Consider the following 57,671-nt stretch of genomic DNA (forward strand, 5'->3'; position numbering starts at 1 on the left):
GGCGATCGTCTGCGCGTCGAGCGGCACGCCGGTCACCTCATGCAGCGCCTCGGCCACCTTGTCGCGGTTCTGGTCGGCCCATTTGGCCGCGTCGCCGAGCGCGCCGATCGTCGTCGAGACGAAATCCGGATGCGCCTTGGCGAAATCCTTGTTGGCGAGGAAATAGGTGTTGACCTTGAGCACGTCGCTTGAGCGGGCAAGCACGCGCGGCTGGTAGCGGGTCTCGGCGATGGCGAAGAACGGATCCCATACCGCCCAGGCGTCGATCTGGTCGCTGGCGAAGGCGGCGGCCGCGTCGGCCGGGCTGAGATAGACCGGCGTGACCTGGTCGAACGCGATGCCGGTTTTTTCCAGCGCCGCGACCAGCAGGTTATGCGCGCTGGTGCCCTTGCCGACGCCGATGCGCTTGCCCTTGAGATCGGCCAGCGACTGGATCGGCGAGGCCGGCTTGACGAAGATCGCCTCGCCGTCGCCATTCGAAGGCAGCGCCGCCGCATAGACGATGTTGGCGCCGGCCGACTGGCCGAAGATCGGCGGCGCGTCGCCGGTCCAGCCGACATCGATGGCGCCGACATTCAAGGCTTCCACCAGCGGCGGGCCGGCGGTGAACTCGACCCATTTCACCGTGACGCCCTTGTCGGCCAGCGCCTTTTCGATGATCTGCTGCTGCCTGGCGATCACCGGCAGGCCGGTCTTCTGGTAGCCGATGTTGAAGGACTTGAGCTCTTGCGCCGCGGCGCCCAAGGACGTCGTCCCAAAGGATGCGGCAAAGGCCGCCACTGCCAGCAGGCCGCCGCCAAAAGCGCGTCTCGTCAGATTGAACATGACCCTCTCCTTCGATGGCCGGGGCTGCCGGGCCGTTGGAATGAGATCAGGCTAGGTAAATCTATAAAGTTAGTAGAGGAACGATCTTGCGAGTTCGGCGGGTTTGATGGAATATTTTCTGCGCGCAGCCTCCTTTCGTCATCCACGGTCGGAGCAAGGAGCGAAGCGACGCGCGTAGACCCGAGGATCCATGCCGTGACTTCGAGGCGCCGTGGCGGTGCAGGCATTTGCACTGCTGCGCCAGCGGTTGCATCTCTTTTCTGGACCGCAGCAATCTTCGGCGGGTGTAACGGAATGGATTCTAGGGTCTGCGCGCGTCGCTTCGCTCCTTGCTCCGCCCTAGAATGACGAGGTTCGGGCGGCTGCAACCAATCGGCGCGGTTCCGCCCTAGAATGACGAAGTCRCAGGGCTAGCGCGCGATGACGACCCGCTCACTGCGACCAGTATTGCCAGGCCCAGTAGAAACTCTCGTCGCGCGGCGGCAGGCGATCGCGTTCGCCGGCAAACGACACCGGGGTCGGCGATTTCGCTTCGTCCTGCGGCGGCCGGTCGTCTCCCCGTTGCTTGTCGCTCGGCGGCAGACGCAACAGCCAAGCGCCGACATGCGCAAACAGCACTGCGGTGGAATGGGTCACAAGTCCTACTCCTTCGCTTTCGTTCACTCCCGCCCCGCCCAGGGAACCAGCACGCGCTCGATCCGGCGGATGATGAATTCGAGGGCAAAGGCGATGATCGCGATCACCAGGATGCCCATCACCACTACGTCGGTGACCAGGAACTGCGCCGCCGACTGGATCATGAATCCGAGCCCCCGCGTCGCCGCCACCAGCTCGGCGGCCACCAGCGTCGACCAGCCGGCGCCGAGCGCGATGCGCAGGCCGGTGAGGATCGACGGCAGCGCGCTGGGCAGGACCACATGACGGATGACTTGCGCGCGCGTTGCGCCGAGCGAGCGCGCCGCGTCGACGCGCTCGCGTGACACGCCGCGCACCCCGGCGGCCGTCGACAGCGCCACCGGCGCCAGCATGGCGATGGCGATCACCAGGATCTTCGACGGCTCGCCTATGCCGAACCAGATGATGATCAGCGGCAGATAGGCGAGCGGCGGGATCGRCCGCAGGAACTCGAGCAGCGGATCGAACACGCCGCGCCCGATCCGGCTGATGCCGATGGCGAGGCCGACCGGGACGCCGACGACGATCGCGGCGATCAGCGCCGCGAACACGCGCCACAGCGAGGCGAAGAGGTGCTGGAGCAGCGTCGCGTCGACGAACCCATCGCGGGCGACGACGACGAACTTGGCCCAGACCGCGGCGGGCGAGGGCAGGAAGACCGGCGATACCAGCTGCAGCGAAGCCRCCACCGTCCAGGCGGCCAGCAGCACGAGGATGGTGATCGCGCTGACCAGCCGGGCTGAAACCGCCCGTCTCGGCTTTGGCCGGGGCCGCGACCATGGCACGGAGAAACCGTCTTTCTCGCCAGATTTCGCAGCCGGACGTTCGCTATAGGCGCCGACGCTCATGCTGCCTCTCCCTCGAAGATCGCGTCGGTCAGCTCCGCGCGGGCCGCGGCGAAGGCGGGATCCGCCTTGATCGCGCGGATCGGCTCGCCGGCCGCGTAACGGCGGCCGAAATGCGTTTCGAATGTCCGCACCACATGGCCGGGCCCCGGCGCCAGCACGACGATGCGGGTGGCGAGCACCAGCGCTTCCTCGATGCCGTGCGTCACCATCAGCACGCCGACATGGGCGGCGGCCCACAGATCGAGCAGCGTCGTCTGCATGCGCTCGCGCGTCAGCGCGTCGAGGGCGCCGAGCGGCTCGTCGAGCAGAAGGAATTCGGGTTCGGCGGCGAGCGCCCGGGCAAGGCCGACGCGCTGGCGCATGCCGCCGGAAAGCTCCCAGATGCGCTTGTCGCCGGCGTCTCCGAGCTTGACCAGCGACAGCAATTCGTCGGCGCGGCGCGCCCTTTTGTCGGCCGGCACGCCGCGCAGCCTGAGCGCGAAGGCGACGTTTTCCCGCGCCGTCAGCCAGGGGAACAAAGCATCGTTCTGGAACACCACGGCGCGGTCGGATCCGGGTCCGGTGATCGGCCGGCCACCCACCGTGGCCAAGCCGCCTGCGGGCTCGACCAGGCCGGCGGCGACGTTGAGCAGCGAGGTCTTGCCRCAGCCGGACCGGCCGACCAGCACGACGAAATCGCCTTTCGCAATGTCGAGCGAGACACGCTCGACCGCCGGTGCCGGCTGGCCRTCATAATGGACACTGACCTTGTCGAGGGTGAGATGCGTCATTCGGGCCTCTACTGGATCAGGGCGTTGTATCCTGGGCCTGCCCCGAAGCCGCGCCTCGTAAGCGGCTTCGGGACAGGCAAGCGCAAGGCCAAGGGAAGAAGGCGCCGCGCTTCCGAACAATCCCCGGAAAGGCGGTCATCCTTCCGGGAATTGCATGGAGAAAGCTCAGTTCGAGGCGAGCGCCTCGCTGGCGTATTTGGCCGTCACATATTTCGAATAGTCGGGCAGCACCGCGTCGACCTTGCCCTGCTCCTTGAGGAAGGCGGATGTCGCCGCGACGGCCTTGACGGTGGCGCCGCCGAGGAACTTGTCCGAGGCCTGCTCCTCGAGCGACGGGAAGACATAGCCCTTGAGCAGCTCCGGCACCTCTTCCAGCTTGGCGCCGGTGAGCTTGGCGATCTTGCCCGCTTCCGGCGAGGACACCGACCAGGCCTCCGGCTTGGCGAGGAACTGGGCATAGGCCTCGCCGGTCACCTTGACGAAGTCGCGGACGGCCTCGGGATGCTTTTCGGCAAAATCGGTGCGCACGATCCAGGCGTCGAAGGTCGGCGCGCCCCAGGCGGCCACCTGCGCGGAGTCCAGCACCACCTTGCCGGTGGTCTTGACTTGGCCGAGCGCCGGATCCCAGACATAGGCCGCGTCGATGTCGCCGCGCGCGAAGGCGGCGGCGATCTCCGGCGGCCTCAGATTAAGAATCTGCACCGACTTCGGGTCGACGCCTTCATGCTTCAGCGCCGCGAGCAGGCTGTAATGCGTGGTCGAGACGAACGGCACGGCGACCTTCTTGCCGGCGAGGTCGGCGACCTTCTCGATGCCGGCGCCGTTGCGGGCGACCAGCGCTTCCGACGGACCGATCAGGCCGACGACGAAGATGGTCTCAACCGRCAATTCGCGGCTGGCGGCCGCGGCCAGCGGGCTCGAGCCGACATAGCCGATATCGACCGAGCCGGAGGCGATCGCGGCGATGACGTCGGCGCCCGAATCGAACTTGCGCCAGTCGATCGCCGCCTTGGTCGCCTTCTCATAGGCGCCGTCGGCCTGCGGCACTTTCGAGGGCTCGACCACCGTCTGGTAGCCGATGGTGATCTTGAGGTCCTCGGCGCTGGCCGGGCCGAGCAGGGCGGCGGCCGTAAGCGCCGCCGACGAGAAAAGCAGAACGCGTCGTGAAAGGRTTGACATTGAAAGGCTCCAWAAACCCCGAAAAACTGGATTGCCTTTCTATCGTCCGTTAATTCTATCGGGTTTGTAGAGTTAAATCCTTCCAACGAAGCGCGCTTTGTTGGAAAAGTGTCGCCGGGTACCGACGGCGGAGGCGCAAAAGGACGGTCGCGGCGTGCTGTAACGGACGGCAACCTGCGTTCTTCGTCATTCCAGGGCGGAGCAAGGAGCAAAGCGACGCGCGCAGACCCTGGAATGCGACCGAAAGGGATGGCGTAGCCAATCGCCAAGGGTGATCGGTCCAGCGAACGAAAATTCTCCTGTCACCCCGTCTCGGCAAATCCATGCTTCAAAGGGCAGGTGAATTGAAAAGCCGGTTTCGTGCCTGGCTCGGTTAGTATAGTAATCTTATCAACATTGGGAGTGAGAGAACGATGCGCGACCTTCTGAAAACCGTTCCGGCGATCGTTCGTGGCTTGCGGCCGGGGCCGCCCGCGGCGCTGGCCGCGCGCTGACCGCTCCGTTACGTTTCGGCTCGCAATCATGGTTGGACGCGCCAATTCCATCATCATTGTCGGCGGCGGCGCCAGYGGCGTCGTGCTGGCCGCGCATCTGCTCAAATCACCCAATCCGGATCTGCGCGTCACGCTGATCGAGAAGCGGCCGCATTTCGGCCAGGGCATGGCCTATTCCACTTTGCTGTCGGCGCATGTGCTCAACGTCAAAGCCTCCGGCATGAGCGCCTATGCCGACGACCCCGCCCATTTCGCACGCTGGGTGCTGGAGCGCGGCTTCGCCAAGCCGGACCAGGGACCGTTCTACGCGCCGCGCAGCCTCTATGCGCGCTACCTGAAGGAGCTGCTCGACGATCTGGTGGAACGTGAGCGCGAGACCGGCCGGTTGCGGCTGATTGCCGAGGAGAGCCTGTCGATCTCGCCGACGCCGGCTGGTGTCGAGGTGGTGCTTGCCAACGGCACCAGCGTCGTTGGCCATCTGGCCGTGCTTGCCACCGGCCATGACGAGCAGCCTGGCGCCTTCCAGGGCCATGCGATCCGCATGGGAACGGAGGCCGACACCGCGCTCGATCCCGAGGCCGCCGTCCTGCTGCTCGGCACGGGCCTGAGCATGGTCGACGCCTTCCTGTCGCTGGAACAGCGCGGCCATCGCGGCGCCATCGTCGCGGTCTCGCGGCGCGGCCTGCTGCCGTCGCCGCACCGCAAGGGCAATCCGATCAAGCTCGATATCGCCGATATTCCGCTCGGCACCCAGCTTTCCTATTTCGTCGGCTGGTTCCGCAATCTGATCCGCGAGACCCAGAAGGYCGGCGGCGACTGGCGCGACGTCGTCGACGGCTTAAGACCCTTCAACCAGACGATCTGGCAGAACTGGCCTTCCTCGGCCAAGCGCCGCTTCGTCGAGCATACCAAGGCCTGGTGGGACATCCACCGCCACCGCATGGCGCCGGAAGTCTACGCGCGCGTCACCGAAGCGGTCGGGTCGGGCCGCATCCGCCTCGTCGCCGGCAGGGTGGTGAATATCGCGGCGAACGGCAGCTTCGTCGTAAAAGTCCAGCCGCGCGGCACGCAGGATATCGAGACCCTGGAGGTCGCCCGCCTCTATGACTGCATGGGCATTGCCCGCGACATTTCGAGGACGTCGAACGGCGTCGTGCGTTCGCTGATCGAGCGCGGCCTGGCGCGGCCCGATCCGCTGCGTCTCGGCCTCGACGTCACGGCGAAATGCGAGCTGATCGCCRCCGACGGCACGGTGTCGTCGAAGCTGCTCGCCGTCGGGCCGCTGACGCGCGGCACCTTCTTCGAGATCGACGCCATCCCCGATATACGCGTGCAAAGCGCGAAGCTGAGCAGGCAGCTGTTGGGGTGAAATTTCTGCCGAGGTAGGCGCTCTACGGCGCCCCCCTCTGGCCTGCCGGCCATCTCCCCCACAAGTGGGGAGATTGGCTGTCGCCGCGGCTTTCGCCAATCGCCAATATTGCAGAAAAGGCGCTACGGGCGGAGCTGCTGATCTCCCCCCAAGTGGGGGAGATGTCCGGCAGGACAGAGGGGGGCGCTGTCCCGCCGGCCTTCAAACGGGAGAGGCGATAGAGCCCTCTCCGCGAAATTCCATTCCTCCACTCGCCGCTGGATTGGCACGATCTATCTTCTTTCCGAAGGCAAAGGGCTGGAAAAGACACCTCGCGCGATCCGCGAAGCCGGAATGGATTCCGGCGGCTCGATGCGCAAGATTGCCAACACCCGCCTCGAACTGCTTCGATGGAGCACTCAAGATGAGCGAGCAGACAAAAGCAGCGCCCGGCGGCGCGGACACCAATCTGTCGAGACTTCGCCCGCCTTACGCCTCGGTGCTCGACCTGATCGGCCAGACGCCGGTCGTCGAGCTGACCAGGTTCGACACCGGCAAATGCCGCCTGTTCATCAAGCTCGAAAGCCAGAATCCCGGCGGCTCGATCAAGGACCRCATCGCGCTGTCGATGATCGCGGCGGCGGAAAAGGCGGGCAAGTTGAAGCGCGGCGGCACGATCGTCGAGGCCACCGCCGGCAACACCGGTCTCGGCCTTGCCCAGGTCGGCATCCCGAAAGGCTACCGCATCATCCTGGTCGTGCCCGACAAGATGTCGCGCGAAAAAATCCAGCACCTGCGGGCCTTGGGCGCCGAAGTGCGCATGACCCGCTCCGATGTCGGCAAGGGCCATCCCGAATATTACCAGGACATGGCRCAGAAGATCGCCGCCGAATTGCCCGGCGCCTTCTATGCCAACCAGTTCGCCAACCCTGCCAATCCGCTGGCGCATGAGACGACCACCGGGCCGGAAATTTTCTCGCAGCTTGGCGGCGATGTCGACGCGGTGGTGGTCGGCGTCGGCTCCGGCGGCACGCTCACCGGCCTCGGCCGCTTTTTCGCAAAGCATTCGCCCAAGACCGAGATGGTGCTGGCCGATCCGGTCGGCTCGGTGCTGGCGCCGCTGATCAAGACCGGCAAGATGGAGGAGGCGGGCAGYTGGACGGTGGAGGGAATCGGCGAGGATTTCGTGCCGCCTAATGCCGATCTTTCGCTGGTGAAGAAGGCCTATTCCATCCCCGACAAGCAGAGCATGCTGGCGGTGCGCGATCTCTTGTCCAAGGAAGGCATCCTGGCCGGCTCGTCCTCCGGAACGCTGTTGTCGGCGGCGCTGCGCTATTGCCGCGAGCAGACGGCGCCCAAGCGCGTCGTGACCTTCGTTTGCGACAGCGGCAACAAATACCTGTCGAAAGTCTTCGACGATTTCTGGCTGGCCGAGCAGGGGCTTGCCGAGCAGGAGCAGCATGGCGATTTGCGCGACCTCGTCATGCGCTCGCACCGCACCGGCGACACCGTCTGGGTCGGACCGGAGGAAAGCCTGCTCAACGCCTATGGCCGCATGCGCCGTTCCGATGTCTCGCAATTGCCGGTGCTGGATGAAGGCAGGCTGGTCGGCATCGTCGACGAAAGCGACATCCTGGCCAAGGTCGACGGCCCCTATGACGGCCGCTGGGACCGCTTCAACGCGCCGGTGCGCACGGCCATGACGTCCAACCTGCATACGCTGCAGGCCAATCAGACGCTCGATGCGCTGCTGCCTGTCTTCGACCGCAACGAGGTCGCCATCGTCTTCGATGGCGATGAGTTCATCGGCCTGATAACCCGTATCGACCTGATCAACCATCTGAGGCGCCGCGCAAAATGACTTCGAACGGCAAGAACCGCCTGGCCTTTTCCACCCGCACCATCCATGGCGGCCAGAGCCACGACCCGCTGACCGGCGCGGTGATGGTGCCGATCTACGCCACCTCCACCTACGGCCAGCAGTCGCCCGGCGTGCACAAGGGCTTTGAATATGCCCGCAGCCACAACCCGACGCGCTTTGCCTTCGAGCGCGCGGTCGCCGACCTTGAAAGCGGCTCGGCCGCCTTCGCCTTCGCCTCCGGCCTGGCGGCGATCGGCACGGTGCTGGAACTGCTCGACGCCGGCGCCCATATCGTCGCCACCGACGACATCTATGGCGGCTCGTTCCGCTTGATGGAGCGGGTGCGCAAGCGTTCGGCGGGCTTGCAGGTCAGCTTCGCCGACTTCACCGATCTGGCCGCCGTCGAAGCCGCGATCCGCCCGGAGACGAAACTGCTTTGGGTCGAGACGCCGACCAATCCGCTGCTGCGCATCGTCGATCTCGAAGCGGTCGCCGCGCTCGCTAAACGCAAGGGCCTGCTCACCGTCGCCGACAACACTTTTTGCAGCCCCTATATCCAGCGCCCGCTCGAGCTCGGCATCGACATCGTCGTCCATTCGGTGACGAAATATCTGAACGGCCATTCCGACATGGTCGGCGGCGTCGCGGTCGTCGGCGACAACAAGGATCTCGCGGCGCAACTGAAATTCCTGCAGAACGCCATCGGCGGCATCTCCGGCCCGTTCGACAGTTTTCTGGCGCTACGCGGCATCAAGACCTTGGCGCTGAGGATGGAGCGCCACTCGGCCAACGGCCTGAAAATTGCGCAATGGCTGGAGACGCGGAAAGACGTCCGCCGCGTCATCTATCCCGGCCTCGCCAGCCATCCACAGCACTCCATCGCCGTCCAGCAGATGCACGCCTTCGGCGGCATGATCTCGGTCGACCTCGACCGCGACCTTGCCGGCACGAAGCGCTTCCTCGAACGCACCCAGCTCTTCACTTTGGCCGAAAGCCTGGGCGGCGTCGAAAGCCTGATCGAGCATCCCGCGCTGATGACGCACGGCTCGATCCCGGCGGAAAAGCGCGCGGCGATCGGGATCACCGATTCGCTGGTGCGGCTGTCCTGCGGGATCGAGGATGGGGATGATCTGGTCGCGGATCTGGAGCAGGCGCTGCGAGAATAACACCTAGCCGGCAGCGTTATCCCGCGCACGCAACAATTCAACGTGGCTGCACCTAACGCCAGGAGCTTCTATGCGAATTTTTTCTTGAGTTTCGCCGGTGCACCTTTAATCACGGGCGAAGCTGAGACGCAGTGCTGAACAAAGGCGCTCTGGATATCGATCTCTGACCCAATAAAGAATTCTCCGCCAACGGAATCGAACTTCGTCGCGAATACATTCTTCAACAATGTCTCTGAATTGTGAGCTGATTGGCCRTCTTTATAGGGGTGAGTTGAGACCAGCTGCCAGCTAACGACTGACGATTTCGGAAACCCCGAGTTTAGCTCGGAAAGCCGGCGCCTGGGATCATTGCTTCGTCCTACCTTGAATAGCTTTTTTCCATAATCTGAATGGCTTTTACCAAGCAAGATTTCGACTGCGCCAGAGAACTTCATAAGATAAATTTTGTTTTCACCGTCCTCAGTGATAACCGTCTTTATGCCGAAGCTCGGTGGAGGCCCTTTGGACGGCTCGAAGATAGTTGCAGCTTGAGCCGTATCCAAAACGGCGGTGGCGGGTATCGGAGACTCACCAAAAACGTTAACTTCATATATCGGATAGCTAAGCGCCCGCTCCTGTTCCTTCGCATTGAGAAGGATGCCACGCGTAGTTCGTTCGAAACGATGCAAGTTTGCATACGCCTCGACCGCAATGTGCTTAATATGGACGTTGTTGTGAAGCCGCCAAGCGCGCGTGACCCTCAGCCCGAAATTCCATCTATGCGAAAATTTTCCTTTCTCCCGTCGATCAATCGCCTGTTGGGACATACGGTCGACGTCAAAACAGAACTCTTCAGATAGCTCCAAAAWTCCTAGCGCTTGGCGCTTTTCGTTGTCAGCCGTATGATGACTGATCGCTCCATAAATAAGCACCCAGTCTCCCGCTTTAGCGTTTTTAGCAAACGCTATGCGATCTCCCTCGTGTGTGAAGCCRTAGTAACCCTCGTTTTCTGGATCAAACCCCCAAAATGCGCGAAGCCATACCTGCTTTGACTCAACCATTATTTTGCCGTCCCCTCGGAGCATTCCGCAGCAGGTGTACTAGATACACCTCCCGTTTGTCTTCGCCTTTGGCGCTTGACGACAAGCGGACAGCGGTTCAAAATCGGAGTCGGCCTTGCGCACAGGYCGGTGTGCCCATCATGCGAAGCTAATGGCAGTGCGACATTTCAGATTGTGTTGATGCCGTTCCCGATTGGGCGGATTCGACTTGCAGTGGGCACCTTGTCGAGTCCGTTTGAGATCAGGAATGGATCATGGCTACGACAGAAAATCTCGACATCATCAAAACGCTTGCGAAGAGGCTGGCGCGCGCCCAGCGGACCAAGCACATTGACGCTCTTGAGCTAATCGCGCGTGAGCTGGGCTTCCCTCACTGGAATGCACTCATGAGTGACTTCAAGAAAGGATGGCGCCCATCGTCGACAGACTTAGAGGCTGCGGAAAATCTGTTGGGCGCCGYGAACCCTCTAAGGTCAAAGGACATTGGAGGGGCAGCTTTGAGCCCATTTTCTCAAGTCGTGGGGCTAACGATAACCAGCTCCACGTCACAAACTAATTACGATCCCTTTTCGGCAGATGAGATCACTGGAGAATTGGACGGACATCAATTCCGACTCATGGTCCTGTTAGACGATGTGATCATGGAGGGACGGGGGTGGCGAATTCTGATCCCCGAAGCTCCGACAGCCAAACCTGAAGTTCACCTTACGGATCGGCGGCTCAAACTAAATCCGATTTCGGACGAAAATTTCTTAGCCAAAGCGATGGCTGCAGCCAATATGCGGGCCGCACAGGTACATGCACGGATCGCCTCGGATTGGCCGCGCCGGTCAACAATCCCAGATGCCGAAGGCAATGCTCAGCACCCTCTTTTTGGTGGCGTTAGTTCCGAGTGGTTTTGTCTCCACTGCGATGGGGAATTCAGYGGGACGCAACTAGCTAAGAACTTTTGGCATTGCCCAGCTTGCAGYGCGACGCCGATAGATATTCATGAATCCAGATGGTGGTGTGATCAGCCGTCCTAAGCACCAAGAGTGTAATCGCCGTGGACTATTCGTCCGGGCTTTGCAATTCCRGATTACACTTTACAGTGAGCCAACTTGCGATCCCCGGAGGCGCCATGCGCGTGATCGTGTTGGGTGGCGGCGTGGTCGGCGTCACCACGGCCTATCAGCTGCAGAAGGACGGGCACGAGGTTGTCATCCTCGAGMGGCAGCAACAAGTCGCCGCCGAGACCARCTGGGGYAATGCCGRYATGATCGCGCCGGGGCATTCCTTCGTCTGGTCCTCGCCCAGGGCRCCGATGATCCTGTTGAAATCGCTGGTGCTGAAAGACCAGGCGCTGCGCTTCAAACTCTCGGCCGATCCGAGGCTCTACGGCTGGTCGTGGCTGTTCCTGATGGAATGCACGGCCGAGAAGGCGAGGCGCAACACGCTGCTCAAGCATCGTCTCGCCGTCTACTCGCAATCGGTCCTGCAAGAGGTCATCGCCGACGAGGCGATCGAATACGACCGCAACGATCGCGGCATCCTCTATTTCTATCGCAGCCAGCAGGCGCTCGACAAAGGCGTCGAGCATATGCGGCTGCTCGAATCCGACGGACAGCTGATCAAGGTGCTCGACCGCGACGCCATCGTCGCGCTCGACCCGTCACTGGCTTCGGCAAAAGAAAAAATCGYCGGCGGCATCCATTGCCCGACCGACGAGACCGGCGACCCGGCGAAATTCACCCGCGCGCTCGCCGCCAAGGTTGTCGAGCGCGGCGGCGAGATCCGAACCGGCACGACCATTATCCGTATCGAGACATCAGGCGACGGCGTCGCCCAGGTGCTGACCGACAAGGGCGCGGTCAAGGGCGACGCCTATGTGCTGGCGCTCGGCTCCTACAGCCCGCTGGTCGCCAAGACGGTCGGCATCAGCCTGCCGATCTACCCGATCAAGGGCTATTCGCTGACCATTCCTGTCGGCAACCGCCCGGCGCCGCCGACAGTTGCTTCGGTCGATGAGCACAATCTGGTCGCCATCTCGCGCTTCGGCGACCGTGTCCGCGTCACCGCCACGGCGGAGTTCGCCGGCTACGACACCAGCCACAAGCCGGCCGATTTTGCCTTCATGAAGGGCGTGACCGAGGAGCTCTATCCCGAAGGCGCCGATTATGACCGCACCGAGATGTGGGCGGGTCTGCGGCCCATGACTCCCAACAATCTCCCCGAGTTCGGCCAGCGGCGTTTGCGCAATCTCTACCTCAACACCGGGCACGGCCATATCGGCTGGACCATGTCGCATGGTTCCGCCCGCATCACCGCCGACCTCATCGCCGGCCGCAAGCCGGCGATCTCGATGGACGGTCTTTTGAACTGAGAGCATGATCCCGGAGGGGATCGACCCATGAAATCGACCATGAAAGGGAATGCCATGTCTGTCAGCGCGGCTGCCACCCGCCCTCAATCTTCGGGACCGGTTGACCCCAAGCCTGTCGACTTGGGCGTGCTGCCATCCGAGATCGACGGCGGCCTCGCCTCGCGCGCGGCGATCGGGCTTGCCATCCTTGCCACCGACCAGACGCTGGAGCATGAATTCCGGGCGCTGGTGCGCATTCCGGGCGTCGCCTTCTACGAGGCGCGTCTGTTCAACGACAACGACATCACGCCGGAGACGCTACGCGCCATGGGGCCGCGCATCGCGCCCACCGTCGATCTCATCCTGCCCTCGATCCCGCTAGACGTCGTCGGCTTCGGCTGCACCTCGGCCACCATGACGCTCGGCGAGGAGGCTGTGTTCGCCGAGATCAGGAAGGCGCGGCCGGGCGTCGCCTGCACCACGCCGGTCACCGGCGCCCTGGCCGCCTTCAAGGCATTGGGCGCCAAAGGCATCGGCCTGCTCACGCCCTATGCGCCGGAGATCAACCAGGGCCTGGTCCGCTATTTTAGCGGCCGTGGCCTCGACATCGCCGCCGTCGCCACCTTCGACCGGCGCGACGACCGCGAGGCGGCCCGCATCTCGCTCGCTTCGATCGAGGCGGCGGCGGAGCGCATGGCGCAAGTGCCAGGCGTGGAAGCGATCTTCATCTCCTGCACCAGCCTGCGCGTTGCCGAAGCGGTAGCGGAGCTGGAGCGGCGCATCGGCATTCCCGTCACCTCCTCCAACCACGCCATGGCCTGRCACTGCCTGCGCCTCGCCGGCATCGACGACGTCGTGCCGGCCGGTGGGAGGCTGTTCGCGCTGCCGGCTGTTTGATCGGCGGGGGCGGACTTTCAGGGGGATAGGAAGCGCATCCAGCGGTTAATCGCAAAGGCCGCTCCCCTCTCCGTCTCGGCTTCGCCGAGCCACCTCTCCCCGCCCCTGGCGGGGCGAGGAACCCAGGCTTGCGAAGGGCGCGCCGTCGACGATTAGCRTTTCCTCGCCCCCACAAAGTGGGGAGAGGTGTCCGCGAAGCGGACGGAGAGGGGGCTGCGCTGCCCTATGCGATTACAGCAGATCGTCCCTCGTTAACCGAATCGGAAGGAGATGTTTAACGCTTCGTCTCTATGTCCCCTCGCCGGGAGGCACCACAGAGCGAAGCATGATGAACGACGAAAAGCGAAACGAATGGCGTGCCATCTTCTACGTGCAGGCGCGCGTTGCCATCCTGTTTGTGCCGGTCGTGCTCAGCCTGCTGCTCATYGGCATCTTCGCCGGCAATGAGCGCAAATCCGTGCCCGACGCCGTCGATCCGACCGTGACGAGTTCGGTGAAATAGCGGGACGGCTGACAGGCGACCTCATCCGATAGGYGCTTTCAAAAGCGGGATCGTGCGAACATCAGGGTCGACGCTGGACCCGCGTCGTCGAACCGTTAAGCTGTGYTGGGAGGTCGCTTCCATCGCCTTTGCGGCTCGGTTGGCGGACGCCGGCGCCGAACTCGGGCTGGTGACGGTGAAAGCCTTCAGGGGGCGGGGCCTTGCCGCCAGYGCGACCGCCGGATGGTCCCGGTTGCCGGAGCTCCGTTCCCGCACGCTGTTCTACAGCACGGACCGAGGCAATTTCGGATCGCAACGCGTTGCGTTCCGCCTCGGTCTCCCGCTTCGGGGAGCCAGCTTGCGGATCAGCGAAGACAACCAGGGGGAAGGCGCATAGCCAACCGATCGCCAAAAAGGTCGGCGAACACAATGAATCGAGAAGGCTTATCTTATCGATCCCGTTGGCAGTCGGGATGAGATGGTGCCCAGAAGAGGACTCGAACCTCCACTCCTTGCGGAACACGGACCTGAACCGTGCGCGTCTACCAATTCCGCCATCTGGGCTGGTGGGCGCTCTAGTAAGCGGRCAAACGATATGTGTCAACGCGCTTTTTTTGTCGACCTTGGCGCTGCCCGTCATTGCTCTTCCTGCGACGCCAGCGATTGGCGAAACCGGCGGCGGGAGCTTCCCTCTCCCCGTCACTATACGGGGAGAGGATGCCGGCAGGCAGGTGAGGGGCGGCGCCGACGCTGATCGGGTGGGGTTCCGGCTCTCGCTTGGAGCACGGAGGAGTTAGTCGCCGAAGCCGGAGTTGCCCCTCATCCGCCCTTCGGGCACCTTCTCCCCGTATAGTGACGGGGAGAAGGAAGCTGCTCCTCACCCCTCCAACACCTCTTTCGACGCCACTGTCGAATCGGCGTTGAGCTTGTAGACGATCGGCACGCCGGTGCCGAGCTCGAGCTTGACGATCTCCTCGCCGCTCTTGCCGTCCAGCGCCATGATCAGCGCGCGCAGCGAATTGCCGTGCGCGGCGACCAGCACCGTCTCTCCGCGCAGCACATGCGGCTGCACGTCATGCAGGTAATAGGGCCACACGCGCGCGCCGGTGTCCTTCAGGCTTTCGCCGCCGGGCGGCGCGATGTCGTAGGAGCGGCGCCAGATATGCACCTGCTCCTCGCCCCATTTCTTGCGCGCGTCGTCCTTGTTGAGGCCGGAGAGGTCGCCATAGTCGCGCTCGTTGAGCGCCTGGTCGCGGATCGTCTTGAGATCGCTCTGGCCGACGACGTCGAGGATCAGCTGGCAGGTCTTCTGCGCCCGCTGCAGGGCCGAGGTGTAGGCGATGTCGAATTTCAGGCCGCGCGCCTTGAGCTTTTCGCCGGCCGCGAGCGCTTCCGCCGTGCCCTGCTCGGTCAGGCCGACGTCGCGCCAGCCGGTGAACAGGTTCTTCAGGTTCCATTCGCTCTGGCCGTGGCGCACGAGCACGAGAGTTCCCGACATGTCAGCTCCTTTGGGGTTTGGGCAATTCCAACGATTTCAGTCCGGAACTGCGTAAGAACGAAATGCTTCAGGCTTGTGTCAGGAGAGTCCGAGCACATCCCGCATGGAATAAAGGCCCGGTTTCTTGCCGCGTGCCCAGAGCGCGGCCTTCACCGCGCCGCGCGCGAAGATCGCCCGGTCCTCGGCATGATGGGACAGCGTGATGCGCTCGCCGGTGCCGGCAAGGATCACGCTGTGGTCACCGACGACGGAGCCGCCGCGCAGCGTGGCGAAGCCGATGGAGCCCGCCTTGCGCACGCCGGTATGGCCGTCGCGCACCTTGACGCTGTTGTCGGCAAGATCGATGCCGCGGCCCTTGGCCGCCGCCTCGCCGAGCAGCAGCGCCGTGCCGGACGGCGCGTCGACCTTGTGGCGGTGGTGCATTTCCAGGATCTCGATGTCGAAATCCTCCGGGTCGAGCGCCTTCGCCGCCTGCTCGACCAGCACCGCCAAGAGGTTGACGCCGAGGCTCATATTGCCGGATTTGACGATGGTCGCATGGCGCGCGGCGGCGGCGATCTTCGCATCGTCCTCGGCCGAGCAGCCGGTGGTGCCGATGACATGGACGATGCGCGCCTGCGCGGCATAGCCGGCGAATTCGACGCTTGCCGCCGGCGCGGTGAAATCGAGCACGCCATCGGCCTTGGCGAAGGCCGGCAGCGGGTCGTCGACGATCGGCACGTTGATGGTGCCGATGCCGGCGAGCTCGCCGGCATCCTTGCCGAGATGCGGGGAGTCCGGCCGTTCGATCGCGGCGGCGACGCGCGCGCCGGGCATGGTGTGGATGGCGCGGATCAGCGTCTGGCCCATGCGGCCTGCGGCGCCCACCACCACCAGGCCCATATCGCCTGATACACTCATGCGCTTCTCCTGACGGTCTTCTTGGCGCGGCTGCGCGGCGCCGGAGTTTGGGCCGAAGTCTGGCTTGCCTTGACGTCGTCGACAAGCCCCAGYCCCTTCTTGCCCTGAATGCGGTGGAAGCGGGCATAGAGGCTGTGCGGGTCGGCCATCAGCGTCGCATGCGTGCCTTCCTCGACCAGCCGCCCCTCTTCCAGCACGATGATGTGGTCGGCATTGACCACCGTCGAGAGCCGGTGCGCGATCACGATCGTCGTGCGCCCTTCCATCACATGGCTCAGCGCTTCCTGCACACGCGCTTCCGCCTCGTTGTCGAGCGCCGAGGTCGCCTCGTCGARCAGGAGGATCGGCGCCTGGCGAACGATGGCGCGCGCGATCGACACGCGCTGGCGCTGGCCGCCGGAAAGGGTCGAGCCGCCTTCGCCGACCGGCGTGTCGTAGCCTTCCGGCTGCTGGCGGATGAACTCGTCGGCCGCCGCCTGTTTCGCCGCCTGCTCGATCTCGGCGTCGGTGGCCGAGAGCCGGCCGTAGCGGATGTTGTCGCGGATCGTGCCTTCGAACAGATAGGGCGCCTGCGCCACATAGGCGATCGATTGGCGCAGCGAATGCTTGGTCACCTTGGCGATATCCTGGCCATCGACCTCGATCGAGCCCTTGTCGACGTCGTAAAAGCGCTGCAGCAGCGCCACCATCGTCGACTTGCCGGCGCCCGAAGCTCCGACGACGGCCGTGACCTTGCCGGCCGCGGCGGTAAAGCTCAGATCCCTCAGCACCGGCGTGTCGGCGTTGTAGCCGAAGGTCACATTGTTGAAGCGCACCTCGCCGGTGGTGACCTTCGCCTCGACCGCGTCTGGGGCGTCGCCCTGCTTCGGCTCGAGGTCGAGCAGCTCGTAGATCATACGCGCGTTGACCAGGGCGCGCTCCATGCCGACCTGGGTGYGCGCCAGGCGCCGCGCCGGGTCGTAGGCCAGGATCAGCGCGGTGATGAAGGAAAACACCGCGCCCGGCGGCTGCCCAAGCACCAGCGCCCGGTAGCCGGAATAGGCGAGCACGGCGGTGATGGCGAGGCCGCCCAGGATCTCGGAAATCGGCGACAGCCGCTCCGCGACGCGGGCGATCTTGTTGTTACGCTGCTCGGCCGTGTCGGCCATGATGCCGATGCGGCGCGCCAGCTCGTCCTCCAGGGTGAAGGCCTTGACGATGGCGATGCCTTGCGTGGCCTCCTGCACCGACCCGTTCAGCCGCGAGTTGATCAGCACGGATTCCCGGTTGATCTTGCGCAGGCGGCGAGTGATGTAGACGACGGCCCAGATCAGCGGCGGCCCGATCAGCAGCGAGCTGAGCGACAGCACCGGATCCTGGTAGATCATCACGCCGACGAGGGCGACGAGCGAGACCGCATCACGGCTGATGGAGGTCAGCGTCAGCGACAGCAGGTCGCGGATGCCGCCGACATTCTCGTTCACCTGAGCCGCCAGCCGGCCGGAACGGGTCTCGTTGAAGAAATCGACGCCGAGCTTCATCAGATGGTCGAAGCTGCGCTTCTGATAGCGGGCGACCAGATTGTTGCCGATCCTGGCCAACGACACCGCCTGGCCGTAGCCGGCGAAGCCGCGCAGCAGCGAGGCGCCCATGAAACCGGCGCAGATCCAGACGATCATGTCGCTGCGCCGTTCGTAGAAGATCTGGTTGATCATCGGCGCCATGATCCACGCCGTGAAGGCGGTGGTGCCCGAAACGATCAGCAGGCAGGCGACGGCAACGACATAGGTCCAGCGGTATTCCTTGCCGTTTTCCGCCAGGATACGGCGGAGCACCGCGCTGACCTCGGTGGGCTGGACTTTCAGTTTGAGTGAAGTTTGAACGGTCAAATCAGGGGCGCTTCGTGGGTTTTCGTCGGACAGGGCTGCCTCTCGGCACCCCTCTTAGCGCCCCGGCTACGGCTTGCCTATGGCGAAACTTCGTCGCGCCGGCCGATCGCCAGCCCGAATCCGGGCGGGATCAGGTCCGCCAGTGCCGCCCCGCCGTGTTGACGCCGAACAGCGACGGTGTCCTGGCATAGGCGGCGAGCCCGAGCAGCGCCGCCAGCGGATGGGTGATGACATAGACCGGCATTTCGCGCATCAGCGCGCTGTGCGGCGCCTTGTCCTCGAAGGCGGCGCGGAAATTGCCCTCCTTCAGCGCCGGCACGATCTTTTGCGCGATGCCGCCGGTGAGGAACACGCCGCCGCGGCCCATGAACACCAGCGCGAGGTCGCCCGCGGTGCGGCCGAGGCAGGTGACGAACAGCGCCAACGCCTCTTCGGCCACCGCGTCGGTTTTGGCGAGCGCAGCGCCGGTGATCTCGGCCGGCGTCRCGAAGGGCGCCGGCTTGCCGTCGGCCCTCGCCACGGCGCGATAGACATTGACCAGTCCGCGCCCGCACAGGATCTGCTCGCCGGAGATGCGCCCTTCGAGCTTGTCGATATGCGGGAAGACTTCGAAGTCGCGCGGCGTGCGCGGGCCGATATCCATATGCCCGCCCTCGCCCGGCACCGGGATCCAGTGGTTGAGCGCATAGATCAGCCCGGCGACGCCAAGACCCGTGCCGGGGCCGAGCACGACGCGGCTCGCATTGGGTTCCGGCGTGCCGCCGCCGATCTTTTCCATATGCTCTTCGCCGAGCGCCACCACGGCAAGCGCCTGCGCCTCGAAATCGTTGAGCACGACGACCTCGCTCAGGCCCAGATTAGCGAACATCTGCCGGGGCTTCACCACCCAGGGGCAGTTGGTGAGCGGGATCTCGTCGCCGTCGACCGGCCCGGCAATCGCCAGCACCGCAGAATTCGGCTGGATCGACGAGCGGTCGAGCACCGCCGCCTGGATCGCCTCGTCGATGGTCTTGAAATTCGCGGTCTGGACGATATGCGGCTCGGTCGCCTCCGAATTGGCGTCGAGCACGATCGAGAAGCGCGCATTGGTGCCGCCAATGTCGCCGATCAGGACCGGAAACCGCAGCCCCTTCTCGTCTTCGCCTGCCATGCTCTTGATCGTCCTCGTTGCGGCGCCAATCGCGCCGTTTCAATCGATTGACTAGCGCATGACCCCACAAAGGGGAAGCCCGCTTGGCGTCAGTTCCCCGGTCTCGGCCTTGGCAGCGGGATGCCGATCTTGGGCGTCGGCGCGAAGGCGCTCGCCGCCGCCGGCATGGCGGCGTTGCCGCTGGAGATGGTTTGTGCCGRCTCGCTCGGCTCAGGTTCGGCCACGGCCACAGCGGCGGCGCTTCCGCCATGATAGGTCACCGCCTCCAGCGACGGCGCGTCCGGCGCATCGAGCACGTCCTGGCACTGCTTGGGCAGATTGGCCATCGTCATCAGGTCGCGCGCCTTGGGGGCGTCCGGGTTCTTGTTCGGCCGCCACGGCTCCTCGGTGAACCACCAGGCCAGCGGCTTGCCGCAGCCGTCATCCGGGGGCGTCGCCTCCTGCCCCTTGCAACCGGGCGARCCCGGCTGGCAGCCGATGCGCATGTGGAAATGATAGTCATGGCCCCAGAACGGCCGGACCTTGCGCAGCCAGGAGCGGTCGCCGGTGACGGTGTCRCAGAGCTTCTTCTTGATGCCGGGATTGACCAGGATGCGCTCGACCTCCGGATAGCTCGCCGCGCGCTTGAGCAACCTGGTGTGCGCCGGCGTCCACAGAGCGTCCTTCACCAGATGCGTCTTCTCATTGACCATTAGCGTCGCGCTCATGGTCTCGCGCTGCGCCATGGTCAGCGGCCGCTTCGGCATCGGCGTCAGCCAGATGTCGGCGTCGAGCCCGATCTGGTGCGAGGCGTGGCCGGTCATCATCGGTCCGCCGCGCGGTTGCGAGACATCGCCGACCAGAAGCCCCGGCCAGCCATCCGCCTGGGCGTCGCGCGACAACTTTTCGATGAGCGCGATCATCGCCGGATGGCCCCAGCGGCGGTTGCGCGACGGGCGCATCACTTCCCAGGTCGGCCCGTCCATCGGCAGCGCCACGCCTCCGGTGAAGCAGCCTTTCGAGTAGAAGCCGAAGGATTGCGCGGGCGCGACCGCCGGCAGTTTTCGGGCGCCGAACAGCTCCTTCGCGCGGGGTTCGGCCGAAATGGCGGCCGCCGCCAGCCCRGCGAGCGCGACCAGCGCCAGCGCGGCGGTGAGGAACGGCTTGCGGTCAGGCAGCGATCRCAAATTCATCAGGCTGGGTCCCTCTCCAGTCTTTGCCGCATGGTCAGGCGAACCCGATAGGGAACGAATCATACCACGCCGCGTATCCCGCATCGATCATCAGCGCTAGATCAAGAAGGATGATATCGTCCGAAAACCGCTTCACACTTTTCGGCATCATCCTCGCATCGGGCTGCGCGRCTCTCCGTCCCGCCAGTTGCCCTCGGCCCACATCCGCTCCAGCGCCACCCGGTAGTTGGGAAACCGAAAGCTGTAGCCGGCCGCCTTGATCGCCTGATTCGCGACGCGCTTGTTCTCGCCATAGAAAGACCGCGCCATGGGCGAAAGTTGGGCGGTCTCGAAGGGAATTTCAGGCGGCGGCTCGACACCCATCAGCCCAGCGGCATAGGCGACGACATCCTGTGGCGGCGCTGGCTCGTCGTCGGTGACGTTGAAGATCCCGCCGAGATTGTTGTCGGCGAGATGCCAGAGCGCCCCGGCGATGTCGTCGCAATGGATGCGGTTGAACACCTGCCCCGGCTTGACCAGCCGCCTTGCGGTGCCGTCCGCGAGATTGACCAGCGCGTTGCGGCCGGGCCCGTATATGCCGGACAGACGCAGGGTCGCGACGGGCTTGCCGATCTCGCGGCCAAGCGCCAGCCATTGCTGCTCGGCCGCCACCCGCATCACCGAGCGCTTCGAAACCGGCCGGCAGTCGCCGGTCTCGTCCACYCAGGCGCCGCCATGGTCGCCATAGACGCCGACGGTGGAGAGGTAGCCGATCCACTCGAGCGCCGGCATGTTTGCCCGGATCGTTGCGCCGGCGGCGTTGAGCACCGGATCGCCAGCGTCGTCGGGAGCGACCGAGACGATGAGATGCGTGGTCCTGGCGAGCGCGTCGCCGAGCGCGGGCGACAACTCGCGGTCGAATTGCAGCGGCTCGATGCCGGCCGATCGCAGAGCCTCGAACTTTTCCGGCGCCCGGGTCGTGCCGGAGACCGGCGTATGTTGGGCGTTGGCCCGCGCGAAAGCCTTGGCCGAGTAGCCGGCGCCGAAGATGAAGAAGCGTCTTTCGCTCATCGATGAACCCCCATCAATCGGCCTTCGCCGGATTTGCCGCCGCCGCCAGCCATTCGTCCAGGACCATGGCATCCTTTTCGGTCTTCGACGTCTTGGCGGCAAGGTCGCCAAATTCGCGGCCGGAGAGCAGTCGCGACAGGGCCCAGATTGCCGCACCCCTGACCAGCGGCGAGCCGTCTCCGAGCAGTCCGCGCACCGCCGGCGTCAGCGAAGCATCGYCCGAATTGCCGGCGGCAATCAGCACGTTACGGATGAAACGGTCGCGGCCGATGYGCTTGACCGGCGAGCCCGAGAAGAAGGCGCGGAATGYCGCGTCGTCGAGCGCCAGCAGCTCCGACAGTGGCGGCTCGCRCAATTCGGCGCGCGCGGCAAGCTTCGCCTCGGATGCCGCGGTGGCGAACTTGTTCCAGGGACACGCCGCCAGGCAATCGTCGCAGCCATAGATGCGGTTGCCGATCTTTTCGCGGAATTCGCGCGGGATCGGCCCCTTGTTCTCGATGGTGAGATAGGAGATGCAGCGCCGCGCATCGAGCCGGTAAGGCGCCGGGAAAGCATTCGTCGGGCAGGCGTCGAGGCAGGCGCGGCAGGAACCGCAATGGTCGATCTCGGCCTGGTCCGGCTCCAGCTCGGCCGTGGTGAAGATCGTGCCGAGGAACAGCCACGAGCCATGCGCGCGGCTGACCAGGTTGGTGTGCTTGCCCTGCCAGCCGAGCCCGGCGGCTTCCRCCAGCGGCTTTTCCATCACCGGCGCGGTGTCGACGAACACTTTTACGTCGCCGCCCGCCTTCGCCACGATCTTGCCGGCGATCYCCTTCAGCCGGCCCTTCATCACGTCGTGATAGTCGCGGTTCTGCGCATAGACCGAGATCGCGCCGCGGTCGGACTTTGCGAGGATATCGCGCGGATCGCGGTCCGGGCCGTAATTCATCGCCAGCACGACGATCGAGCGCACCTCCGGCCACAGCGTCGAGGGCTCGGCCCGGCGCTGAACCGTCTCGGCTATCCACGCCATCGAGCCGTGGAAACCGTCGGCGACGAATTCGGCCAAGCGAGCGGGCGCCAGCGGGATCGCATCCGGGCGGGTCACGGCGACCGCCTCGAAGCCGGCGCGGCGCGCCTCGGCGTCGATCAGCGCGCGCAGGTTTTCAGAAGTCGAGGTCCKCATAATGCGATACCGGCGACAGGCCGCGCACCCGGTCGGAGAGCAGCGGCCGGAACGACGGCCGTGATTTCACCCGCGTGTACCATTCGCGCGCGGCGCCGTGTTCGCGCCAATCGATCTCGCCGAGATAATCGAGCACCGAAAGCGTCGCCGCCGCGGCGAGGTCGGCATAGGTCACCTTGTTGCCGGCCAGCCAATGGCGCGTGCCTGCAAGCCAGTTGGTGTATTTCATGTGCTGGCGGATGTTGGCGCGCGCGGCGCGGATCGCCGCCGAATCGGGCGAGCCGCCGCCGGCGGTTTCCGGCATCACCGGCTTCAGCACGCGCTCGCGCACGAGGTGGCGGGTCACCTCGCTTTCGGCCTTCGCCAGATACCAGTCGGTCAGCCGGCGGATTTCGGCGCRCTGCATCGGGTCCTCGGCGAACAGCCTCTTGTCGCGCTTCAGCACCCCGCGCGTCTCGTCGAGATATTCGGCGATCACCATGGCGCCGACGATCGGCACGTCGCCTTCGGCGAGCAGGATCGGCAGGGTGCCGGCCGGGTTCAGCGCCAGGAACTCCTTGCGCCGGGTCCACGGCTTTTCCTCGATCAGCGCCAGCTCCTCGCCATACTCGCCGAAGGCGAGGCGCACGAACCGGCAGGTGGCGAACATGGGATGATGGAAAAGCGTCAGCATGGTTCCGCGATGATAGGGCGCACTAGTGTGGTGGATTTGAAGTTCCTGTACCCTCAATGGCATCAGCGTCCAGGAACTTCAAATCCAAAACCACACTAGAACTTGAAGTTGACGGTGTGGCTCAGAATCCGGAATTCGCACATTGCGCTGCTCCGAGGCACGGCGAATTCCGGATTGCCACACTGGCGAATCGTTAACGGCGCCGGTAAGTCTTGGCCGCCCGATTCCAGGGACTGTCATGGTGTTGCGACCTATAGGGGCACTTCCGCCCCATGACAAGCAAGCCCTTCCCTTAGCCGTCACCCAAAAGCAGAGGTTGCCATGGAAAGCCAGACCATCGTCGAAGCACTGCTGCTTGGGCTTTTGGAGGGGTTGACCGAGTTCATCCCGRTGTCCTCGACCGGCCACATCCTGCTTGCCGGCCATTTCCTTGGCTTCCGCTCCACCGGCAAGGCCTTCGAGATCCTGATCCAGCTCGGCGCGATCCTGGCCATTTTGAGTGTCTATTTCGGCAAGCTCTGGCAGATGCTGATCAAGCTGCCCAGCGACCCGCAGACCAGGCATTTCGTCATCGGCATCCTGATCGCCTTCCTGCCGGCGGCGGTCATCGGCGCGGTGGGTCATGACTTCATCAAAAACTATCTGTTCGAATCGCCAAAACTGATCTGCAGCATGCTGATCGTCGGCGGCGTGGTGCTGCTCGTCGTCGACCGCATCAACTTCAAGCCGGTGCATCACGACGTCGAGCGCTTCCCGTTGAGCGTTTATCTCAGGATCGGCCTGTTCCAGTGCCTGTCGCTGATCCCCGGCACCTCGCGCTCCGGCTCGACAATCGTCGGCGCGCTGCTGATGGGCGTCGACAAGCGCGCGGCGGCCGAGTTCTCCTTTTTCCTCGCCATGCCCACCATGGTCGGCGCCTTCGCCTTCGATCTCTTCAAGAACCGCAACGTGCTGACCTCGGCCGACCTGCCGATCATTTCCGTCGGCTTCATCGCCGCCTTCGTCGCCGCGCTGATCGTCGTGCGCTTCCTGCTCGATTACGTTTCGCGCAAAGGCTACGCGCTGTTCGGCTGGTGGCGCCTGGTGGTGGGGATTGTGGGGCTGGCGGGGCTGATGGTTTGGGGGTGAACCTTACCCTCCCCCTCGTGGGGAGGGTCGATCCGCAAAGCGGATCGGGGTGGGGGCCGCGCCGTACCCCCGCCCCGGTTCGCCACCGACGCTTCGCGTCGCTTGCTCACCGACCCTCCCCACAAGGGGGAGGGTAAGCCCGCTCAATTCCTTCCATAAAACGCGTTCTTGACATGCACCGGCCAGCGCCAGGGCAGCACCGCCACCATGTCGAAACGCATCGAGAGCTTCCCGTAATCCGGCTGGCGCGACAGCCACAGATCGGCGGCGCCCTCGATGCGGCGTTCCGATTCACGGCCGATCGCCTCCATCGCCTCGATAAGCGTGCGCCGCGCCTTGACCTCGACGAACAGCACGAGGTCGCCGCGCCGGGCGATCAGGTCGATCTCGCCGAGCCTCGTTCGATGGCGGCGGGCAAGGATGCGGTAACCCTTCAGCATCAGCGCCAGCGCCGCCAGCCACTCGCCGCGATGGCCGCGCCGATAGGCCTTTCGGCGATGGCCGATCGAACGCTCAGCCATCGCCATCTGCCTTGAGCTCGATCAGCCGCCGGTAAAGCGCCTGTTTCTGCCCACCGATCATTTTCGCGGCTTCCGCCGCCGCCTTCGAAGCCGGCATCTCTGCCGCGAGCGACAAAAGCAGCCGGTCGATGTCGRCCGGCTCATCCTTTCCCGCCTCTGGCGGGCCGACGCAGATGACGATCTCGCCCTTCGGCGTGTCGGCCGCGGCGTAATGGTCGGCCAACTTGGCCAACGTTCCGGTGCGCATCTCCTCGAAGGCCTTGGTCAGCTCGCGCCCGATCGCGGCTTTCCGGGCGCCGCCCAGCGCCTCGACCATGGCGGCAAGCGTCTCGGYCAGCCGTCTGGGCGATTCGAAGAAGATCAGCGTCGCCGGCACCGCCTTGAACGTCTCCAGCTTGGCCARCCGCTGCCCGGTCTTCACCGGCAGGAAGCCCGCGAACAGGAAGGCGTCGGAGGGCAGGCCTGAAGCGGTCAGTGCCGCCAGCGCCGCCGACGGTCCGGGGATCGGCACGACACGGATGCCCTGCTCCAGCGCCTCGCCGACCAGCCGGTAGCCGGGGTCGGAAACCAGCGGCGTGCCGGCGTCCGAGATCAGCGCCACGCTCTGCCCGGCCGTCAGCGCCTCGATCAGTTTCGGCCCGGCTTCTTGGGCATTGTGCTCGTGATAGGCGGTGGTGCGCCGTCGGATGCCATAGCGCTCGAGCAGCACGCGCGACACGCGGGTGTCCTCGCAGGCGACGATGTCGGCGGCGGCCAGCGTCTCCAGCGCGCGCAAGGTGATGTCGGCCAGATTGYCGATCGGCGTCGCCACCAGATAGAGAGCCGGCGCGAGCGGCCGCGTCGCGATCTCGGTCTGTCCGATCAGATAGCTGCGTCTGTCGCCGGTCACCGGTTGCCCCCCTTGTGGTCCATCCTGTTTCGCATGGCTGACGCCCCGTTGCAAAACGTGAGGCCGGACTGAGGAAATCGCCTTGCCTTCGCCACAGTGCGGAACGAAACCGGCAACGGCGAATTTAACCCCTGATTCCCCGGGAGGAGGCAGGACCGAACGATGCCCAATCGCTTCGATATTTTCATCGGCCGACTTGAAAGCAAGACCGCCCGCGAGGGCATCCCTCCACACCCGATTGCCGACCAGAACGGCGCCCGCCGCGACAAGGCCGACCAGAAGCAGGTCCGCGACGGCGAGGCTCATGGCGAAAAGCAGCGCAGCAAGCACCGTCAGAAGCACGACGCTTAGAGTGTCGCACATGAGCGCTGACGGCTCTCGCTTCGTCATCCTAGGGCGAAGCAAGGAGCGAAGCGACGCAGCGTAGACCCTAGGATCCATGCCGTTACATTGAAACGTCGCTCACGGTGCAGAATTCTGCTCCGCTGCACCGTACGGCCGAAGTCACGGCATGGATTCTCGAGTCGAGCCCGAGAATGACGAACGCGCGAGTTACCTTGCCAGATCCGCGACCACCGCATCGAGCACGATCATCCCTGCCGTCGTGGCGCGCAGCCTTGCATTGCCGACCGGCGCCACCAGYCCCTCCTCCTGCAGCACCGAAAGCCGCGCGCTCGAAAGGCCGCGCCCCGACAGCGCCTCGTAGCGCTGCAGGTCGATGCCTTCGGCGAGCCGCAAGCCCATCAGCAGGAACTCGTCGGCTTCTTCGGCGCGGGTCAGCACCTCGCCGCCGGTGACGCCATGGCCCTTGGCCTCGACCAGGTTGGCCCAGGTCTCCGGCATCCTTTCCGCTATTGTCACCGTGCGGCGGCCGTTCTCGACGAAACGGCCATGCGCGCCGGGCCCGACCCCGATATATTCGCCGTAGCGCCAATAGGTGAGGTTGTGCCGGCTCTCGGCGCCCGGCCGCGCGTGGTTGGAAATCTCATAGGCCGGCAGGCCGTGCGCCGCCGTCACCTCCTGCGTCAGCGCGTAAAGATCGGCGGCATGGTCGTTGTCGGGCARCGTGAATTTCTTCGCCGCGTAAAGCGCGTGGAAGGGCGTGCCCTCCTCGATGGTGAGCTGGTAGAGCGACAGGTGGTCGACGGCATAGCCGATCGCCTGCTCCAGCTCCGCGCCCCACGCCTCCGGCGTCTGGCCGGGCCGCGCGTAGATCAGGTCGAAGGAAAGGCGCGGAAAAATCTCGCGCGCGAGGCCGATGGCGTGCAGCGCCTCCTCGACATTGTGCAGCCGGCCGAGGAAGCGCAGGTCCTTGTCGTTCAGCGCCTGCACGCCGAGCGAGACACGGTTGACGCCGGCGGCGCGATAACCGCGGAAGCGCTCGGCCTCGACCGAGGACGGATTGGCCTCCAGCGTCACCTCGATGCCGGCCGGCACCGTCCAGTTCCTCGCCACCGCGTCCAGCACGGCGCCGACGGTTTCAGGCTTCATCAGCGACGGCGTGCCGCCGCCGAGGAAGATGCTGGTCGCCTCGCGCGGCCCGGTGCGGTCGCGCATGGTTTTGAGCTCGGTCTCGAAGGCGCGGGCAAAACGCTCCTGGTCGACCGGCTGGTGGCGGACATGGCTGTTGAAGTCRCAGTAAGGACACTTGGCCGCGCAGAACGGCCAATGAATATAGACGCCGAAGCCGGGGCTGCGGTCGAGCGGTATCGTCACCGCGCTCATGCCGATCCTAGTCTGGCCAAGTCGAGGCGTGCCTCGGCGAATTTCTGGAAGGCGCGGGCGCGGTGCGAAAGCGCCGTCGCCTGGCCGGGCTTCCAGCCATGCTTTTCTTCCGCGCTCATCTCGCCAAAAGTCTTGTCGAAGCCGTTGGGCAAAAAGACCGGATCGTAGCCGAAGCCGAGCGTGCCGCGCGGTGGCCACACCAGCCTGCCTTCGGCCTCGCCGCGATAATATTCCGCCTCGCCATCCGGAAATGCCAGGCAGATGACGGCGACGAACCGGCCGGTGCGCTGTAAAGGCTCGGTCGCGCCAGCTTCCCGCAGCGCGGTCTCCGTCTTTTGCATGGCCATGCCGAAATCGCGTGACCCGTCCGGCTTTTCGGCCCAGTTGGCGGTGTAGACGCCCGGCGCGCCGTCGAGCGCGTCGACGCAGAGTCCGGAATCGTCCRACAGCGCCGGCAGGCCGGTCGCCTTGGCGGCGGCATAGGCCTTGATATAGGCGTTCTCCTCGAAGGTCGTGCCGGTCTCGTCCGGCTCGGGCAGGCCGTATTCCTTGGCCGATTTCGCCTCGAAGCCGAACGGCGCCATCAGGTCGGCGAATTCGCGCAGCTTGCCCGCGTTGTGGCTCGCGACGACGATCTTTTTTCCGTTCAAAGAATGCATCAGAAACCCCAGATCCTCGGCTCGGCGAACTCGATCGAATTGCCCGACGGGTCGCGGATATAGATCGAGTGCCCGCCCTGCGGCCATTCGAAATCGCTTTCGATGGCGACGTTGTTCGCTGCGAGATGCTTGCGCCACGCAGCGATCTCTTCGGCGGTTGCCGCAAAGCAAAGATGCCCCTCGCCGGCCGTGCCGTGCGGCGGCACTTTCAGCCTGGCGTCAGGCGCCGGCGGGATTTTGGTCGCCTCGGCATTGAAGAGGAGCAATACGCCGTCGCCGCAGCGGAAGAAGACGTGGCGGCCTTCGACCTTGCCGAGCGCCTGGAGGCCGATGATGTCGCGGTAGAAGACTTCGGCGGCGGCGAGATCGGTGACGTAGAGGGCGGATTCGAGGATTGCGGAGGGAGTCACGAGGCCCCCCTCTCTGCCCTGCCGGGCATCTCCCCCTCAAGGGGGGAGATTGGCTGCGGCAACGCCGGCACCTCTCCTGCAACCTTGGCGATTGGCGAAAGTCGTCGTGACATCCGATCTCCCCCCTTGAGGGGGAGATGGCCGGCAGGCCAGAGAGGGGGGCCCAGGCTCGGCATCCGAAACCCTACGCCACCGCCATCTGCTGCAGGCTCACCAGCCGCGAAATGCCCTTCTTCGCCAGCCCCATCAGCGCCGCGAACTGCTCCTCGGAGAAGGGCTCGCCCTCGGCGGTGCCCTGGATCTCGACGATGCCGCCCTTGCCGGTCATGACGAAATTGGCGTCGGTGCCGGCCGAGGAATCCTCGAGGTAATCGAGGTCGATGACCGGCTGGCCGTCATGGATGCCGCAGGAGATCGCCGCGACATGGTCCTTCAGCACCTTGGCGACGCTGACCATCTGGCGCGCCTCCATCCAGCGCAGGCAGTCRTACAGCGCCACCCAGCCGCCGGTGATCGAGGCGGTGCGGGTGCCACCATCGGCCTGGATGACGTCGCAGTCGACGGTGATCTGCTGTTCGCCCAGTGCCTGCAGGTCGACCACGGCGCGCAAGCTCCGGCCGATCAGCCGCTGGATCTCCAGCGTGCGGCCGCCCTGCTTGCCAGCGGAAGCCTCGCGCCGCATGCGCTCGCCGGTCGAGCGCGGCAGCATGCCGTATTCGGCCGTCACCCAGCCCTTGCCGGAATTGCGCATCCAGGCCGGCACTTTTTCCTCAAGGCTCGCGGTGCAAAGCACATGCGTGTCGCCGAACTTCACCAGGCACGAGCCTTCGGCATGCTTGGACACGCCGCGCTCGAAGGAGATGGCGCGCATTTCGTCGGCTTGGCGTTTGGAGGGGCGCATCGAGGCTCTTTCTGTTCTTTCCCGGATTCGTCGGCGGCTTGTAGACGCATGCGGGGCAAGTCGCAAAGGAAAACGGCCGGGTAACCGCAAACACGGGACCCTGATCGCAAAAGCGGCACTGGGTTGCGCCGCTGTGGCTTAAGTCTATATCTTTTCGGCAGGAGGTTTCTCGCCGGAATGAACAAGCCAGTCGATCCGACGTCCCAAGGTCCCGGGCTTCAGTCGCCCGTACTTCAGTCACTCGACATGCGCTCGCGCGATATCTTCCGGCGGATCGTCGATTCCTATTTGCGCGACGGCGAGCCGGTCGGCTCGCGCAGCCTGTCGCGCATCCTGCCCTCCTCGCTGTCGCCGGCCACCATCCGCAACGTGATGAGCGACCTCGAGCATCTGGGGCTGATCTACGCGCCGCATGTTTCCGCCGGGCGGCTGCCGACCCAGACCGGGCTGCGTTTCTTCGTCGACGCCTTCATGGAGCTCGGCGATCTATCCGACGACGAGCGCCGCRCCATCGAGGCGCAGGTGCGCGCCTCCGGCTCGGGCGCGACGCTGGAGCATATGCTGACGGAGGCCAGCCAGATGCTGTCCGGCATGTCGCGCGGCGCCGGCCTCGTGCTTGCCTCCAAGAACGAGGTGGCGCTGAAGCACATCGAATTCATCCAGCTCGAGCCCACCAAGGCGCTTGCCGTGCTGGTGTCGCAGAACGGCGACGTCGAGAACCGCGTGATCGACCTGCCGGCCGGCATCACCGTGTCGCAACTGCACGAAGCCTCCAATTTCCTCAAYGCCCATATCCGCGGCCGCACCTTGGCCGAGGCGCGCGTCGAGATCRCCCGAATCAAGGAGGAGACCCGCGCGGCGCTCGACACCTTGTCGCAGGATCTGGTCGAGAAGGGCCTCGCGGTCTGGGCCGGCGCCGAAAGCGGCCTGCCGGCGCGCCTCATCGTGCGCGGCCGCGCCAACCTGCTCGAAAACGTCACCGCCCAGGCCGATCTCGAATTGCTGCGCCATCTGTTCGAGGATCTCGAAACCCAGGACGGCCTGCTGCAGCTCCTCGACCTCGCCGAGGAAGGGCCGGGCGTGCGCATCTTCATCGGCTCGGAGAACAAGCTGTTTTCGCTGTCCGGCTCGTCGCTGGTCGTCGCCCCCTATCGCGACAAGGACGCCCGCGTCGTCGGCGCGCTCGGCGTCATCGGCCCGACGCGCCTGAATTACGCCCGCATCGTGCCGATGGTCGACTATACGGCGCAGCTGATTTCGCGCATGCTCCGCTAGGTATCGAGATTCAGGTGAGGCCGGCCTCACTGAATCTCGACACACCTAAGGTGGCTGCGGAGGAGAAAAAATGGCGCTGGAAGCAATCAAGGCCCAGATCGACCTCCTGCTTCAGGAAATGATCAACCAGCCCGAGGACGAGCACGAGATCCAGGAGCAGCTGCGCGAGAAATTGCGGGAGCTGCGCGCCATGGGCCTGCCCTTGCCGGCGGACCTCGTCGAGCTGGAAAAGCGCCTCGACGACGACCTGGATGCCGAGGAGGCCTGAGCGGCGCTCGGACAAATCCGCGCGCGCAAGCTTCTCTTTTCGAGCGCTTGCCCAATATGTCCTGTCTCTGGCGCCTGATCGAGTGGGGCGCGTTAGCAGACGACGGAGAACAGCATGATGCGGATCGCCGGCCTTGCGGGCCTCGCGCTGGTTTTTGCCACCGGCGCCTTTGCACAGCAGGCCGATCAGCCTCTGCTCAGCGGTGAAAAGGCCTTCGGCGACTGGAAGGCCGACCGCCCGGGCGTGCGCCGGCTGCTGAAGCCGCAAGATCAGCCGAAACCCGATGCGACGGAGTCCGCCTCCAATGGYGGCGGCGTCACCGACCGCCCCGAGGATGCGAAGCCAAAGCTTCCGCCCGGCTTCTCCGCCGAGCTGATCGCTTCCGGCATCGAAAATCCCCGCGTCGTGCGCGTGGCGCCGAATGGCGACCTCTTCGTCGCCGACAGCCGGGCGAACCAGGTCCGCGTCTATCGCCTCGCGGAAGGCAGCGCGAAGCCTGCGAAGGAATCGATCTTCGCCAAGGGCCTGACCCGGCCTTACGGCATCGCCTTCTACCCGCCGGGCGACAAGCCGCAATGGGTCTATGTCGCCAACAGCAACAGCGTCGTGCGCTTCCCCTATAGCGACGGCGACCTGGAAGCGTCCGCCAAGCCGGAAACCATCGTGGCCAAGGTCCCCGCCAGCCACCACTGGACGCGCGACATCGCCTTCTCGCCCGACGGCAAGACGCTCTATCTGTCGGTCGGCTCCGGCTCCAACATCGCCGAGGATATGGGCGCCAGGCCGAAGGGCGGTGTCGAGGAATGGGCTAAATCGCAGCCGCTGGGCGAGGCCTGGGGCGCGGAACAGGGCCGCGCCGACGTGCTGGCCTTCGATCCCGACGGCAAGAACCGCCGGACGGTCGCCACCGGCCTGYGCAACTGCTCCGGCATGACCGTGCAGCCGGCTACAGGGGCGCTCTGGTGCGTCGTCAACGAGCGCGACGAGCTTGGYGACAACACCCCCTTCGAATACGCGACCGCGGTGAAGGACGGCGCCTTCTATGGCTGGCCCTGGTATTACATCGGCGACAACGAGGACCCGCGCCACGAKGGCGCGCGCCCCGACCTCGCCGGCAAGGTCACGGTTCCGGATGTGCTGATGCAGGCGCATTCGGCGCCGCTCAACATCGCCTTCTACGAAGGCGGCAATTTTCCGGCTGATTATAGGGGCGACGCCTTCGTCGCGCTGCACGGTTCGTGGAACCGCAATGTCCGCACCGGCTACAAGGTGGTGCGGCTGAAATTCAAGGACGGCAAGCCGACCGGCGAATATGAGGATTTCGCCACCGGCTTCGTCATGTCGGACGACGAGGTCTGGGGCCGGCCGGTCGGCGTCGCCGTCGCCAAGGACGGCGCGCTGATCCTGACCGAGGACGGCAACGGCACGATCTGGCGCGTGACATATGGAGGGTAGTCCGTGGGCAGGCGTTCGATCCTGCGCGCAGGTCCCCCTCACCCGGATTGCCAACCGAATTGCGAAGGGCAATTCGGGGCAATCCGACCTCTCCCCAAGGGGAGAGGAGCAGGCCAGCGCCGGCGCCAACCTCTTCTCCCCTTGGGAGAAGGTGGCCGCGTAGCGGCCGGATGAGGGGGCTGGCGCAAACGAATCCGACCTTAGCGAATTCATTCCCGTTCGATTTCGTGCGACAAGCGCGTCCCTATCTCAGGGCTGCAACCATGACACTCACCGGCTTCCTCGCTTACAGCGCAGCCCTCGGCGTCGCCGCCGCCATTCCGGGCCCCGGCGTCACGGCGCTGGTCGCCCGCGCGCTCGGCTCCGGCTTCCGCTCCTCGCTTGCCATGTCGTTCGGCCTGATGCTCGGCGACCTCACCTATCTCACCGCCGTCGTGCTTGGGCTYGCCTTTGTCGCCCAGACCTTCGGCATGGTCTTCCTTGCCATCAAATGGGCCGGCGTCGCCTATCTCGCCTTCCTCGCCTGGCGCTTCTGGACCAGCGGCATCACGCCCGAAACCGTCGAGGCGCGGAAGGCCAAGGGCGGGCTGGTGTCGAGCTTCATCGCCGGGCTGACGGTGACGCTTGGCAATCCGAAGACGATGATCTTCTATCWCGCCATCACGCCGACCATCGTCGACCTGAAGACGATCACGCTTGCCGATTACGCCATCCTCGCGATGCTCACCGTGGTGGTGCTGTTCGTGGTGCTGGTGCCCTACCTGGCGCTGGCGGCCAAGGCGCGCTGGTTCCTGAAATCGCCGCGCGCGCTGAAGCTTCTCAACCGCACCGCCGCCGGCTTCATGATGGGGGCGGCGGCCGCCATCGCGGCCCGCCAATAAGGTATTGATATTCAGGTGAGGCCGGCCTGACCTGAATCTCAACACACCTTGGTGCGTGATCGCTTTGATTTCAGCCAAACCATTCCTGAAACCCGCTGCGGCGGGAAATGCATTTCCGGTCGCGGGTGCTTTTGAGCAACCGCCCCACTCGGATATTTTCCAGCCTCGGCCTATCTTGCGCGGCTGAAAGCCTTATTCTGTCAGCCTGTACCATTGCCCTGGGAGCGAAACCAATGAACAAGCCCGTCACCTCCGCGCGCGTGCCCGGCCGCGGCCGCGTCTACAATTCGATCACGGAGACGATTGGCGACACGCCGCTTGTCAGGCTGGACAAGTTCGCCAGGGAAAAGGGCATTRTCGCCAACCTCCTGGCCAAGCTCGAATTCTTCAACCCCATCGCCTCGGTCAAGGACCGTATCGGCGTCGCCATGATCGAGGCGCTGGAGGAAGCCGGCAAGATCGCGCCCGGCAAGACCACGCTGATCGAGCCGACCTCCGGCAACACCGGCATCGCGCTCGCCTTCGCCGCCGCTGCCAAGGGCTACAAGCTCATCCTCACCATGCCGGAGACCATGTCGGTCGAGCGCCGCAAGATGCTGGCGCTGCTCGGCGCCGAGCTGGTGCTGACCGAAGGCCCGAAAGGCATGAAGGGCGCCATCGCCAAGGCCGACGAGCTCGCCGCGACGCTGCCCAACGCCATCATCCCGCAGCAGTTCGAGAATCCGGCCAATCCCGAAATCCACCGCCGCACCACGGCCGAGGAGATCTGGAACGATACCAATGGCGAGGTCGACATCTTCGTTTCCGCCATCGGCACCGGCGGCACCATCACCGGCGTCGGCCAGGTGCTGAAGAAGCGCAAGCCTTCGCTGCAGGTCGTGGCGGTCGAGCCGGAGGCCTCGCCGGTGCTGTCGGGCGGCCAGCCCGGCCCGCACAAGATCCAGGGCATCGGCGCCGGCTTCGCGCCGAAAATCCTCGACACCTCGATCTATGACGAGGTCGTCAGGGTGTCGAACGAGGATTCGGTCGCCAATGCCCGCCTCGTCGCCCGCCTCGAAGGCGTGCCGGTCGGCATCTCCTCGGGCGCGGCGCTCCAGGCGGCCATCGTCGTCGGCTCGCGGCCGGAGAACAAGGGCAAGAACCTCGTCGTCGTCATCCCCTCCTTCGCCGAGCGCTATCTCTCCACCATCCTGTTCGACGGGCTGGGGGCTTAGGCGCGCATACCTCGGAGGGTGGCTTCAGCGGCCCCTCGCGGTCGTCATCCCTGGGCAGAGCAGCCGCGAAGCGGCGTCGCGGAGACCCTGGGATCCATTCCGTGACCTTGATCGAAGGGTGCAGCGGGGCAGAATTCTGCACCCTTGCTGCGCTTCGACGTCACGGAATGGATCCTCGGGTCTGCGCGTGTCGCTTCGCTCCTTGCTCCGCCCGTGGATGACGAAGGCGGGAACGCCTCGGCTAATCTCTAGAGTTTGCGGACCAGCGGTACTTCCGGAGCGGCTGGACTGTTCAAAAAGCGCCTGTGGCAGGCCCCGCCTGGCTTGAGCCAAGCGCCGCTTCCGGCTGATATCACCGCCGGCCCAATCGGCCGGCGGGAGGACTTCATGTACAAGCTCTACACGCGCCCGGGCAGCGGCGGCTTCGTCGTCGAGGCGGCGCTTGCCATGGCCGGCGTGCCCTTCGAGCAGATCGATGTGCCCAAGRAAGATCCGCCCGATCCGGCCTTTCTCGCCATCAGCCCGCTGAACCAGGTGCCGGCGCTGATGCTGCCCAACGGCCATTCGCTGACCGAATCCGCTRCAATCTGCATCCTGCTCGCCGAACGTCATCCACAGGCCGGCCTCGCGCCGGAGGCGGGCTCGCCCGGCCGCGCCGATTTCCTGCGCTGGATGGCCTTCATGTCGTCGGTGCTCTACCCGGCGGTGCTGCGGCTCTATTACGCTCACCGCTACACCGCCGATGGCGAAGGCCTGCGGCCGGTGAAGCAGGCGGCGCTCGCCGAGATGGATCGCGGTTTTGCCATTCTCGACCGGGCTCTGGCCGGCCGCGACTGGTTGGCCGGCGAGACGCTGTCACTCGCCGACATCTACCTCGTGATGCTTGTGGCCTGGCATCCCGAAGTGGAGAAAGCGCGGGCCGCTTGGCCGAACATCGAGCGCCTGTGGGCGAGGCTGCGCGAGAATGAGCTGATGCAAAAGCTGAACGCATCGCATGAGATGTGGRCTTAGAGTGCGCGGCGGTTGGGCTGGGCGGCACGCCTAGGAGATTGGGCGGAACGCCCATCACGTCGTCATCCACGGGCGGAGCAAGGAGCGAAGCGACGCGCGCAGACCCGAGGATCTATTCCGTGACTTATGAGCGCTGCTGCGGTCCAGAATTCTGCTCCGCTGCACTCTTCGATCAAGGTCACGGAATGGATTCCAGGGTCTCCGCGACGCCGCTTCGCGGCTGCTTCGCCCAGGAATGACGAAGTTGGGAGGCTTCCGCCAATCTCCAACGTTTGCGCCGATCCTGCATAAAAGATGATGAAGTTTGCCCGCCGAGTAACGGACAACCCCTTCTCTAAGTCCTTACGAGCTTCGCCTTCTCGCCCTGCAGGAAACGCCGCAGCGCCGGGTCGCGCTCGAGGCCGATCGCGCGGTCGTAGGATTCGATCGCCTGCCTGATGTTGCCGAGCCTTGCCAACAGCCCGGCGCGGGCGGCCCAATAGGGCTGGTAGTCCTGCAGCCTTCTGTCCTCGCCCAGCACGTAAAGCGCCGCCAGTCCGGCCGGGGCGCCCTCGGTTTCGGCGATCGCCACCCCGCGGTTGATCGCCACCACCGGCGATCCGGCCACGGCCTGCAGCGCGTCGTAAAGCTGGCGGATCGCCGCCCAGTCGGTGCCGCTGCCCCGCCGGCGCGCCGTATGGGCGGACTGCACGGCGGCCTCCAGCTGGTAGCGGCCGATGATGCCCTTTTGCGCGGCGCGCACCAGCAAGGCTTCCGCCTCGTCGATCAGCCTGTCGTCCCAGAGCGCGATATCCTGCTCGGCCAAAGGCACGAAATCCCCTTGCGCGCCGCGCCTTGCCGAGCGGCGCGCCTCGGCGAACAGCATCAGCGCCAGCAGTCCGAGCGCCTCCGGCTCGTCCGGCATCAGCGAGGCGACCAGCCGTCCGAGCCAGATGCCTTCGCCGGCGAGGTTGCGTCGCCTGGTATCGGTGCCGGTCGGGTCCGACCAGCCTTCGGCGAAAGTGGCGTAAATTGCTTCCAGCACGGCGCCCAGCCGCTCGCCGAGCTCCGCCTGCTCCGGCACGCGGAACGGGATCCCCGTCTCGCGGATGCGCGCCTTGGCCCGCACCAGCCGCTGTCCCATCGCCGCCGGCGAGACCAGGAAGGCCGAGGCGATGGTCGCGGCGTCGAAGCCGAGGATGGTCTGCAGGATCAGCGGCGCGCGCACGCTGGCTTCGATCGCCGGGTGGGCACAGGCGAACATCAGCCGCAACCGGTCGTCGGGCAGCTCCTCGCCGTTCATGCGCGCCTCCATTTCCTCGGCGATCAGCTGCAGATGGTCGCGCGCCGCCTCGCCGGTCAGCCGCCGCCGCACCGCGTCGACGTCGCGCCGGCGCGCCACCGACAGCAGCCAGGCTTCCGGCTGCTCCGGCACGCCGGTCTGCGGCCAGCGCTCCAGCGCGGTGGCGAAGGCATCGGCCAGCGCGTCCTCGGCGCCGGCGACATCGCGCGTGCGCGCCGCGAGCCACGCGACCAGCTTGCCGTAGCTGCGCCGGGCGGCCGCTTCCGCCGCCGCCCGCGCGATCCCCGAGCGATCATCCATCGCGGGTCACTCCGCGGCGGCGACGTACTCTGCCATTTCCCAGATCGGCCGCACCTCGACCGTGCCGCTGGAGGACGCGGGACAGCGCGCGCCCCATTCGATGGCCGTGTCGATGTCGGCCGCCTCGATCATGTAGAAACCCGCCAATTGCTCCTTGGTGTCGGCATAGGGGCCGTCGAGCACATTGGTCTTGCCGCTGGCGAGCCGCACCGAGGTGGCCGCCTGGGTCGGGCGCAGCCGCTCGCCGGCGATATAAGCGCCGGATTTCTTGAGCGCCTCGGTATAGGCGCCATAGGCCGCGAGGGTCTGTTGGGTCTGCTCTTTCGGGGCGTTCGCCATCGCGGCTTCGTCATTATAGATCAAAAGCATGTATCGCATGGTCTTCTCCCGTTTTCTGAAGGCCGCATCGTCGCGTGCCGACCTATGTCGCGCGGCGTCGGCCGATTTCGACAGGCGTCGGAAAAATCTTTCGTCCCCAAAGCAATCGAGCGCAAGCCAGCGCTTTTCGCCGCCACTCAACCGTTCGTCTAATCCGTTGATTTGCKGGTTGGCATTTGGCTCCTCCCGTCTAAACTCACGAGCTTCGCGTTGGGGAGGCGACGCGATCGTTTTAGGAGGAGAACCATATGCTCGATTTCAGGACGAAATTTGTTGCCGCCGGCGCTTTGGCGCTGTCGCTCGGCCTCGGCATCGCGACGGCCGGGGCGCAGGAATTCATCAATGTGCTCACCGGCGGCACGTCGGGCGTCTATTATCCGCTTGGCGTCGCGCTGTCGGAGATCTATGGCAAGGGCATCGCCGGCTCGCGCACGCAGGTTCAGGCGACCAAGGCCTCGGTCGAGAACCTGAACCTGTTGCAGCAGGGCAAGGGCGAGATCGCCTTCGCGCTCGGCGATTCCGTCAAGATGGCCGCCGAGGGCAACACCGAGGCCGGCTTCCCGGGCAAGCTCGACAAATTGCGCGGCATTGCCGCGATCTATCCCAATTACATCCAGATCGTCGCCAGTCAGGACTCCGGCATCAAGACGCTCGCCGACCTCAAGGGCAAGAGCCTGTCCGTCGGTGCGCCCGCCTCCGGCACCGAGCTCAACGCGCGCGCCATCTTCGCCGCCGCCGGTCTCAAATATGAGGATCTCGGACGGGTCGAATACCTGCCCTTCRCCGAGTCGGTCGAGCTGATCAAGAACCGCCAGCTCGATGCCACCTTGCAGTCGGCCGGCCTCGGCGTCGCCTCCATCCGCGATCTGGCGACTTCCGTGCCGATCAACGTCGTCGCCGTGCCGGCCGAGGACGTCGCCAAGATCGGGGCGCCCTATCTCTCCGTGGTCATTCCGAAAGGCACCTATGAAGGCCAGGCGGAAGACGTCGCCACCGCCGCGGTCGGCAATTTCCTGATCACCCGCGCCGACGTCTCCGACGACACCGCCTACCAGATGACCAAGCTGTTGTTCGAGCATCTCGACCAGCTCACCGCCGCCCATGCCGCCGCCAAGGCGATCGATCCGGCCAGGGCGCTGGACGGCATGCCCGTGGCGCTACACCCCGGCGCGGAGAAATATTACAGGGAAAAAGGGCTGCTGAAGTAAGAGGGGCGCGGCTGATGGAGATGTCTTCGCCAGGCACCCCCCTCTGCCATTCACTCATCCTGGAGCCCGTCGGATGAGCGAAGCAAAGCCTGGAACGACAAGCGACGGCAAATCGGCCACGTTCCATCTCCCCGTTGCCGAAGAACAGGTCGAAGGTCTGCCGCCCGGCTTCGGCGAAGGCCTCGCCGGCAAGGCGGCCTTCCTCATCGCGGTCGCTTTCTCCGTCTTCCAGATCTACATCGCCGCCTATGGCAGCCTGCCCAGCCAGGTGGTGCGTGCCATGCATGTCGGCTTCCTGCTGCTGCTCGGTTTCGCYCTGATCGCCAATTTGCGCGCCACCGRCATGGCCGCGAAGGCCGCATTCTGGACRCTCGGCGTGCTGGGCTTCGGCACCGGCCTCTACAACTGGGTCTTCTACGCCGACCTCATCCGCCGCTCCGGCTTCCTGACCACGCCGGACCTGATCGTCGGCACGTTGCTGGTGGTGCTGGTCTTCGAGGCGGCGCGGCGGCTGATGGGCCTGCCGCTCGCGGTCATCGCCTTCATCTTCCTCGCCTATTGCTTCGTCGGCAATCATCTGCCGCCGCCGTTCATCCATCGCGGTTATGATTTCGCGCAGCTGGTCGACACCTTCGCCTACGGCACGGAAGGCATATACGGCACGCCGGTCTATGTCTCGGCCGCCTATATCTTCATCTTCGTCGTCTTTGCCGCCTTCCTCGAACGTGCCGGCATGATCGCGCTGTTCAACGATTTCGCGCTCGGCCTCGTCGGCTCGTGGCGCGGCGGCCCGGCCCAGGTCTGCGTGCTGTCCTCGGCGCTGATGGGCACCATCTCCGGTTCGGGCGTCGCCAATGTCGTCGCCAGCGGCCAGTTCACCATCCCGCTGATGAAGCGCTTCGGCTTCCGCTCCGCCTTCGCCGGCGCGGTCGAGGCGACCTCCTCGATGGGCGGCCAGATCATGCCGCCGGTGATGGGCGCCGTCGCCTTCATCATGGCCGAGACGCTGAACATCCCTTATGCCGAGGTCGTCAAGGCGGCGATCATTCCGGCGTTGCTTTATTTCGGCGCCTGCTTCTGGCAGGTGCATCTGGAGGCCGGCAAGGCCGGCCTGCACGGCATGGCCAAGGCGGAGCTTCCCAATCCCTGGGCGGCGGTGCGAAAACACTGGCCGCTCGTGCTGCCGCTCGCCGTGCTGGTCTACCTGCTGTTTGCCGGCTACACGCCGATCTTCGCCGGCACGATGGGCCTCGCGCTGACCATCGTGCTCATCCTCGGGACRCCGCTGGCGGCCCTGATCGGACCGCTCGCCTTCCGTTTCGTCTTCTGGCTGGCGCTCGGGCTCGTCGCCGCCTCCTTCATGCGCTTCGGCGTCAACGTGCTGAGCCTCGTCATCGCGGCGCTCGTCATAGCCTGCCTCGCCTTCAAGGGCGGGCGCGAGACGCTGCGCATCTGTGTCGACTCGCTTGCCGAAGGGGCGAAGAACGCGCTTCCCGTCGGCATCGCCTGCGCCATCGTCGGCATCGTCATCGGCACGCTGACGCTCACCGGCATCGCCTCGACCTTCATCGGCTGGATCATCTCCATCGGCGAGAACAATCTGTTCCTGTCGCTGGTGCTCACCATGCTCACCTGCCTGGTTCTCGGCATGGGCATTCCGACGATCCCGAACTACATCATCACCTCCTCGCTTGCCGGGCCGGCGCTGCTGTCGCTCGGCGTGCCGCTGGTGGTGAGCCACATGTTCGTCTTCTATTTCGGCATCATGGCGGACCTGACCCCGCCGGTGGCGCTCGCCGCCTTCGCCGCCGCGCCGATGGCGAAGGAAAGCGGATTGAAGATCGGCATCCAGGCCACCAAGCTCGCCATTGCCGGCTTCGTCGTGCCGTTCATGGCCGTCTACACGCCGGCCCTCATGCTGCAGGACGCGGGCCCGATCGCCGCCTCGTTCGGCTATCCCGTCGAGGTCGCCTATATCGTCGTCAAGGCCTGCATGGGCATCGTGCTGTGGGGCGCCGCAGCCGTTGGCTTCCTCGCCCGCCGCATGGCCTTGTGGGAGCGTCTCGTCGCCTTCTGCGCCGGCCTGCTGCTGGTGGCCGCATTGYCGCTCACCGACGAGACCGGCTGGGTGCTGGCGCTGGCCTGGATCGCCTGRCACTGCTGGCGCGCCCGCCGGCTGTCCACGGCCGGCGCCGCATGAGCCTGTGCGTCCTCGCCGCCGGCAAGACGGTGACGCTCGCCGCCGCCGCCTTCACGCTGTCGTGGACGCATTCGGTGGAACGGACGCGCTGGCAGGAGGATTGGAAAGTGTCGCCGGCCGGACTGCAGGTGGTGCGGGCGCGGGTCAAGGGCTCCGGCGCCGGCATGGAGCCGCCCGAGGGCTCGGTGCTGCGGGACGGCTGGTGGGTCTATGCGCCGCGGATCGCACCCCAGCCGCGTCTCGTGCTCGCGGCGTCCGGCGCCACCGGTCAAGGCTGGACGCTGTGCACGGCCTCGGGCTGCCGGGAACTGGGTAGGACGGCCGGCGAACCCACCGTGCTCGAACCCTGCGCCGGCACGAGCCAGCCGCGGTAGCGCACGATCAGCCCGGCCGCCGGGTGCGATATCTCGACATCGAAGCGGAAGCGGCCGTCCTCGACGGTTTCGCAGGCGTTCGAGCGCGGGCAAAGCCACGTCGGCAATGGCAGGCCGAGAAAGCTCCAGCGGCGCAGCACGAGCCGAAGCCGGTTGCCGTCGACGGTCAGCGCCATGGCGAAGGTGAGCGGGCCGAAGCACTCGCAAAGCAGCCGCTCCGATCGGCCGCTTCCGGCGAACTGCCGGCTCGAGAAGCTGTGCGCGCCGAATGCGCGGATCCAGGTCTCGCCTTGCTCGTCGGCAACGAAGCGCACCTTGACGGGGACATCGGCCGCGCCAGGCGGGAAGCCGGCCATGCGCGCCGCAAGCCGGCTAAGCAGGCCGCTGCCGCGTTCGACGCTGGCGCGTCCGTACGCCATTGCCGCTCCCTCATGCATGGCGCGGATTTCGGCCGGAAGGCTTTGCCACGCATCGCCGAGCAGATCGGGATAGAGCGCCTTCCGCTCGCCGGTGTCGTCCCTGAAGCCGGTGTGGATCGTCTTTCCGGCGAACAGCGCTTCATAATCCTCCAGCTCGACGTCGCGCGTCGCCGCCCGCGCGCCTGGTGCGGGCATGCGGCCGTCGAGCGCCTTGCGGAGGATCGCCTCGACCGCCATGGACGGGATCAGCGGCCCGTCGTCGCCTTCGGCCAGAAGGTGCCAGGACYGCCTGATCGGTCTGCCGGCCTCGTCCGTGCCCTCGACCGCGACGAACATGCCGCCGCGATGCTCGCCCCATGACAGCCGGTTGGTCGCCCAATGCATCAGCGGCGCCAGCGGCGACAGCGAGCGGATGAGGCCGGTACGCACCAGCAAGGCCAGGCCGATCAGCGCCCGGTGCAGCACCTCGGGCACCGGCCCGGCGCCCATCCAGGTCGTGCTCGCTTCCGGCCACAGCGCCTGCAGCGCGCGCAGGTCCGGCACATCGACCAGCGAGAACAGCGTGTTCCGCACCGGCACGCGCCCGGGTGGCGCGATCGTATAGCGCATCTGCTCGGTGAGCGGATAACCCTTGGCCGGTCTGCCGCCCCGCATCAGCCGCACCGGCCGGCCGGCATAGCTCGCGATGGCGCGGATGACGTTTTCGCCGACACCGGCGAAGGGCGACGGCGCGATGCCGCCACGGATCGTGCCGACGCGCGCCATGCCGGCCGAAAGACGCCGCACCACCGCCGCCGTCAGCACCGGGAAGCTCGACACACCAGAGAGCGCCATCACGCCGGCCGCCTTGGCCGCGGCATCGAAGCCGGCAACGCCGGCGACGAAGTCCGAGCCGTCGGCAAGGTCGAGATAGTGGATGCGCGCGCCGATACAGGCTTCGATCAGCCGGTAGAGTCCCTCGCCATAGGCCTGGAACGGACCGCTGGCGTCGACAACGATGTCGGGCAGCAAGGCGGCGAGCTGCGCGCCGAGATCGCCGTCGCGGTCGAACGTCGCCGGCATGAGCCTGGCCTTGGTCGTGCCCCGCTCTTTGCAGCAGGCCTCGGCCTTGGCGAGCGACCGGCCGGCGATGATGAGCTCGAGGCGCGGTTCGTTCTCCAGGAGCTGGACGATGCGTCCGCCGAAGGTGCCGTAGCCGCCGACGATGAGAAGCTTCATACCTTACCCCCAGCCGGTCTTGCCGGAATCGTCGTTAGCCGATCAGCCGCTCCCGCAACTCGGCTGAAGGTATCTCGCAACTGTCCTTGCGGCCGAACAGCGCGTAGCGGTTCTTGGCGACGCGGTCGTAGAGCCAGTCGCGCAGCGGCCGCGGCAGGATGAGCAGCGCCTTCGCCGCGCGCCATGGCCAGCCGAGCGCGGCCATGACGGCGACGAAACTGTCGAGCTTGGTGAAGGCCGCGCCGTCGATGATGGCGAGGTTGCTGTCGTAATCGTCGGTCGGCAGGCTATGCAGGCGAAACAGCGCCTGGCCCAGCGGCGACTGCGCCGTGGCGAAGCGGAAGCGCTTTTCCCGGTCGAGCCTGAGGATGAGCTGGACGAAGCCCGAGCAGAACACGCAGACGCCGTCGAAGACGATCAACGGCTGGYGGGCGTTATAGGCCTGGCGCGGGAAATCAGGACTTTCGGGCAGGTCGGTCATCGCGGCCCCGGCTGCTTGTGCCCCTAAAGCAATTCCAGGAAAAGTGTGAGCGGTTTTCCGTCCGGAATTGCGTCAAACTAGGGAGACACTAAGCCAGCCGGCGGCGGCGTCAAAGTCGCGGCGTTGTCGCACGCCAGTTGGCGGCAAGCGTCAGGCGCTCGGCGCGATAGGTGGTGGCGCGCTGGTCGGCGGCCGGCCGGCAGATGCGGCTGTGGTGGGCGCGTAGGCGGGTCATCTCAGTTCGCRCTGACGCCGAGCGAATTGCCGCGACGCGCGCAGGCCGGACCCGGGCCGCGCATGTAATAACGCTCCGGCCGGTAGGTCGGCGCGACGAATTCGCGAATGGCGGCGGCGTAGCCGGCGATGTGATTCCAGAAGTGCATTTTACTTGGTCCCTGTCCCGCTTTCGGATGTCCCGTCCGAATTGTTCGAGAGCATAGCGTCGAGGCGTGAATAGTCGGTGAACGTGATGTTAATTTCTGGTCCGAAACTCGTTGCATCATGGCCGGATTGCGGCTGATTCGCGGTCTTTCGGTGCCTTTCGCCGCCTTTCCGGCTCGTGTGACTTTTGCATCACATATGTTTCGTTCCGATGTCGCTTGGCCGCGCTTCTGTTTCACCTTCGCCCAGCGGCAGGAAATTTCCTTTTGCGCGGCCGGACGGACAGGAACCTGTCGCAGAAGGCAACRTTGACCCGTAAGGCCGGGCAGCCCGGCCGTGTTGACGGCCGTCCGCCGCGCAACTTCCYGGCAATGCGAAACATGGAAAGGCAAACCGCCATGGGCTTCTTTTCGAAAGACATCAAGACGCTGGACGATCTCTTCATCCACACGCTGCGCGACATCTACTATGCCGAGAAGCAGATCGAGAAATCGCTGCCGAAGATGATCGACAAGGCGACCGATCCGCAATTGAAAGCCGGCTTCGAGAAGCATCTCACCCAGACCAAGGGTCATATCGAACGGGTCGAGCAGGTGTTCGAGCTGCACGGCGTGAAGGCCAAGACCGTCAACTGCCCTRCCATCGACGGCATCCTCGAAGAGGCCGATGAAGTCAGCGGCGATGTTGAGGACAAGGAGGTCCTCGATGCGGCGCTGATCGCCTCCGCGCAGGCCGTCGAGCATTATGAGATAACGCGCTACGGCACGCTGATCGCCTGGGCCAAGCAGCTCGGCCGCAGCGACTGCGCCAATGTGCTGGCCAAGAACCTCAAGGAAGAAGAGGCGACCGACCGCAAGCTCACTGAGATCGCCGAAAGCAAGGTCAACCTGCAGGCCGCCGAATAGCCTGACGATAGGGTCGGCGCATGGCGTCGGCCTTCCCGTCTCCGGGGAACCGAAGCGGCGTTCCGGCCGTTTCGGTTTGTCCGATGTTGCCCCGATGCTGCAAGGAGTGTTCGTCATGGCGCCGCGACCCGCCTGGAGCGGTTATCTGAAGCTTTCGCTGGTCACCTGCGCTATCCAACTGAGCAACGTCGTCACCCACGCCGAGAAGGTGTCCTTCCACATCCTCAACCGCAAGACCGGCAACAGGGTCCGGCGTGTCTATGTCGACCAGAAAAGCGGCAAGCCGCTGGAAGAGGATGAGGAGGTCAGGGGCTTCGAGGTCGGCAAGGACGAATTCATCCGCATCGAGGACGAGGATATCGAGGCGGTCCAGATAGAGTCCTCGCACACGCTCGATCTCGACGGCTTCGTCGACAAGGCTTCGATCGATCAGGTCTATCTCGACACGCCCTATTACGTCTCGCCGGCAGACAAGGTTTCGGAGGAGGCCTTCGCCGTCATCCGCGATGCGCTTGCGGAGAAGAAAATGGCCGGCTTGGCCCGCATCGTGCTTTATCAGCGGGAGCGCCCGGCGATGATCGAGCCGTTYGGCAAAGGCATGCTGCTGACGACGCTGCGCTACGGAGACACGGTGCGCGACGCGTCCGGCATCTTCGCCGACATCCAGTCCGCGAAGCTGGACGGCGAGATGGTCGGGTTGGCCGAGACTATCATCGACAAGAAGAAGGCGAAGTTCGACCCTGCAAAGTTCAGGGATCGCTATGAGGAATCGCTGCTCGAGCTGGTTCGCTCCAGGAAGGCCGGGAGAAAGGCGCCGAAGGCCAAGGCATCGCCGAAACCGTCCAATGTCGTTAACCTGTTCGACGCGCTGAAGAAGAGCCTCAACGCCGACGACGGCAAAGCCGGCAAGGCATCGTCCAAAGCGCCGGCCAAACGAGCGAAGGCCAAGGCCGCGCCGAAGCGCAAGTCCGCATAGGAGCCCGCGATGGCGAGCCTCGAACAATATCAAGCCAAGCGCGATTTCAAGAAAACCGCCGAGCCGGCCGGCAAGGTGAAGCGCGGCAAGCAGGGCGGCGGCATCTTCGTCGTCCAGAAGCATGCCGCGACCCGGCTTCACTATGATTTCCGCCTGGAACACGACGGCGTGTTGTGGAGCTGGGCGGTGACGCGAGGCCCGAGCCTCGACCCGCATGAGAAGCGGCTGGCCGTGCATGTCGAGGATCACCCGATCGACTACGCCTCCTTCGAAGGCACAATTCCGAAGGGCCAATATGGCGGCGGTTCGGTCCTGGTCTGGGACGAAGGCAGATGGACGCCCGACGGCGATCCGGCCAAGGGCATGAAGAAGGGCCATATCGACTTCGAGCTCGATGGCCACAAGCTCAACGGCCGCTGGCATCTGGTCAGGCTGAAGCCCCGCCCYGGCGAGAAGCGCGACAACTGGCTGCTGATCAAGTCCAGCGATGCCGCCGCCCGGCCGGGCGAGGACATTCTCCAGCAGGAACCGAAATCGGTGAAGTCCGGCCTGACCATCGAGGAGATCGGCGAAGGCAAGGCTGCCAGGGGGCAGACACCGAAGGTCTGGCAATCGAACAAGCCGGCTGTCCGCAAGGCCAAGGCCGGGCAGGCCAGGCGGCTGGAATTCATCGAGCCGCAATTGGCGACGCTGGAGAAGGAAGCACCGGGCGGCGATGATTGGCTGCACGAAGTGAAATTCGACGGCTACCGCATGCAAGCGCAAATCGAAGGCAGCGAGGTCAGGCTGTTCACCCGCGCCGGCCTCGACTGGACGGAGAAGTTCGAGGGGCCGATCACCGCCGAGCTGGYCAAATTGAAATGCCGCGACGCCATCATCGACGGCGAGGTCGTGGTGCTGGCCGACAATGGTGTGTCGTCCTTCCCGCTGCTGCAGGCGGATCTGTCGGCCCGCCGCGCCGACCGCATGATCTATTATGTCTTCGACCTGATGCGGCTCGACGGCGAGGATTTGCGCCGCGAATCGCTGGTCGAGCGCAAGCAGGCGCTGGCCGAGCTGCTCGGCGAGCAGCCCCAGGATTCGGCGCTGCGCTTCAGCGACCATTTCCACGAGCCCGGCAAGGTCATGCTGCAGCATGTCTGCCGCATGGGCCTGGAAGGCGTGGTGTCGAAGCGCGCCGACGCGCCTTACCGCAGCGGACGGGGCCTCAGCTGGATCAAGTCGAAATGCACGCTCAGGCAGGAATTCGTCATCGGCGGCTATCTGCCCTCCGACAAAACAGGCCGGGGCGTGCGCTCGCTGCTCGTCGGCTTCAATGAAGGCGGCAAGCTGCGTTACGCCGGCCGCGTCGGCACCGGCTTTTCCGGCAAGGTGCTGACGGATTTGAAAAAGAAGCTCGACGCGCGCGAGGCGAAGGCCTCGCCCTTCTCGGCCGCTGTGYCGAAGGGCAAGGGCCTCACTTTCGTCAAGCCGGAACTTGTCGGCGAGGTGGAGTTCCGCAGCTGGACATCCGACCGTATAATCCGCCACGCCTCGTTCCAGGGACTGCGCGAGGACAAGCCGGYGGAGGAAGTCGTGCAGGAAAAGYCGAAGCAAGCCGGCAAGGCCGAGAGCGAAGCGAAGACGGCCAGCGGCAAGACCGCGCCGGGAAAATCGGCCGGAACGGCGAAGACCTCGATAAAGCTCTCGCATCCCGACAAGCTGCTGTGGYCCGACGAGAAGGTTTCGAAACAGGACCTRCTCGATCATTACGCGCTGGTCTGGCCGCGCATGGAGCAATTCGTCGTCAACCGGCCGCTGAGCCTGGTGCGGGCGCCGGACGGCATCCACGGCCAGCGCTTCTTCCAGAAACACGCCTCGCCCGGCATGAGCGACAAGATCGCCAGGATGAAGGACCCGACCGATGGCGAGGAGATCCTCTACATCAAGGATTTCGACGGGCTGGCGGCGCTTGTCCAGTACGGCGTGGTCGAGGTGCATATCTGGGGCTCGACGATCGATGYGCTGGAACAGCCGGACCAGATCATCTTCGACCTCGATCCGGACGAAGGCGTCGATGTCGGCAAAGTGCGCGAGGCGGCRCTCGACATCCACAGGCAGCTCGATGAGCTGTCGCTGCCCAATTTGGTCAAGACCTCCGGTGGCAAAGGCTATCACGTGCTGGTGCCGCTGAAACCCTCGGCGGAGTGGGACGAGGTCAAGGATTTCGCCCATGATTTCGCCCGCGCGCTGGAGCAGGCGGCACCCGACCGTTACACGGCGACGCTGTCGAAGAAGGCGCGCACGGGCAAGATCTTCGTCGACTATCTGCGCAACGGCCGCGGCGCGACCACGGTCGCGCCCTATTCCTCGCGCGCCAAGAAGGGCGCCACGATATCGATGCCAGCAACCTGGCCGGACATCAAGAAGGGCTTGGCGCCGAATGCATTCCCGCTGGGGGATGAAACCACGCTGGCGCAGCTGAAGAAGGCTGATCCGTGGAAGGATTTCTTCAAGCTGGGGAAGGCGCTGAAGCGGGGGTGAATCGCGCCGACATTGCGAGGCTGTCATTTCCTGCGCAGCCCTACGCCAGAAACACCCTCTCGAACGCCTGCCTGYCCGTCGGCGAGAACACCACGGCGCGACTGTCCTTCTCGCGCCGCGCCCATTTCTCGGCGATGATCTTGTCGAGGATGGCGGCGCCCAGCGTGCCGGCCAGATGCGACCGCCGCACGCTCCAGTCGAGGCAGGCGCGGCATACCGGCCGCCGCGCCTTGGCGTGGATCTCGATGCCCAGCGCGGAAAAATGCGAGGCGCCGGCCGGCGTGAGCCTGATCTGGTCGTCGTCGCRCAGCAAAAGCTTCCTGTCGAAGAGCCGGTCGAGCATCGCCACCGCCTGCTCGCCGGCGAGGTGGTCGTAGCAGACGCGCGCCACGCGCATGGCCGCATCGCGCGGGCCGGGCCGCACGCGCTTTGGGCCGACCGCTTYGGCGACGCCGATGATCGCCTCGATCATGCCGGCCACCTGCGCGCTGGCGAGCCCGTAATAGCGGTGGCGGCCTTGGCTCGCCAAGGTGAGCAGCCCGCCCTCCATCAGCTTCGACAGATGCGAGGAAGCCGTGGGTAGCGACACGCCGGCTTCCAGCGCCAGTTCCGACGCCGTCAGCGCCGTGCCGCCCATCAACGCGTTCAGCATGTTGGCGCGGGCCGGGTCRCCGACCAGGCTGGCGATGCGGGCGATGTCCGGTCCTTCGCGCATGGTTCGATCCTCATCGAAGCATTCTTGTCAGGGAAGCATTATTCTGGGGCCATCTCAAGCAGCCCGGGCAAACACTCCTGACAGGAGAATGCCTAGCACATTCGCGCCAGTGATGCTTCGATCGCGGTCGAAGCATCGATGTGCGGAAGACAAGGAGACCCGACATGACCATCACCTGCTTCATCCGCTACGAGATCGACCCGTTCGGCAAGGYGGCCTTCGAGCAATATGCGCGCGCCTGGGGCCAGGCCATTCCGCGCTGCGGCGCCGACCTGATCGGCTATTACGCCCCGCATGAAGGCTCGGCCACCACGGCCTATGCCGCCTACAACATCGAGAGCCTCGCGGCCTATGAAGCCTATCGCGCGCGGCTTGCCGAAGACCCGGCCGGCAAGGCAAACTACGAATTCGCGCGGCGCGAGAAGTTCATCTTGAAGGAAGATCGCGTCTTCCTGAGGCTGGTGTCCGGCCCGCATGGCCCAAGGCAGGTCTTTCGGACCTAGAGCAATTCCAGGAAAAGTGCATAGCGGTTTTCCGTCCGGAATTGCGCGGAACAAATAGTCGACGGTCAAGGAAGGGATAGAGGCATGATCGCTGTCATCTTCGAGGTCGAGCCGGCGGAAGGAAAGCGCGATGCCTATCTCGGCATCGCCGCCGACCTCAAGCCGCTGCTCGAGCGCATCGACGGTTTCATCTCGGTCGAGCGTTTCCAGAGCCTGACCGACCCGAAGCGCGTGCTGTCGCTGTCCTTCTGGCGCGACGAGGAAGCGGTGAAGGCCTGGCGCACCACCGAGGAGCACCGCCAGGCGCAGCAGGCCGGCCGCGGCGGCATCTTTGCCGGCTATCGTCTGCRCATCGCCCATGTGGTGCGCGACTACGGGCTGACGGAAAGGGCGGAAGCGCCGGCGGATAGCAGGACCGTGAACGGGTAGGCGCGGCTCCCCCTTCTCCCCTTGTGGGAGAAGGTGTCGCCGAAGGCGACGGATGAGGGGTGCTCCAGCTTGGCGTCGCCGGAGGAGACGGCGAGTTTGCCGACGTCTCACTCCGCTGGAACACCCCTCATCCGTCTCGGCGCTAACGCGCCGATCCACCTTCTCCCACAAGGGGAGAAGGGGAGCTGGCGCTATGCATTCCCTATCAGCACGCCGGCGCCGAACACCAGCGCGCCGCCCAGCACCACCTGGAAGGCGGCGCGCCAGAAGGGTGTCTGCATGTAACGGTTCTGGATGAAGGCGATCGCCCAGAGCTCGAAGAACACCACCACCGCCGCGACGATCGTCGCCGTCCAGAAATAGGGGATGAGATAGGGCAGTGCGTGGCCGAGCCCTCCCAGCGTCGTCATGATGCCGACGGTGAGGCCGCGCTTGATCGGCGAACCGCGTCCCGACAGCTTGCCGTCGTCGGAGGCGACCTCGGTGAAGCCCATCGAGATGCCGGCGCCGATCGAGGCGGCGAGGCCGACGAGGAAAGTCTGGAATGTCGCATGCGTGGCGAAGGCGGCGGCGAAGATCGGCGCCAGCGTCGACACCGATCCGTCCATCAATCCGGCCAGCCCGGGCTGCACATAGGTGAGGATGAACTGGCGCTGCTCCGCGCTCGCTTCCTCCTCCTTGACTGCACCCGGCACGTGCTCCTGCTCCAGGTCGTGCGCCGAGCTCTCGTGGCCTTGCTCGGCCAAGGCGAGATCGTCGAGCAGCTTTCGCGTCGAGGCGTCGGTGGTCCGCTTGGCCGCCTCGACATAGAAGCGGTAGGCCTGCCGCTCCATATCCTCGGCCTGCCGGCGCACATGCTCGATGCCGAGCGGCCGCACCAGCCAGTCCGGCTTGCGCTCGTAATAACCCCTCACATGCTCGCGCCGGATCAGGGGAATGCGATCGCCGAAGCGCTTGCGGTGAAGCTCGATGAGGGAATCGCGGTGGCCGTCCTCCTCCTCGGCCATCGCCTCGAACACCTTGGCCGATTGCGGAAAGTCCTGCGYCAGGCCGTCGGCATAGGCGCGGTAGATGCGCCCGTCATCCTCCTCGGAAGAGATCGCCAGCGCCAGGATCTCCTGCTMCGACAGCGAATCGAAGGAACGGCGGCCGAAGCCGAATACACGGGAAAGCATGATGAAACCACTCTAGTTTAGAATGATTCTAAACTAGGATCTTGGCTGACCAACGTCAATTGCGAACGGCACGGCTGCACGCGCGAAACAGTGATCCCGCGTTACCCGGCCGACCCTTCATTATCACCGAATGTTAGCCTATATGGCTGACGACAACCGAAATTGAAGGAAGCCCGGCATGACGGACAAGAAGCCATCGCACGCATTTGACGCCAAACCGGTTCTCGATCTCATCGCCAGCATCGAGGCCGACCTGCAGCGCCTGAAGGRCCTTGTCGAGGAACAGCTCGAGAAATTCGACCCCGCCAACCCGCACAACAAGACACCGGACGGCAAGCTGACCGAGGAAGGTGCGGAGTGCTGCTACCGCATGTTCGACGAGGGCAAGTCGCGCTACACCGTCGCCCAGCAGATGAAGATCTCCTTCGCCGCCGCCACCCATCGCTTCAACACATGGCGCAAGCTGGGCGGCAGCAAAAGGACGAAGACGCTCCTGGGGTGAGGGGGCGGTTCGCTTAGAGCAATTCCAGGAAAAGTGTGAGCGGCTTTTCGTCCGGAATTGCGTAAAAACAAAGAGATAGAGCGGTTCGCCGTTTCCGTAAAACGGTGAAACGCTCTAGTGATGGGAGGGCGGCTGAGGACGGCTCCGCCCGGCATCCAGTCCTACTGCTCTTCCGTCGTCGCCATGCCTTCGAATTCCGGAAGCCAGCGCAGGGCCGACCGGTGYCATTTCTGTTGTCTCGGAACGAGGTCCTGACGCTGCCGGGCGGTCCCGACCCTGATGCCATAGACCTTCGGGCCGTCGCCAACGGACGTTGCGTAGAGGTGCGAGCCGCAGTCGGCGCAAAAAGCCTGGGCGCGCCTAGCGCCRCTCGCCACGACCTTGATGTAGATTTTTGGCGCGCCCTTGGTGATCCTGTAGTCGCTTTCCGGCGCCGGAACAGTGACGCGAAAGGYCGTTCCGGTCAGCTGCTGGCAGTCCGTGCAGTGGCAGATCGAGGTCTTCTCAGGATCGACTTCCGCCTCATAGGTGATCGCGCCGCAATGGCATCCGCCGTCGATCTTCATCGGCATTCCTCCTTACAAACTTCGCTGTGTTCAAGCTAACTCTCGTCCGACGCCTCGACCATGGCCTCGCGCCGCCGCTCCCATGTGCCAGTCGCCTGCGGTTTTACAAAGAGCCTGGAGATTTGCGGCATTTCCTTCTTGAGCCTTGCCTCCAGGCGCTCGACGCAGGCTTCGATCTCGGGCGCGGTGAGATGATCCTCGAATTCAATGCTCAGGCCCGCGACGATCTCCTCGGGGCCGATATGGACGCTCAATATGCCGTTAGCCCGCTGCACCGCCGGATCCTCTTGGGCGATCGCCAGGACCTGCTTCTGCACCTCTGGCGAGGCGGGCTCGCCCATGAGCAGTCCCTTGCTTTCGCGCGCTAGGAAAACCGCGGTCGCCCCGAGGATGATTGAAATGCCGATCGAGCCGACACCGTCGAGCTCCGGGATCTCCAGGAGCTCGGCGGACAGGATGCCGGCGAACGCGACGATGAGGCCGAGCAGCGCGGCGCTGTCCTCGAACAGCACCGTGTAGACGCTGGGGTCCTTGCTGCGGCGCACCGCCTGGAACCAGCCCTGCCTGCCCTTCTGCTGCCGGAACTCCTTCAGCGCGACCAGCCATGAGCTGCCCTCGAACAGGAAGGAAAGACCGAGCACGGTATAGTTGACCTTGGCGTTGACGACCGGCTCGGGCGCCATGATGTGGATGACGCCCTCGTAGAAGGACACGCCGGCGCCGAGCGCGAATACCAGAAGCGCGACGATGAAGCTCCAGAAATAGAGCTCGCGTCCGTGGCCGAGCGGGTGGGTGCGGTCGGGCGGCCGCGCGGCGCGGCGCATGCCGTAGAGGAGCAGCGCCCCGTTGCCGGTGTCGACCAGCGAATGCACCCCTTCCGACAGCATGGCGGACGAACCGGTGAAGGCCGCCGCCGCGAATTTGGTGAGCGCGATCGCCAGGTTGCCGGCAAGCGCAGCGTAGATCACCCGTCTCGATCCGCTATGTCCTGCCATCCGATCTCCCGACGCGCCCCAGCCTGGAGGGACACTGAAACTCCACAGACAATGCGCCAGGCAATCGGAAGTTCAAGCCACCGCAGCGCGCTGAATGGGCATAGCGACGGGAAATCGGTTGACATCCAGCCGGACGGCCCAGTCGGCGATATGCAGCCTCTTGCAGTCCGGCATTTCTCTTGTTTCACTTGGATTGCCCACAAACCGGAGGAGCGAATCATGGCAAAAGGTGCGATGAAGGCGGGCAAGGAACCCCGCAAGCCGAAGAAGGATGCCAAGAAGCCCGCCGCGGCCCCGGCTCCTAAGGCGCCGCCGGTCAAGGCGATGCGCATCAAGGAAAAGTAAGCGGCCGAATCCGGTCGCCCACGGCTCAAATGCAGCTTGGTACCGGCGGCATGACAATGCTGCCGGTGTTTTGTTGATTGGGGAACTGAGCACCCTATATAATGGAGGCGAGGACGACCTCGCTTCCCGAAAAACCGGCCGGGACGACCCGCCACACCGAGCATCGCAACCGATGCCGGAACGACGGAGCGTTTTCGATGTCCTGGATTTTTCTGTTCTTCGCCGGCCTGTTCGAGATCGGCTGGGCGATCGGCCTCAAATACACCGACGGCTTCTCGAAACCGCTGCCGACCCTTCTCACCATTGCCTCGATGATCGTCAGCCTCGGTCTGCTCGGCCTGGCGTTGAAGACGCTGCCCGTCGGCACGGCCTATGCGGTGTGGACCGGCATCGGCACCGTTGGCACGGCACTGCTTGGCATCTGGCTGCTCGGCGAGCCCGCGACCGCTGTCCGGCTCGCCTGTATCGGCCTGATTGTCTGCGGCATCGTCGGCCTGAAGCTGGTAGCCTGAGCATTTTTAGAGCGGTTCACCGTTTCACGGAAAACGGCTAACCGCTCTATCTCTTTGTTTTTACGCAATTCCGGACGGAAAACCGCTCACACTTTTCCTGGAATTGCTCTAGGCACAAACGCCTTCGGGGCCGCTTTCGGCGACCCTGATTCATTTTCATCGAACCCGAACTTAGCGGGCGGAGAAGCCCGGAGGCGTCCTGCCGACGCGCGCCTTGCGGGCGGYGTAGCGTGCGTCACGCTTGGCCTTGCGCGCGGCTTCATCGGCGAGCTCGATCGCGATACGTTCGGCTTCCTCGGCTTCGCGGCGCCTGGCCTCTTCGGCCGCCGCCGCTTCCGCCGCAAGACGTGCCGCTTCCGCAATCGCCTCGCGCTCGGCCTTCTCGGCCGCTTCACGCGCCAGCTTTTCCTGCTTCAGTCTTGCCTTTTCGGCCTCGCGGATGGCGCGGGCCTCAAGGATCGCCTTGCGTTCGRCCTGGCGCGCGAGCACAGCCGGATCATCCGCCGCCGGTCTTGCCTTGAAGCGCTCGAGCAGCGCCTTCTTTGCCTCGTTCGCGGCGTTGCGCCGCTCGAAAATGTCTTTTTCCCTGTAGATAGCCAAGTGCACTTCCCTGCAGTCTATTTGCGACGCTTACATACGCGTGAAAGCGGCGAGTTCAAGCGCCAAATCGGTATGCCAGCCATGAAAAATCCGGGCTTGTTGCCGCAGGGATACGGCGCGGCGATGCATGATGCACTGTTCACAGATCGCGCCTCTGGCGGGCGACGGGGCAGATCGTTACCTCTAGCGCCAACTAGCAACATCCACATGAACGCCCTTAGGACGCAACCAGATGGAACTCGGTCTTTACACTTTCGCCGACGTCAGCCCGGAACCGGGTCCCGGCGCCATCGGCCCGCATGAGCGGCTGCGCAATCTCATCGAGGAAATCGAGCTGGCCGACCAGGTCGGTCTCGACGTGTTCGGCCTGGGCGAGCACCACCGCCCCGATTATGCCGCCTCGGYCCCGGTCGTGGCGCTGGCCGCGGCGGCAGAGCGCACGAAGCGCATCAAGCTCACCAGCGCGGTCACCGTGCTCTCCTCGGACGACCCGGTGCGCGTCTTCCAGCAATTCGCGACGCTCGACCTTCTGTCCGACGGCCGTGCTGAGATCATGGCCGGGCGCGGCTCCTTCATCGAATCCTTCCCGCTGTTCGGCTACAATCTCGAGGACTATGACGAGCTCTTCGCCGAAAAGCTCGACCTGTTGCTTGCTATCCGCGACCAGGTGAAGGTGACATGGCAGGGCAAGCTGCGCGCGCCGATCAACGGCCGCGGCGTCTACCCGCGTCCGTTCCAGGAAAAGCTGCCGATCTGGATCGCCATCGGCGGCACGCCGCAATCGGCTGCCCGCGCCGGCGTGCTCGGTCTGCCGCTGGCTTTGGCCATCATTGGCGGCGAGCCGGCGCGTTTCGCTCCCCTGTTCGATATCTATCGCGAGGCGGCGCGCCGCGCCGGCACCGATCCGGCAACGCTTGCCACCAGCATCAACGTGCATGGCTTCATCGCCGAGACGACCGAGCAGGCGGCCGACGACTTCTACGGGCCGCAGGCCGAGGTGATGAACCGCATCGGCCGCGAGCGCGGCTGGGGCCCGACCTCGCGCGCGCATTTCGATCAGGCGCGCGGACCGAATGGCGCGCTGTTTGTCGGCAACCCCGAAGCCGTAGCGGAAAAGATCGTCGCCCAGCACAAGATCTTCAACAACGACCGCTTCCTGCTGCAGATGGCGATCGGCACCATGCCTCACGCCAGGATCATGAAGGCGATCGAGCTTTATGGCACCAAGGTGGCGCCGATCGTGCGCAAGGAGACGGCAAAGGCGGCATCCGCCGCGCCGGTGCCGGCCGCCTGAGCTGTCGCTGCCCAAGCGCTTCCATGATCGCCGGCTAACGGAACCTTGACCCGGCGAGCACGTTTCCCCTCGATTGCACCGTTTTGCGGTGTTGAGGGAACCGATGAAAGCCGAACCGACCGCTTCGGGCGCGAGCGCTGCCGAAAGCCCTGACATGCGCGCCGAGGCGCGGGCAGACATGCGTCTGATGCGGTCGCTGGTGATCGGGATCTTCATTCTGATGACGGCGGCGGCGCTCTATTTCGCCCGTGCCTTCTTCATGCCCGTGATGCTTGCCTTCCTGCTAACGCTGACGCTGACGCCGATCGTGCGTTTCCTGCGCAAGCGCGGCATCCCGGAAGTCGTTTCGGCGACGCTGCTGGTGCTGCTGTCGATCTTCATTTTCGCCGTCGCGGGCTATCTGCTCAGCGGACCCGTCATCGACCTCATCAACAATTCCTATTCGATCGGCCARCAGCTGACGGAGCGGCTGGCGCCGTTCAGGTGGCCGCTCGAACGGGTGACGGATGTCGCGCATCAGCTGGAAGCGCTGACCGAGACCTCGCAGGAGCCGGGAGTGCAGCGGGTCGCGGTGGCGCCTTCCGGCATCCTGTCCACGGCGGCCAGCAACATCCTCGAAGCCGGCACCTCGATCACCATCGTCTTCGTGCTGTCGCTGTTCCTGCTCGCCTCCGGCACGCTGTTCTACGAGAAGATCGTCCAATCCTTCACCAGCATGWCCCAGAAGAAGCGGGCGCTGCGCATCGTCTATGACGTCGAGCGCGAGATCTCGCACTATCTGCTCACGGTCTCCGTCATCAATGTCAGTCTCGGCACGGTGATCGGGCTGGGCCTGTGGGGGCTCGRCATGCCCAATCCGCTGGTCTGGGGGGCGACGGCGGCGTTGCTCAATTTCCTGCCCTATGTCGGCGCGCTGATGACCATCCTGCTGGTCACGGTCATAGCGCTGATCAGCTTCGACACAATCGCCTATGCGCTGCTGGCGCCGGCCTTCGTGGTGTTGTGCGACGTCGTCGAAGGCCAGTTCGTGACGCCGATGGTGGTCGGGCGGCGCCTGGAGATCAATGCGGTGGCGATCTTCATCGCCATCGCCTTCTGGTCGTGGCTGTGGGGTTTCGTCGGCGCGCTGATGGCGGTGCCGCTGCTGGTCGTCATCAAGGTTTTCTGCGACCATTTCGAAAGCCTGAGCCCGGCCGGCAATTTCCTGGCCGCGCAGCATTCCATGGCGATCGAGGAAGAGCCCGCCGAAAACAACCACAACCAAGCGGCCTGAGGCTGGCCCAATCTCAAACCCCGGCCCTTGTTTGCGACACCGGTGGCCAGTGCCTATATCGGACCGGTCAAGCCGGACCTGCCCTGAATGAGCGACTTCGATCTCGATGGCTATTTTGCCCGCATCGGTTATGGCGGGCCGACCGACGCTTCGCTCGCCACGCTGCAGGCGCTGCACGCCGCGCACCCGCGGGCGATCCCGTTCGAGAACATCGACGCCTTGATGGGCGTTTCGGTCGGCCTCGACGTCGCTTCGCTGCAGGACAAGATTTTTGGCCAAGGCCGCGGCGGCTATTGCTTCGAGCACAATTTGATCTTCATGCACGCGCTTGACGCGCTGGGCTTCACCGTCGGCGGGCTTGCCGCCCGCGTGCTCTGGG

General features: G+C 65.1%; 60 protein-coding genes and 1 tRNA gene (1 of these 61 running past the window's edge). 29 read left to right on the forward strand and 32 right to left on the reverse strand.

Annotation, left to right across the window (positions count from 1 at the left end):
* The 5 genes from LCM4576_RS12735 to tauA form a co-directional block, all read right to left on the reverse strand.
* The coding region (locus LCM4576_RS12735) for an aliphatic sulfonate ABC transporter substrate-binding protein (protein WP_071032421.1) at positions 1-825 on the reverse strand (825 nt) is incomplete at its 3' end.
* 432 nt (positions 826-1,257) lie between these two features.
* A complete protein-coding gene (locus tag LCM4576_RS12740; protein ID WP_071032475.1) occupies positions 1,258-1,461 on the reverse strand; it encodes a hypothetical protein in 204 nt (67 codons plus the stop codon).
* A gap of 23 nt (positions 1,462-1,484) precedes the next feature.
* The gene (locus tag LCM4576_RS12745) at positions 1,485-2,348 is read right to left on the reverse strand and encodes an ABC transporter permease subunit (protein WP_071032422.1); all 864 of its coding nucleotides are present in this window, start codon (positions 2,346-2,348) and stop codon (positions 1,485-1,487) included.
* Positions 2,345-3,118: a taurine ABC transporter ATP-binding protein gene (locus LCM4576_RS12750; RefSeq protein WP_071032423.1), complete on the reverse strand. Its 774-nt coding sequence runs from the start codon at positions 3,116-3,118 to the stop codon at positions 2,345-2,347. Before LCM4576_RS12750 ends, LCM4576_RS12745 begins: the two co-directional genes overlap by 4 nt.
* A gap of 165 nt (positions 3,119-3,283) precedes the next feature.
* On the reverse strand, positions 3,284-4,297 hold the full coding sequence (tauA, locus tag LCM4576_RS12755; RefSeq protein ID WP_071032424.1) for a taurine ABC transporter substrate-binding protein: 1,014 nt from the start codon (positions 4,295-4,297) through the stop codon (positions 3,284-3,286).
* A 522-nt stretch (positions 4,298-4,819) separates the two neighbouring features.
* Between tauA and LCM4576_RS12760 the strand changes: the two genes are divergently transcribed.
* The 3 genes from LCM4576_RS12760 (at position 4,820) to LCM4576_RS12770 (ending at position 9,166) form a co-directional block, all read left to right on the forward strand.
* Positions 4,820-6,160 (forward strand): FAD/NAD(P)-binding protein, encoded by a 1,341-nt coding sequence (locus LCM4576_RS12760; protein ID WP_071032425.1) that lies wholly within the window; start codon positions 4,820-4,822, stop codon positions 6,158-6,160.
* Between the two features lie 403 nt (positions 6,161-6,563).
* Positions 6,564-8,000, forward strand: coding sequence for a pyridoxal-phosphate dependent enzyme (locus tag LCM4576_RS12765; RefSeq protein WP_071032426.1), 1,437 nt, complete (start codon positions 6,564-6,566; stop codon positions 7,998-8,000).
* Positions 7,997-9,166, forward strand: coding sequence for a PLP-dependent aspartate aminotransferase family protein (locus LCM4576_RS12770; protein ID WP_071032427.1), 1,170 nt, complete (start codon positions 7,997-7,999; stop codon positions 9,164-9,166). The genes LCM4576_RS12765 and LCM4576_RS12770 overlap by 4 nt, the downstream gene beginning before the upstream one ends.
* Before the next feature lie 68 nt (positions 9,167-9,234).
* Here the strand turns inward: LCM4576_RS12770 and LCM4576_RS12775 are convergent, their stop codons facing one another.
* Positions 9,235-10,206, reverse strand: coding sequence for a GIY-YIG nuclease family protein (locus LCM4576_RS12775; RefSeq protein WP_157901212.1), 972 nt, complete (start codon positions 10,204-10,206; stop codon positions 9,235-9,237).
* A gap of 254 nt (positions 10,207-10,460) precedes the next feature.
* Between LCM4576_RS12775 and LCM4576_RS36290 the strand changes: the two genes are divergently transcribed.
* The 4 genes from LCM4576_RS36290 to LCM4576_RS35790 all read left to right on the forward strand — a co-directional run bounded on the left by LCM4576_RS36290 (position 10,461) and on the right by LCM4576_RS35790 (position 13,946).
* Positions 10,461-11,231, forward strand: coding sequence for a hypothetical protein (locus LCM4576_RS36290; RefSeq protein WP_131803246.1), 771 nt, complete (start codon positions 10,461-10,463; stop codon positions 11,229-11,231).
* 95 nt (positions 11,232-11,326) lie between these two features.
* On the forward strand, positions 11,327-12,568 hold the full coding sequence (locus LCM4576_RS12780) for a D-amino acid dehydrogenase (RefSeq protein WP_071032429.1): 1,242 nt from the start codon (positions 11,327-11,329) through the stop codon (positions 12,566-12,568).
* Between the two features lie 27 nt (positions 12,569-12,595).
* The gene (locus LCM4576_RS12785; protein ID WP_244510792.1) at positions 12,596-13,444 is read left to right on the forward strand and encodes an aspartate/glutamate racemase family protein; all 849 of its coding nucleotides are present in this window, start codon (positions 12,596-12,598) and stop codon (positions 13,442-13,444) included.
* A 325-nt stretch (positions 13,445-13,769) separates the two neighbouring features.
* Entirely contained in the window at positions 13,770-13,946 is a 177-nt protein-coding gene (locus tag LCM4576_RS35790; RefSeq protein ID WP_116389944.1) for a hypothetical protein, read from the forward strand.
* A 458-nt stretch (positions 13,947-14,404) separates the two neighbouring features.
* On the opposite strand, the gene LCM4576_RS12795 is transcribed toward LCM4576_RS35790, so the two are convergent.
* From LCM4576_RS12795 to LCM4576_RS12835, 9 genes are all read right to left on the reverse strand, one after another.
* A tRNA-Leu gene (locus LCM4576_RS12795) sits at positions 14,405-14,489 on the reverse strand.
* A 313-nt stretch (positions 14,490-14,802) separates the two neighbouring features.
* On the reverse strand, positions 14,803-15,423 hold the full coding sequence (locus LCM4576_RS12800; RefSeq protein WP_041012346.1) for a 2,3-bisphosphoglycerate-dependent phosphoglycerate mutase: 621 nt from the start codon (positions 15,421-15,423) through the stop codon (positions 14,803-14,805).
* A 78-nt stretch (positions 15,424-15,501) separates the two neighbouring features.
* Positions 15,502-16,323: a 4-hydroxy-tetrahydrodipicolinate reductase gene (gene dapB, locus LCM4576_RS12805; RefSeq protein WP_071032432.1), complete on the reverse strand. Its 822-nt coding sequence runs from the start codon at positions 16,321-16,323 to the stop codon at positions 15,502-15,504.
* On the reverse strand, positions 16,320-18,191 hold the full coding sequence (locus LCM4576_RS12810) for an ABC transporter ATP-binding protein (RefSeq protein WP_071032433.1): 1,872 nt from the start codon (positions 18,189-18,191) through the stop codon (positions 16,320-16,322). Before LCM4576_RS12810 ends, dapB begins: the two co-directional genes overlap by 4 nt.
* A 130-nt stretch (positions 18,192-18,321) precedes the next feature.
* Complete coding sequence (locus LCM4576_RS12815) at positions 18,322-19,341, reverse strand: glucokinase (protein ID WP_071032434.1); 1,020 nt, start codon at positions 19,339-19,341, stop codon at positions 18,322-18,324.
* 89 nt (positions 19,342-19,430) lie between these two features.
* Entirely contained in the window at positions 19,431-20,513 is a 1,083-nt protein-coding gene (mepA, locus tag LCM4576_RS12820) for a penicillin-insensitive murein endopeptidase (RefSeq protein ID WP_071032435.1), read from the reverse strand.
* A 147-nt stretch (positions 20,514-20,660) separates the two neighbouring features.
* Positions 20,661-21,563: an SDR family oxidoreductase gene (locus LCM4576_RS12825; protein WP_071032436.1), complete on the reverse strand. Its 903-nt coding sequence runs from the start codon at positions 21,561-21,563 to the stop codon at positions 20,661-20,663.
* A 13-nt stretch (positions 21,564-21,576) separates the two neighbouring features.
* Positions 21,577-22,728, reverse strand: a complete 1,152-nt coding sequence (gene queG / locus LCM4576_RS12830; RefSeq protein WP_071032437.1) for a tRNA epoxyqueuosine(34) reductase QueG — start codon at positions 22,726-22,728, stop codon at positions 21,577-21,579.
* Positions 22,709-23,401 carry a glutathione S-transferase family protein gene (locus LCM4576_RS12835; protein WP_071032438.1) on the reverse strand — a complete coding sequence of 231 codons (693 nt, stop codon included), beginning with the start codon at positions 23,399-23,401 and terminating at the stop codon, positions 22,709-22,711. The genes queG and LCM4576_RS12835 overlap by 20 nt, the downstream gene beginning before the upstream one ends.
* Positions 23,402-23,722: 321 nt before the next feature.
* Here LCM4576_RS12835 and LCM4576_RS12840 point away from each other — a divergent pair, with 321 nt between their 5' ends.
* A complete protein-coding gene (locus LCM4576_RS12840; RefSeq protein WP_071032439.1) occupies positions 23,723-24,529 on the forward strand; it encodes an undecaprenyl-diphosphate phosphatase in 807 nt (268 codons plus the stop codon).
* A gap of 143 nt (positions 24,530-24,672) precedes the next feature.
* Here the strand turns inward: LCM4576_RS12840 and LCM4576_RS12845 are convergent, their stop codons facing one another.
* Entirely contained in the window at positions 24,673-25,050 is a 378-nt protein-coding gene (locus LCM4576_RS12845) for a YraN family protein (RefSeq protein ID WP_071032476.1), read from the reverse strand.
* Positions 25,043-25,939, reverse strand: coding sequence for a 16S rRNA (cytidine(1402)-2'-O)-methyltransferase (rsmI, locus tag LCM4576_RS12850; RefSeq protein ID WP_071032440.1), 897 nt, complete (start codon positions 25,937-25,939; stop codon positions 25,043-25,045). The genes LCM4576_RS12845 and rsmI overlap by 8 nt, the downstream gene beginning before the upstream one ends.
* Positions 25,940-26,101: 162 nt before the next feature.
* On the opposite strand from rsmI, the gene LCM4576_RS12855 reads away from it, so the two are divergent.
* On the forward strand, positions 26,102-26,290 hold the full coding sequence (locus LCM4576_RS12855; protein ID WP_071032441.1) for a hypothetical protein: 189 nt from the start codon (positions 26,102-26,104) through the stop codon (positions 26,288-26,290).
* 201 nt (positions 26,291-26,491) lie between these two features.
* Here LCM4576_RS12855 and hemW read toward each other — a convergent pair whose 3' ends face one another.
* The 4 genes from hemW to rph form a co-directional block, all read right to left on the reverse strand.
* A complete protein-coding gene (gene hemW, locus LCM4576_RS12860) occupies positions 26,492-27,664 on the reverse strand; it encodes a radical SAM family heme chaperone HemW (protein WP_071032442.1) in 1,173 nt (390 codons plus the stop codon).
* Positions 27,661-28,323, reverse strand: coding sequence for an RdgB/HAM1 family non-canonical purine NTP pyrophosphatase (gene rdgB, locus LCM4576_RS12865; RefSeq protein WP_071032443.1), 663 nt, complete (start codon positions 28,321-28,323; stop codon positions 27,661-27,663). Before rdgB ends, hemW begins: the two co-directional genes overlap by 4 nt.
* Positions 28,323-28,733, reverse strand: a complete 411-nt coding sequence (locus LCM4576_RS12870) for a VOC family protein (protein WP_071032444.1) — start codon at positions 28,731-28,733, stop codon at positions 28,323-28,325. The genes rdgB and LCM4576_RS12870 overlap by 1 nt, the downstream gene beginning before the upstream one ends.
* Positions 28,734-28,917: 184 nt before the next feature.
* Positions 28,918-29,634, reverse strand: a complete 717-nt coding sequence (gene rph / locus LCM4576_RS12875; RefSeq protein ID WP_027169620.1) for a ribonuclease PH — start codon at positions 29,632-29,634, stop codon at positions 28,918-28,920.
* A 177-nt stretch (positions 29,635-29,811) separates the two neighbouring features.
* Between rph and hrcA the strand changes: the two genes are divergently transcribed.
* From hrcA to LCM4576_RS12905, 6 genes are all read left to right on the forward strand, one after another.
* Complete coding sequence (gene hrcA, locus LCM4576_RS12880) at positions 29,812-30,909, forward strand: heat-inducible transcriptional repressor HrcA (protein ID WP_071032445.1); 1,098 nt, start codon at positions 29,812-29,814, stop codon at positions 30,907-30,909.
* 70 nt (positions 30,910-30,979) lie between these two features.
* Positions 30,980-31,177, forward strand: a complete 198-nt coding sequence (locus tag LCM4576_RS12885) for a hypothetical protein (protein WP_040986394.1) — start codon at positions 30,980-30,982, stop codon at positions 31,175-31,177.
* A gap of 114 nt (positions 31,178-31,291) precedes the next feature.
* A complete protein-coding gene (locus LCM4576_RS12890) occupies positions 31,292-32,632 on the forward strand; it encodes a sorbosone dehydrogenase family protein (RefSeq protein WP_071032446.1) in 1,341 nt (446 codons plus the stop codon).
* A gap of 263 nt (positions 32,633-32,895) precedes the next feature.
* Complete coding sequence (locus tag LCM4576_RS12895) at positions 32,896-33,513, forward strand: LysE family translocator (RefSeq protein WP_071032447.1); 618 nt, start codon at positions 32,896-32,898, stop codon at positions 33,511-33,513.
* A gap of 233 nt (positions 33,514-33,746) precedes the next feature.
* Entirely contained in the window at positions 33,747-34,727 is a 981-nt protein-coding gene (gene cysK / locus LCM4576_RS12900; RefSeq protein WP_071032448.1) for a cysteine synthase A, read from the forward strand.
* Positions 34,728-35,114: 387 nt separating this feature from the next.
* Positions 35,115-35,738: a glutathione S-transferase family protein gene (locus LCM4576_RS12905; RefSeq protein WP_071032449.1), complete on the forward strand. Its 624-nt coding sequence runs from the start codon at positions 35,115-35,117 to the stop codon at positions 35,736-35,738.
* A 334-nt stretch (positions 35,739-36,072) separates the two neighbouring features.
* Here LCM4576_RS12905 and LCM4576_RS12910 read toward each other — a convergent pair whose 3' ends face one another.
* Both LCM4576_RS12910 and LCM4576_RS12915 read right to left on the reverse strand, forming a co-directional pair.
* Entirely contained in the window at positions 36,073-37,320 is a 1,248-nt protein-coding gene (locus LCM4576_RS12910; protein WP_071032450.1) for an RNA polymerase sigma factor, read from the reverse strand.
* Between the two features lie 6 nt (positions 37,321-37,326).
* Positions 37,327-37,698 (reverse strand): YciI family protein, encoded by a 372-nt coding sequence (locus tag LCM4576_RS12915; protein WP_071032477.1) that lies wholly within the window; start codon positions 37,696-37,698, stop codon positions 37,327-37,329.
* Between the two features lie 248 nt (positions 37,699-37,946).
* Here LCM4576_RS12915 and LCM4576_RS12920 point away from each other — a divergent pair, with 248 nt between their 5' ends.
* The 3 genes from LCM4576_RS12920 (at position 37,947) to LCM4576_RS34770 (ending at position 41,480) form a co-directional block, all read left to right on the forward strand.
* A complete protein-coding gene (locus LCM4576_RS12920; RefSeq protein ID WP_071032451.1) occupies positions 37,947-38,906 on the forward strand; it encodes a TAXI family TRAP transporter solute-binding subunit in 960 nt (319 codons plus the stop codon).
* 73 nt (positions 38,907-38,979) lie between these two features.
* Positions 38,980-41,106, forward strand: coding sequence for a TRAP transporter permease (locus LCM4576_RS12925; RefSeq protein WP_071032452.1), 2,127 nt, complete (start codon positions 38,980-38,982; stop codon positions 41,104-41,106).
* Positions 41,103-41,480, forward strand: a complete 378-nt coding sequence (locus LCM4576_RS34770) for a DUF1850 domain-containing protein (RefSeq protein WP_040986408.1) — start codon at positions 41,103-41,105, stop codon at positions 41,478-41,480. The genes LCM4576_RS12925 and LCM4576_RS34770 overlap by 4 nt, the downstream gene beginning before the upstream one ends.
* Here the strand turns inward: LCM4576_RS34770 and LCM4576_RS12930 are convergent.
* The 4 genes from LCM4576_RS12930 to LCM4576_RS35795 all read right to left on the reverse strand — a co-directional run bounded on the left by LCM4576_RS12930 (position 41,375) and on the right by LCM4576_RS35795 (position 43,981).
* Positions 41,375-43,117 carry an SDR family oxidoreductase gene (locus LCM4576_RS12930; RefSeq protein ID WP_071032453.1) on the reverse strand — a complete coding sequence of 581 codons (1,743 nt, stop codon included), beginning with the start codon at positions 43,115-43,117 and terminating at the stop codon, positions 41,375-41,377. The two genes, LCM4576_RS34770 and LCM4576_RS12930, sit on opposite strands and share 106 nt — an antisense overlap.
* 34 nt (positions 43,118-43,151) lie before the next feature.
* Positions 43,152-43,598: a thiol-disulfide oxidoreductase DCC family protein gene (locus LCM4576_RS12935; protein ID WP_071032454.1), complete on the reverse strand. Its 447-nt coding sequence runs from the start codon at positions 43,596-43,598 to the stop codon at positions 43,152-43,154.
* A gap of 109 nt (positions 43,599-43,707) precedes the next feature.
* On the reverse strand, positions 43,708-43,833 hold the full coding sequence (locus tag LCM4576_RS37505) for a hypothetical protein (protein ID WP_274534963.1): 126 nt from the start codon (positions 43,831-43,833) through the stop codon (positions 43,708-43,710).
* 1 nt (position 43,834) lies between these two features.
* On the reverse strand, positions 43,835-43,981 hold the full coding sequence (locus tag LCM4576_RS35795; protein WP_116389945.1) for a hypothetical protein: 147 nt from the start codon (positions 43,979-43,981) through the stop codon (positions 43,835-43,837).
* 396 nt (positions 43,982-44,377) lie between these two features.
* Here LCM4576_RS35795 and LCM4576_RS12940 point away from each other — a divergent pair, with 396 nt between their 5' ends.
* The 3 genes from LCM4576_RS12940 to ligD all read left to right on the forward strand — a co-directional run bounded on the left by LCM4576_RS12940 (position 44,378) and on the right by ligD (position 48,383).
* On the forward strand, positions 44,378-44,884 hold the full coding sequence (locus LCM4576_RS12940; protein ID WP_071032478.1) for a ferritin-like domain-containing protein: 507 nt from the start codon (positions 44,378-44,380) through the stop codon (positions 44,882-44,884).
* Positions 44,885-44,999: 115 nt separating this feature from the next.
* Complete coding sequence (locus LCM4576_RS12945) at positions 45,000-45,860, forward strand: Ku protein (RefSeq protein WP_040986520.1); 861 nt, start codon at positions 45,000-45,002, stop codon at positions 45,858-45,860.
* Positions 45,861-45,869: 9 nt separating this feature from the next.
* The gene (ligD, locus tag LCM4576_RS12950; protein ID WP_071032455.1) at positions 45,870-48,383 is read left to right on the forward strand and encodes a DNA ligase D; all 2,514 of its coding nucleotides are present in this window, start codon (positions 45,870-45,872) and stop codon (positions 48,381-48,383) included.
* A 40-nt stretch (positions 48,384-48,423) separates the two neighbouring features.
* Here the strand turns inward: ligD and LCM4576_RS12955 are convergent, their stop codons facing one another.
* The gene (locus LCM4576_RS12955; protein WP_071032456.1) at positions 48,424-49,098 is read right to left on the reverse strand and encodes a helix-turn-helix transcriptional regulator; all 675 of its coding nucleotides are present in this window, start codon (positions 49,096-49,098) and stop codon (positions 48,424-48,426) included.
* 164 nt (positions 49,099-49,262) lie between these two features.
* Between LCM4576_RS12955 and LCM4576_RS12960 the strand changes: the two genes are divergently transcribed.
* Complete coding sequence (locus LCM4576_RS12960; protein ID WP_071032457.1) at positions 49,263-49,601, forward strand: NIPSNAP family protein; 339 nt, start codon at positions 49,263-49,265, stop codon at positions 49,599-49,601.
* An 84-nt stretch (positions 49,602-49,685) separates the two neighbouring features.
* Entirely contained in the window at positions 49,686-50,030 is a 345-nt protein-coding gene (locus tag LCM4576_RS12965) for an antibiotic biosynthesis monooxygenase (protein WP_071032458.1), read from the forward strand.
* Positions 50,031-50,221: 191 nt separating this feature from the next.
* Here LCM4576_RS12965 and mbfA read toward each other — a convergent pair whose 3' ends face one another.
* On the reverse strand, positions 50,222-51,205 hold the full coding sequence (mbfA, locus tag LCM4576_RS12970; RefSeq protein ID WP_071032459.1) for an iron exporter MbfA: 984 nt from the start codon (positions 51,203-51,205) through the stop codon (positions 50,222-50,224).
* A gap of 178 nt (positions 51,206-51,383) precedes the next feature.
* Here mbfA and LCM4576_RS12975 point away from each other — a divergent pair, with 178 nt between their 5' ends.
* A complete protein-coding gene (locus LCM4576_RS12975; RefSeq protein WP_071032460.1) occupies positions 51,384-51,707 on the forward strand; it encodes a hypothetical protein in 324 nt (107 codons plus the stop codon).
* 161 nt (positions 51,708-51,868) lie between these two features.
* On the opposite strand, the gene LCM4576_RS12980 is transcribed toward LCM4576_RS12975, so the two are convergent.
* Together LCM4576_RS12980 and LCM4576_RS12985 are read right to left on the reverse strand one after the other, a co-directional pair.
* Positions 51,869-52,273 (reverse strand): GFA family protein, encoded by a 405-nt coding sequence (locus tag LCM4576_RS12980; protein WP_071032479.1) that lies wholly within the window; start codon positions 52,271-52,273, stop codon positions 51,869-51,871.
* A gap of 35 nt (positions 52,274-52,308) precedes the next feature.
* Complete coding sequence (locus tag LCM4576_RS12985) at positions 52,309-53,268, reverse strand: cation diffusion facilitator family transporter (protein WP_071032461.1); 960 nt, start codon at positions 53,266-53,268, stop codon at positions 52,309-52,311.
* Between the two features lie 219 nt (positions 53,269-53,487).
* On the opposite strand from LCM4576_RS12985, the gene LCM4576_RS37510 reads away from it, so the two are divergent.
* Together LCM4576_RS37510 and sugE are read left to right on the forward strand one after the other, a co-directional pair.
* Positions 53,488-53,613, forward strand: a complete 126-nt coding sequence (locus tag LCM4576_RS37510; RefSeq protein ID WP_082953831.1) for a hypothetical protein — start codon at positions 53,488-53,490, stop codon at positions 53,611-53,613.
* Between the two features lie 197 nt (positions 53,614-53,810).
* The gene (gene sugE / locus LCM4576_RS12990) at positions 53,811-54,125 is read left to right on the forward strand and encodes a quaternary ammonium compound efflux SMR transporter SugE (RefSeq protein ID WP_040986423.1); all 315 of its coding nucleotides are present in this window, start codon (positions 53,811-53,813) and stop codon (positions 54,123-54,125) included.
* A gap of 171 nt (positions 54,126-54,296) precedes the next feature.
* On the opposite strand, the gene LCM4576_RS12995 is transcribed toward sugE, so the two are convergent.
* Entirely contained in the window at positions 54,297-54,725 is a 429-nt protein-coding gene (locus LCM4576_RS12995; RefSeq protein ID WP_071032462.1) for a DUF6481 family protein, read from the reverse strand.
* 232 nt (positions 54,726-54,957) lie between these two features.
* On the opposite strand from LCM4576_RS12995, the gene LCM4576_RS13000 reads away from it, so the two are divergent.
* The 3 genes from LCM4576_RS13000 to LCM4576_RS13010 all read left to right on the forward strand — a co-directional run.
* Positions 54,958-56,019 (forward strand): LLM class flavin-dependent oxidoreductase, encoded by a 1,062-nt coding sequence (locus tag LCM4576_RS13000; RefSeq protein ID WP_071032463.1) that lies wholly within the window; start codon positions 54,958-54,960, stop codon positions 56,017-56,019.
* A 103-nt stretch (positions 56,020-56,122) separates the two neighbouring features.
* Positions 56,123-57,292 (forward strand): AI-2E family transporter, encoded by a 1,170-nt coding sequence (locus LCM4576_RS13005; protein WP_071032464.1) that lies wholly within the window; start codon positions 56,123-56,125, stop codon positions 57,290-57,292.
* An 87-nt stretch (positions 57,293-57,379) separates the two neighbouring features.
* Positions 57,380-57,671 carry the 5' end (the start) of an arylamine N-acetyltransferase gene (locus LCM4576_RS13010; protein ID WP_071032465.1) on the forward strand. Its footprint extends 530 nt past the window's final position, so the window shows 292 of its 822 coding nt (coding positions 1-292); its start codon is at positions 57,380-57,382; the stop codon falls past the right edge of the window.

Origin of the sequence: Mesorhizobium sp. LCM 4576 (genome assembly GCF_001854815.1) — a bacterium.
GTDB lineage: Bacteria > Pseudomonadota > Alphaproteobacteria > Rhizobiales > Rhizobiaceae > Mesorhizobium > Mesorhizobium plurifarium.

What these genes read in the sequence shown, in the direction of transcription:
- LCM4576_RS34770 (WP_040986408.1), top strand. Translation starts at nt 41,103, where the DNA reads ATGAGCCTGTGCGTCCTCGCCGCCGGCAAGACGGTGACGCTCGCCGCC.
- LCM4576_RS37510 (WP_082953831.1), top strand. Translation starts at nt 53,488, where the DNA reads ATGGCAAAAGGTGCGATGAAGGCGGGCAAGGAACCCCGCAAGCCGAAG.
- LCM4576_RS12910 (WP_071032450.1), bottom strand. Translation starts at nt 37,320, where the DNA reads ATGGATGATCGCTCGGGGATCGCGCGGGCGGCGGCGGAAGCGGCCGCC.
- LCM4576_RS12855 (WP_071032441.1), top strand. Translation starts at nt 26,102, where the DNA reads ATGCCCAATCGCTTCGATATTTTCATCGGCCGACTTGAAAGCAAGACC.
- LCM4576_RS12915 (WP_071032477.1), bottom strand. Translation starts at nt 37,698, where the DNA reads ATGCGATACATGCTTTTGATCTATAATGACGAAGCCGCGATGGCGAAC.
- sugE (WP_040986423.1), top strand. Translation starts at nt 53,811, where the DNA reads ATGTCCTGGATTTTTCTGTTCTTCGCCGGCCTGTTCGAGATCGGCTGG.
- LCM4576_RS12985 (WP_071032461.1), bottom strand. Translation starts at nt 53,268, where the DNA reads ATGGCAGGACATAGCGGATCGAGACGGGTGATCTACGCTGCGCTTGCC.
- LCM4576_RS12885 (WP_040986394.1), top strand. Translation starts at nt 30,980, where the DNA reads ATGGCGCTGGAAGCAATCAAGGCCCAGATCGACCTCCTGCTTCAGGAA.
- dapB (WP_071032432.1), bottom strand. Translation starts at nt 16,323, where the DNA reads ATGAGTGTATCAGGCGATATGGGCCTGGTGGTGGTGGGCGCCGCAGGC.
- LCM4576_RS12845 (WP_071032476.1), bottom strand. Translation starts at nt 25,050, where the DNA reads ATGGCTGAGCGTTCGATCGGCCATCGCCGAAAGGCCTATCGGCGCGGC.
- LCM4576_RS37505 (WP_274534963.1), bottom strand. Translation starts at nt 43,833, where the DNA reads ATGACCCGCCTACGCGCCCACCACAGCCGCATCTGCCGGCCGGCCGCC.
- LCM4576_RS12800 (WP_041012346.1), bottom strand. Translation starts at nt 15,423, where the DNA reads ATGTCGGGAACTCTCGTGCTCGTGCGCCACGGCCAGAGCGAATGGAAC.
- LCM4576_RS12770 (WP_071032427.1), top strand. Translation starts at nt 7,997, where the DNA reads ATGACTTCGAACGGCAAGAACCGCCTGGCCTTTTCCACCCGCACCATC.